This window comes from Halomonas sp. OfavH-34-E (genome assembly GCF_024124525.1).
GTDB classification, from domain to species: domain Bacteria; phylum Pseudomonadota; class Gammaproteobacteria; order Pseudomonadales; family Halomonadaceae; genus Halomonas; species Halomonas litopenaei.
Genome location: NZ_JAMXRY010000022.1, coordinates 1 through 56,042 on the forward strand (window position 1 = coordinate 1; position 56,042 = coordinate 56,042).

The following is a 56,042-nucleotide window of genomic DNA, read 5'->3' on the forward strand; positions in this document are numbered from 1 at the left end:
GCCACCCCGGCCAGCAGCACGGCGGCTAGACCGGCCAGGCTCAGGTAGGTCTCGGCTCGCTCCAGCGCCGAGCCCAGCCGCGGCCGGTCCTCGCGCACGTCACGTACCTCGACGCCGTCGGCGCGCAGGCGAGCGAGCCAGGGCGACAGCGTCTCCACCGCCTGGGGCGAGCCGGCGGCAAGGATCTCGAACTCGATGCGCGAACCGGGCTGGATCAGCCCGGTCGCCTCGACGTCGTCGACGTGCATCATCACCCGCGGGTTGAAACTGCCGAAGCCGGCAGACTGGTCGGCCTCCCGCTCGATCCAGCCGGTCACCTGGAACTCGCCCCTGCCCAGCGTCAGATTATCGCCGAGTTCGATGTCCAGCAGCGTCTCGAGCCTCGGCGCCAGCCACACCTCGCCTGGCGCAGGGCCACTGGCGAGCTCCTCGACACCGGCGCCCTGGTCGACCCGGGACACGCCGTAGAGTGGATAGTCTTCGTCCACCGCCTTGATGCTGACCGGCTGAAAGGCGCCATCGCGACTGGCCATGGAGACCAGGTCGACCTGGTCGCTCAGGCGCATGCCGGCGCCTTCCAGACGCTCCCGGATCTCCAGAGCGAAGGGATCGGACTGCTCCAGCACCACATCGCCGCCCATCATCTGACTGGCCTGACGGGTCAGACCACGTTCCAGCCGGTCGAGAAAGAACCCCATCATGGTCGAGGCGGCCACCGCCAGGGTCAGCGCCACCAGCAAGGCGCGTACATCACCCGCACGAAGATCGCGCCGCAGAGAGCGCGCCGCCATCACCAGCTGACGTCCCAATTGGCCCTTCGCCGTGACGCTTCGCTCACTCATGCCGAGGCCTCCCGCTGGGCGTCTGGCGCCTCGGCTGGAAGCTTGGATGTCACCTCGGTGAGCTGGCCGTCGGCCAGGCGCAGACACCGATCGCAGCGCCTCGCCAGAGCGTGGTCGTGGGTAACCAGCACCAGGGTGGTGCCCTCGGAACGGTTGAGCTCGAACAGGGTCTGAATGATGCGCTCCCCGGTGTCCGGGTCGAGATTGCCGGTCGGTTCATCGGCAAACACCAGCTCGGGGCCGGTGACAAAGGCCCGCGCCAGCGCCACCCGTTGCTGTTCGCCGCCGGACAGCTGCTTGGGCAGGTGATCCAGGCGTTCGCCCAACCCCACTCGACCGAGCCAGTCGGTGGCACGGGCCTCACGGTTGGCAAGGGTCGACAGCTCGGTCGGCAGCAGCACGTTTTCCAGCGCTGTCAGGGTCGGCAGCAACTGGAAGTTCTGAAACACGAAGCCCACTCGGGTGTTTCTCAGCGCCGCGCGACCGTCCTCGTCGAGCTCGGCAAGCGATGTACCGAACATCGCAAGCTCGCCGGCACTGGGCGTATCGAGACCGGCCAGCAGCGCCAGCAGGGTCGACTTGCCGGCACCGCTCTGGCCGAGGATGGCGACGCTCTCGCCGGACTGTACGTCGAGCTCAAGCTCGCGCAGGATGGTCAGTTCCCGCGTTCCGCTGGCGACCCGCTTGGACAGGCCTCGCGCGCGCAGCACGGTGGTCGGGACGGTATTCTCGGAAGGAGACAGCGACATGGTGATGGCATTCCCTGGGACTTGGACGTTTGGGGCGGCACGGCGGTTTTTTTCTGGAGCCTCGCGCTTCGGCGCTGCTGATGCCACGACGTCAGGAAGACGAGCGCAGGATCGCCGGGCAACGCCCGCCAGGCGGATGCTGAAGACGCTGATGATGGCCTGCGTCTTGACCGCCCTTGTGCCGGGGTCGGTCTGGGCCCAGTCTGACACAGCCCCGCCGACCTTGCTGGTGGTGGGCGACAGCTTGAGCGCCGCCTACGGCATCGAACGGGACGCCGGCTGGGTGGCGTTGCTGGCCGAGCGAGTGGCGCACCGCGCCGAGGTGGTCAATGCCAGCATCAGCGGCGAAACCACCGGCGGGGGCGCCACCCGTCTCCCTGAACTCCTCCGACAGCACGACCCGGACATCGTTCTGCTGGAGCTGGGCGGCAATGACGGACTCAGGGGCCTTCCGCCGAGCCAGATGTCGGCAAACCTCGAAGGCATGATCGAAAAGAGCCAGGCCGCCGGCGCCCAGGTGCTGCTGCTGGGTATCGATATTCCCCCGAATTACGGCGACGCCTACCGTCAGGCCTTCACCGGGGTCTTTCGTGAACTGGCCGACACCCATGAGGTGCCGCTGGTACCCTTCCTGCTCGAAGGCGTGGCGCTGGACCCGGAGCTGATGCAGGACGACGGCATCCACCCCACCGCCGAGGCCCAGTCGAGGCTGCTCGACAACGTCTGGCCGAGCCTTGCGCCCCTGCTGGACGAGACCGAGACGCCGGGGACCGAGGCGGTGTCGACCCAACCCTCCAGCCAGAAAGACAGCAAAGAACGCAGCGAGCAAGCGAGCGCCTCCTGAGGCGCTCCGCGGGCCCCTAAGAGGAGGATGGCTCGACGTGAGCCGGCGCCTTCTGCCACTGCTGCAGCCCAAGCCCCAGCAGGATCAGCACCAGTCCGATCAGGGTCGAGGGGAGTATCGGCTCGCCCACCACCAGGTAGAGCAGCATCAGCGACACCGGCGGTGACAGAAAGATCAGGTTGGAGACCTTGGCGGTGCGCGACACCCGCTGCATCGCCGCCTGCCATAGCACAAAAGCGACACCCATCTCGAACAGTCCGACATAGATGCCCGCGCCCAGGGCGGCACTGCCGTGCCACTGAAAGCCTGGCCCCAGCACCATCAGCAGCGTCAGCACCGGCACCCCGACGCTGAAGTTCTGCCACTGGGCGACCAGCGGAGGACGCCGGTCGCGGGCATTGAACAGCCAGTACAACGCCCAGATCAGCGTCGACACCAGCGCCAGTGCGACGCCCAGAGGATCGGCGAAGGCCACGTCAAAAACCTGGCCGCGGGTGGCGATGACCCAGACCCCGGCGTAGGCCACCAGGCCGGCCACCACGTCCATCGGCGTCAACCGCTGCTTGAGGATCGGCACCGCCAGCAGCGCCATGGCCAGCGCCCAGGTGTAGTTGAGCGCCATGGCCTCCTGTCCGGGCAACCGGTCATAGGCCGCAAACAGCACAAGGTAGTAGGCCACCGGGTTCATCAGCCCGGCCCACACAGCGGTGCGCCAGCCGCGACGAAGTGCCTGATGCAGCTGTCCGCGCCGCAGCATCAGCACGCTCATCAGCGCCCAGGACACCAGCGCCGCCAGCCACATCAGCTCCAGCGGGCTCATATGGGCAAGCGCCAGCTTGAAGGCGGTGGCCACCGTGGACCACAACGCCACGGCGCCAAGGCCGAAGGCCATGGCCTGTCGATCAGTTGTCATGACATTCCCTGGGGTAAAGATGAGGACAAGGATGAGGGCAAGGAGCAGCGGGCCATGGCCACGCCAATCAGCGACGCGGTCAATCAGGATGACGCCATCGAGCCCGCGTTCAGACCGTCAACACAGGATGACCATCGGCAACATTCAACGGTCCAGATGGCCCAGATCGCGCTCGGGAGCGATGCCGTCGCGGACCCGTTGCTTGAGCGTCTTGACGTCGGGAAAGCCGCCATCTCGCTTGCGCTCCCACAGCGTCTCGTCATCCAGCCGGATCTCGAAATGTCCGCCGTGGGAAGGCACCAGCGTCACCTCCTCGAGATCCTCGCCGAAGGTCGAGAGCAGCTCCTGGGCATACCAGCCACTACGCAAGAGCCACTGACATTGCGTACAGTAGATAATCCGAATGCGTGCCACGTTCAGCCTCCCTGTTCCAGCACGTAGGTGGAAACACCGGCGACGCGCTGCAAGGCAGCGTGTACACCGTATTCCCTCAAACCTCGATCATAACAGTCAGGACAGCCTCCATGGCCAGTGGCGAAACCCAGACGCGACTTTACGAGTGGCTCACCGGCGACGAGGACAGTCGCCTGTGCAAGGACATCCCGGACAGCGCCTGCGATGAGCAGCCGCGCAACTTCTTCCTGCATCTGCTGGCGTCGCTCGGCAACAAGCTCGCCGACGAGCTCTCCAGCGCTCGTCTGGTCCTGCCCTGGCTACTGGGTGCCATCGGCGCGCCGACCTGGATGGTCGGCCTGCTGGTGCCGATTCGCGAGGCCGGCGCCCTGCTGCCCCAACTGTTCGTGGCCGGTTTTATCCGCCTGAAACCCCGGCGCAAGGGCGTCTGGATGGTCGGTGGATTGCTCCAGGCGCTGGCCGCCGCGGCGCTGTCGGTTCTTGCCCTGATCGGTTCCGGCGGTGTTGGCGGCGGCCTGGTACTGCTGGCCCTGGTCGCCCTGTCGCTGGCCCGGGGGCTGTCGTCCATCGCCACCAAGGACGTGCTCGGCAAGACCATCTCCAAGCAACGTCGCGGGACCCTGATGGGCTGGAGCGGCAGCGTGGCGGGCGCCGTGACCCTGGCCGCCGGTGCGGTGCTGGTGCTGTTCGACGACCGCCCCGGTGAGCTCGCCCTGGCGGTGCTGCTTGGCGTGGCGGCGCTGGGATGGACCCTCAATGCGCTTTGCGCCGCCGCCATCGAAGAAGCGGAAGGCGCCACCGACGGCGGCGCCAACGCCTGGGATTCGGTCAAGACCGGCCTCGCCCTGATGCGCGACGACGCCGCCTTTCGTAACTTCAACCTGACCCGCGCTCTGTTGCTGTCCAGCGCCCTGGCGTTGCCCTATGTCGCGCTGATGGCCCAGGACAACGGCGGTACTGAACTTGGCGGACTGGGACTTCTGATCGTGGTATCCGGGGTCGCCGGCATGGTCGCCAGCCCCATCTGGGGCAAGCGTTCGGATGCCTCCAGCAAAACGGTGATGCGCGACGGTGCCATCGGTACCACCCTGTGCTGCCTGCTGGGGGCATCGCTGGCCTGGTTGCCCGAGTCGATGAGCGCAAGTGTCTGGCCCTACGCCCTGGTCTACGCGCTGCTGGTCATCGTCCACTCGGGCATTCGCCTCGGTCGCAAGACCTACATCGTCGACATGGCCGGCGCCGACAATCGTGCCCTCTATGTGGCCCTGTCCAACACCATCACTGGCGTGCTGATGCTGATCGTCGGCGCCGTGATCGGTGCTCTGGCGCAATGGCTCGGCGCCGGCCCGCTGTTGCTGGTGCTGGCCGCCACCGCCGCCCTGGCCGCCCTCAGCGCATTGCGCCTGCCGGAGGTAGAGTGACGCAAGGGCAGCAAAAGAGGTTAGCGGACCATTGATTTAATCTCGCCGCCTGGCCATGCTTAGCATCAAATTTTGCCGATTAGAGCCATCATTACATCCCGAGGTTGCGCACAAACCGTCTACGAGAGACTACCGGTTTGGTGCACATCCTGGCCCCTGAATCCCCGGCCCCTGATTACCAGGCAACAAGGGTGTAACGCCAAGCCCGCAACAGGACGTCCCATGACACGACCGAACATGATCGCCCCGGAACTGCTCGAACGCATCGTCAACGCCTCGGAAGACGGGATCGTGGTGGCCGAGAAGGAAGGCGACGAGCATATCCTGATCTACGTGAATCAGGGCTTCGAGCGCCTGACCGGCTACAGCGCGGACGAGATCCTCTACCGCGACTGCCGCTTCCTGCAGAACGACGATACCGACCAGCCGGCCCTCGACGTCGTGCGCAAGGCCTTGAAGGAGTTGCGCCCCTGCCGCGAAGTTCTGCGCAACTACAGGAAGGACGGCACCCTGTTCTACAACGAGCTGTCACTGACCCCGGTGTTGGACGAAAGTGACGAGCTGGTCTACTTCATCGGCGTCCAGAAGGACGTCAGCGAACGTGTGGCCAACCTGGCCGAGATCGATCGCCTGCGTGACGGCGCCGACAGCGCCTGAGCCAGTCCACGCCTCCCTCTTGCACTTTTCTCGATTCCCGCTTATATAGCCAACAGAGTCCTCGGATTCTGTTGGCGCTTCCCGCCGTCGGAAGCATGGTGTGACAAGACGCGCTTCGGCGCTCTGGCCATGGGAGATTTCACATGAGCCGTGATTCCCTTCTCGATGATGCCTACCTCGACCTCTCTGATCAGGAGGCGGTCAACGACGAGGACTATTCCCGCAGTCGTCCTTCCAACCGTGCTGACACCCTGCGCGCCCGCCGACGAGTGGAAGCCCTGCTCGAGGAACGTCGCCTGCGCCAGGCCATCGATGACGACTGGGGCTATGACGAGGAAGAGGAAGAAGAGGAATAGCACCCAGCGCCACCTGTCTTTCCCGGGGCGGTCGGTGCATCGCCCCCGCCCTTCGCTCTCGCCTGGCGAATCCCCTCACCTTGTGTGAGGCGACCCTCGATCTCGCCACACGGCTGGCGTTTGCGCGCCTCCGGCTCTATCATCTGTGACCAGCTTTTTTTCCGCGAACCCCAGTGGAAACGCGGCATCGTCCACGTCTGGCTATGCTGTCGACGCCCAGGGCGTCCGTCAGCGCCGGTGGTGATCGTTTCCCCAACACTAGCGAGTTCCCATGGCGCAATACGTCTACACCATGAACCGGGTGGGCAAGGTCGTGCCCCCCAAGAAGCAGATCCTCAAGGACATCTCCCTGTCCTTCTTCCCCGGGGCCAAGATCGGCGTGCTCGGTCTCAACGGCGCCGGCAAGTCCACCCTTCTGCGGATCATGGCCGGCGTGGACACCGAGATCGAAGGCGAGGCACGGCCGATGCCGGGCCTCAACGTGGGCTACCTGCCCCAGGAGCCCGAGCTCGACGACACCAAGAACGTGCGCGAGACCGTCGAGGAGGCACTGGGCGAGATCAAGGAAGCCCAGGCCAAGCTGGACGCCGTCTATGCGGCCTACGCCGAACCGGACGCCGACTTCGACGCGCTGGCCGCCGAACAGGCCAAGCTCGAGAACCTGATCGAGGCCGCCGACGCCCACAACCTGGAGCGCAAGCTGGAAGTCGCCGCCGAGGCACTGCGGCTGCCGCCCTGGGAGGCCAATGTCGGCCACCTGTCCGGTGGCGAACGTCGCCGCGTGGCGCTGTGCCGCCTGCTGCTGTCCAACCCGGACATGCTGCTGCTGGACGAGCCGACCAACCACCTGGACGCCGAGTCCGTGGCCTGGCTCGAGCGCTTCCTCCACGACTATTCCGGTACCGTGGTGGCCATCACCCACGACCGCTACTTCCTCGACAACGTGGCCGGCTGGATCCTCGAGCTCGACCGCGGCCAGGGCATCCCCTTCGAAGGCAACTACTCCCAGTGGCTGGAAGCCAAGGAGAAGCGCCTGGAGCAGGAAGCCAAGGCCGAGGCCTCGCGTCAGAAGGCGATCAAGCACGAGCTCGAGTGGGTTCGCTCCAACGCCAAGGGCCGTCAGGCCAAGAGCAAGGCACGCCTCAACCGCTTCGAGGAGATGCAGTCCGGCGACTTCCAGAAGCGCAACGAGACCAACGAGATCTACATTCCGCCGGGTCCGCGTCTGGGCGACAAGGTCATCGAATTCCACGGGGTGTCCAAGCGCTTCGACGACAAGCTGCTCTACGAGGACCTGAGCTTCACCATCCCCCAGGGTGCCATCGTCGGTATCGTCGGCGGCAACGGTGCCGGCAAGTCCACCCTGTTCAAGCTGATCCAGGGCAGCGAGAAGCCGGACGCCGGCGAAGTGGTGCTCGGCGAGACGGTGGACATCGCCTACGTCGAGCAGATGCGCGACGCCCTCGACGACAAGCAGACGGTGTGGGAAGCGGTGTCCGATGGACAGGATATCCTCAACATCAACGGCTACGAGGTCTCCTCACGGGCCTACGTCGGGCGTTTCAACTTCAAGGGCAATGACCAGCAGAAGTTCCTCAGGGACCTCTCCGGTGGTGAGCGCGGCCGCCTGCAGCTGGCCCAGACCCTGAAGCAGGGCGCCAACGTGCTGCTGCTCGACGAACCGTCCAACGACCTGGATATCGAGACCCTGCGTGCGCTGGAAGAGGCTCTGCTGGCCTTCCCCGGCTGCGCCATGGTGATCTCCCACGATCGCTGGTTCCTGGACCGCATCGCGACCCATATCCTGGCCTTCGAGGGCGAGTCCCACGTCGAGTTCTTCGCCGGCAACTACACCGAGTACGAAGCCGACCACAAGAAGCGCGTCGGTGACGACACGCCGCATCGGATGAAGTACAAGCGTATCGACGCCTGATACGACAAGCACTGCGCACTGCAACGACGCCACCGGCCCACGCCGGTGGCGTCGTCGTTTGTGCAGTTCCAGTCTTTCCGCTGCCGCCAGCGTTTACCGGCGTACTTGCATGACAGCACGCTTGAAGCGATAAGAGCCAGATGCGACGCATCTTGTCGTCGACATCGACCTATCCCATCCACCGCTACCTGACAGGGTCCCTGCCATGTCATCGCTGACCTTCCATCCGGTGCGGTTGATTCGCGCCTTTTATACCAGCATCGCCTACCTGCCGACCCTGGCAGCCCTGGTCTACGGTCTGCTCGGCCTGCTGGCGCTGGCCCCACCGATCAGCGACACCTCGCTGCCGGAGGTGATCCAGAAGCTCAGTCTCACCGCCCCGGGCAGCGCCCAGTCACTGCTGGCGGCGATGCTCGGCGGCATGATCTCGCTGATGGTGTTCAGCTTTTCCATGGTGATGTCGGTGCTGTCCCAGGCCGGCGGCAACTTTTCCCACAAGCTGGTATTCGGGCTGGTATCGGAGCGCGCCAATCAGTGGGTGCTCGGCCACTACCTGGGCACCATCCTGTTCATCCTGATTCTATTGATCGTGCCGGAGGTCGACGACGGCGAAGCCGCCTGGCGTTCGCTCGCCATCTATCTGGCCTGTGCCATGGTGCTGCACTGCCTGGCGCTGTTCGTCTATTTCATCCACAACGCCTCCCAGTCGATCCAGATCGACGCCGTGATCTCCGGGCTCCATGACACCACCCTGGCCAGCATGCAGCGTCTGCACGACAAGGAAACCGATGACCATTGGCGCTACCTGCCCTCGGCTGCACCGCCGAGCGCCCAGTGTCACGAGATCCATGCGCGCATGGCGGGCTATGTGCAGAACGCCAACCTCGAGCGACTGGCGGAGCTTGCCGAGCGCATCGGTGGCGTGCTGCATCTGCAGTTTCGCTTCGGCGACTACGTGGTGGAGGGGCTGCCCATCGCTATCCTGGAATGCGAGGACACGCCCAACGAGGAGTGGTGCGACGAGGTGCTCTCCACCCTCACCTATCTCGACGGTGAATCCATCGACGAGCACTTCGTCCACGGACTGACCCAGATGATGGAAGTGGCGATCAAGGCGCTGTCGCCGGGGATCAACGACCCCGGCACCGCCAGGCTGTGCCTGCACCGGATGACCGATCTGCTGTGCCGCTACCTCAAGTGGCAGCCGGCCAACACCATGGTCGACGGTGACGGCAAGCGCCGTGTGACCTGGCCGGTGGAACGCTACGACAGCCTGCTGCACCGCCTGTTCGTGCCGATCCTGTCCTACGGCGCCGAGGACCAGAGCACCCTGCTGGGTTTGCTCAAGTCGCTCAAGACCCAGTCACTGTTCGCCGGGGAACACCAGCTCCCCAGCATTCAGCGGATGGCTCAGCGGGTCGGCCAGGCGCTGGCGGACGGCGCCAGCGACCCGATGGATCAGGCCTTTATCGTGGAACGACTGGAAAGAGGCGCGCACCGCCTCGACCTGACCCCCATGCGAGAACGCCTGGCGGCGCGCCTCGAGCAGATCGGTTGACGCCTGGACCGACGAGGCGCCCACGGCCAAGCCGGCAAGCCCCGCCAGGCCAGTCCATCAGTAGATCTTGGCCTCGCCCCTGGGGCGGGTCTTGAAGCGCCGGTGCATCCACAGATACTGCTCGGGATGGCGGCGAATCGCGGCCTCGATCACCGCGTTGATACGGGCAGCGTCGGCGACCTCGTCACCGCTGGGGAAGTTGTCCAGGGCGGGCAGGTATTCGAGGCTGTAGGTGCGATTGTCGGGATTGCGATGAAAGATCAGCGGCATCACCGGCGCGCCGGTCATCTTGGCGATCTTGGCCGTCAGCTTGATCGACGCCGCCTCGACTCCGAAGAAGGGCGCAAACACGCTGGCGTCACGACCGAAGTCCTGGTCCGGACTGTACCAGACGTGGTGACCGGCCTTGATCCGTCGCACCACACCACGCAGGTCATGACGATCGATGGCGGTACCGAAGATGCCGTTGCGGGCACGGGTCATGAAACGCTCGAACACCGGATTGTCGTGGGGGCGATAGACCACGTCGGCGGGAAAGAACAGCGAGTGCAGGGCGCCACCGAGATCCAGGGTGGAGAAGTGGATGCCGATGATCAGCGCGCCCTTGCCTTCTGCCTGGACCCTCGCCATATGCACCTGGCCCTTGAAGGTGACCCGGTGGCGCAGATGTTCGGGATCCCGGCACCAGCCGGTGGCGGTCTCGAAGATGCCGATGCCGTTGGCCAGAAAGCTCTGCTTGACCAGGCGGGCCTGGGCCGCCGGGTCGAGTTCGGGAAAGCAAAGGCGAATATTGGTCTCGGTGATATGACGGCGACGCCCGGCGAAACGCCAGGCGGCCAGTCCGATCAATCGGCCCAACGCCAGCTTGCAGCGCCAAGGCAACCAGGCGCTGGCGCGCATGGCGGTGATGGCAAGGTAGGTCGGCCAGTAGCGTGGCTGGGTCCAGTAACGTGGCGCGGTCGTTGTGTCCTTGGACATGCGATCCCTCGTCGGTCGATCAGGACGACCGACGAGCCAGGCCGTCAGTCGCTAACGGCGCCATTGTACCGCCTGGGCACCCGTGGCAGCACCCCGGTCAACAGGGTATAGCTGATGGTGTCGCAGAATCGGGCCACTTCATCCACCGACAGTACGCCACCGTGACGGCTGCGGCCCCACAGCACCACCTCGCTGCCGATGCCTGCCTCGGGCAGTTCGCTCAGGTCCACCGTCATCATGTCCATCGACACCTTGCCGGCCACATGGGTGCGCTTGCCATCGACCAGCACCGGGGTGCCGTCCACGGCGTGGCGGTCATAGCCGTCGCCGTAGCCACAGGCCACCACCCCGATACGCGAGGGCCGAGAGGTGACGAAGCGCCCCCCGTAGCCCACCGGCTCCCCCGCGGGAAGCTCGCGCACGGCGATGATCTCGCTGCGCAGGCTCATCACCGGTGCAAGCTCTTGGCTTGCGCTGTTGGCGACCTCCAGAGGGTCGGACCCGTAGAGCATCACTCCTGGGCGGTTGATGGCACCGTGGGCCGATGGCTGGGCAAGAATACTTGGCGAGTTGGCCAGGCAGGTGGGCGCGTCGAGGCGCTCGGCCAGCGCCACAATGCACTCGCGCTGACGTTGAAAGTAGCCAGCATCGGTACTGTCGGCGGTGGCGAAGTGACTCATCAGGTGAAGATCACAGACACACTCGGGGGCCGCCTCGAGTGCCCGCCAGGCCGCTTCGGCCCGCTCGGGCGGGAATCCCAGCCGATGCATGCCGGAGTCCACCTTCAGCCACACCGGGATGGGCCGGGCCGGACACCGTGCCAGGGCGGCCTCGAGCTGCCATTCGCTGTGAATCGCCATGCCCAGGCCAAGCGCCTCCACCTGGGCCAGCTCATCGGCGCTGAAGATCCCCTCGAGCAGCACGATGGGCTCCTCGATGCCGGCCTCGCGCAGGGCGACCGCCTCCTCGATCGCTGCCACCGCAAACATCGGCGCCTCGCCGGACAAGGCCCTGGCGCAGGCGACGGCGCCATGGCCGTAGGCGTCCGCCTTGAGCACCGCGACGCTGAGGCTGCCAGGGGCCAGGCCCGCGGCAAGCCGGTAGTTGTGGCGCAGGGCATCCAGGTCGATATCGGCGATCAGGGGGCGAGACATGGGGACTCCGAGGTCAGGGGTAACGGGCTAGCGATATCGCAATATTATGCTCGATAGAAATGGTCATTTCATGGCATATAGAACCATAAATTCCTTGCAACATAGTCGGTTACCCCATAACCATGATGACCCACAGACATAACCACTAAAAAAGCGCCAGGCTTGGCCTGGCGCTTAGGGATACGTCTCACGGGGTCAGTCTTGAAGGCCGGGCACATGCCTCTGTCCAAGCGCCCCAGCATGCGCTGATATCATCTACTTGCGGGCACCGCCACCGACAGCGCTCTGGTCACGCCAGGCTGACGGGGCTACTCGAAGATCGCGTCCAGCGACAGGCCCTGCTTGTCGAGCATCCGGCGCAGCTTCTTGAGCGCCTCGACCTGGATCTGGCGCACCCGCTCGCGGGTCAGGCCGATCTCCTCGCCGACCTGCTCCAGGGTGGCGGCCTCGTGGCCACGAAGGCCAAAGCGTCGCACCACCACCTCGCACTGTTTCTCGGTAAGCTCGGCCAGCCAGTGATTGACGTGGGCCTTGACGTCACCGTCGACCAACGTCGACTCGGGCCCCTGCTCGTTGTCGTCGGTGAGGGTCTCGATCAACGGCTTGTCGCTCTCGCCGCCCATGGGGTAGTCGACCGAGGACACCCGCTCGTTGAGCCCCATCATCTTCTTGACGGTCTCGACGGGCTTGTCCAGATGTTCGGCGATCTCTTCGGCGGTGGCCTCGTGATCGAGCTTCTGGGTCAGCTCGCGGGCGGCGCGCAGGTAGATGTTGAGTTCCTTGACCACGTGGATCGGCAGGCGAATCGTGCGGGTCTGATTCATCAGCGCCCGCTCGATGGTCTGGCGAATCCACCAGGTGGCGTAGGTCGAGAAGCGAAAGCCGCGCTCCGGATCGAACTTCTCCACCGCACGAATCAGGCCGAGGTTGCCCTCTTCGATCAGGTCCAGCAGGGTCAGGCCACGATTGAGGTAGCGGCGCGCGATCTTCACCACCAGGCGCAAATTGGACTCGATCATCCGAGCCCGCCCCTGGGGGTCGCCCTTGCGCGCCAGACGGCCGAAATAGACCTCTTCCTCCGGCGTCAGCAATGGCGAGAAGCCGATCTCGTTCAAGTAGATCTGGGTGGCGTCGAGGCTCTGGCGCGCATAGCGATCCTCGCGACCCAGCGCCTTCTCGAACGCCTGAGTCTCGTCCTCGGCTTCCTCGACCTCTTCGACCTCGTCCGTCACGTCCTCGACGGCGTCCTCGTCAGCCTCGTCTACCGTTTCGAGATTCACATCCTGAAGATCCCGTTCAAGCATGCTCATCGTATAGCTACCCCGTGGTTGCGACCCGGCGTTGTCGTCACCCACTACGATCAACGCCAAAGATTATTATTGTGTGACGCTCATCCTGGAGAAACTGCCGTTTCTCAACGGGAAGGAAGATATTTCGTCGGATCCTGCGGCTGGCCGTCCTTGCGCACCTCGAAATGCAGGCGTACGTCCTCGGCGTCGGAATCCCCCATGGTGGCGATGACCTGGCCTGCCTCGACGACATCGTTCTCGCTGACCTTGAGACTGTCGTTGTGGGCGTAGGCACTCAGGTATTCATCGTTATGCTTGAGCAGGATGAGCTTGCCGTAGCCCCTCACACCGCTGCCCGCGTAGACCACCTTGCCCGGCCCCGCCGCTCTGACAGGTTGCCCCTTTTGACCGCCGATATCAATGCCGGCGGTGATGCTCGAACTCTCGCCGAACTGGCTGACAATCTGGCCGTCGGCCGGCCACTGCCAGGGGACCTCATCGACCGGCGTATAGGTCCGGGACCCGCCGCTTGAAGCGCTTTCGCCGCCACTGGAAGACGTGGCCTGGCTGCTGCTGCCGCTGTCCTGTGAAGCGTTGGCGGCCACGGTTTCTGACTGTGCAGAATCGCTAGCCTCGGCCTGCTGCTGTTGCTGTGCCCTGGCCTCTTCCTCGGCGGCCGCCACCACCGATTCCTCGGCTTCGCGCTGGGCGCGCTCGGCCTTATCCTGACTGCTCAGGCTGCCATCGGCGCCGGGGGTGTCGTAGTCGTACACCGGTCCCGGAGCGGTCGCGCTGACACCGGCCACGGCGGCCGCGCCCTGGGCCGCGGTACCGCTGATCTGCTCGGTACTCGCGCTCACGGTCTCGGTGCTGCCGTCCGGCAACAGCCACTCGAGATCCTCGGAGGAGGGCTGAGCGTTCTGACTTTCCTGGCCGAGGGGCGTTGCCACCGCCCCGCCCGGGCCTGCCTGCGCGCCCGCTACCTGCTGGCTACCGGCGCCCGACGACGGGGCTTGACCGTTGGCCGACAGGCTCAGCGTCTGGCCGACGTCGATGCGGTAGGGAGGCTGGATATTGTTGATCCGGGCCAGTTCGCGGAAGTCCATATCGTGGCGCCAGGCGATGCCGTACAGCGTATCGCCGGACTCGACGGTGTACTGCGCAGGCACCTGGGCGGCACGGGCCGACGACAGGTCCTGAACCTGGACCGGCTGGCTCGGGCCCTGCTGATTGACACAGCCGGCCAGGACCAGCGCCAGGCTGGAGATGACGAGAGTCTTATGCATCGTGTGGTGTCTCCTTGTCGGCTGACCGCGTCGAGCGGCTAGCGTTGGCGTCTTCGCGGGCGGCGGACGAAGCGCCAACCCTGGCAACGATGAGGACCACCAGCATGCCGAGGATGGCGAGCAGCGTCACCCCCACCAGCTGCGCGGCCTCTCCGGTCACCGCAGAATAATCCCAGGGGGCCAGATAACGATAGTCCAGCGGGATGACTTGATTGTCACTGCCTAGCTGATAGCGCGTCAGCTCCCGCCAGGGCCAGAGGATCGGCAGCGAGCCCACGATGAAGCCGACCAGCAGCTGCAGGGTGGCGGTGTGATGACGCCGCAGCAGCCACGACAGCAGACGCGAAAAGGTGAAAAGGCCAACCAGGCACCCCAGGGCAAACAGCCCCAGCAGCGGTACATCAAAACCGCGGATCCCCTGCATTACCACGTCGTAGAGGCCCATGCTCAACAAAAGAAAGCTACCCGAGACGCCGGGCAACAGCATCGCGCTGATGGCGATGGCGCCACCGACGACCAGTACCAGCGAGGGGCTGCCGAGGGCGTTGACCAGCGGCATCAGCGACGGCAGCGCCTGGGCCAGCATCAGTCCCAGCGCCAGCGGCAGCATGTGCCACCAGCGCCAGTCGGCCGGGTGCTTGCCGACCACCAGCGCCGACGCCGCCACCAGGCCAAAGAAGAAGCCGTTGAGCAGCAGCGGATGGCTATCCAGCAGCCACACCACCAGGTGAGCCACGGTGATCAGGCTGGTCAGGATGCCGGCCATCAGCGGAAGCAGGAAGCGCAGGTTCAGGTGAGCGACGAGCCCCCTGACGCCGCCCTGTTTCAGCGCCCCGAAGGCACTGGGACCGAAGCGCTTGATGGTGTGGATCAGCTCCTCGTAGATGCCGGTGACGAAGGCAATGGTGCCCCCGGAGACTCCCGGGACGGCATCCGCCGCCCCCATGCCCGCACCCCGGAGGTAGAGGCCTAGCGAATGTTTCAACGAATTACTCCTTCAAGTAACGGCACGAAGCGTACCGGCTCCAGCCGTTCGAATTCAAAGCGCTCTCCCTCGCGCCGTACACGGGTCAGCCACTGGCGTCCATCGTGGCCTTCCAGCGGCGCGATCAGCACGCCGCCGTCCACCAGCTGGGACAGCAGAGGTTCGGGCAGTTCGCTGGCACAGGCGGTCAGCAGGATGGCGTCGAAGGGGGCGGCCTCGGGCCACCCGTGCCCGCCGTCGGCCAGCCTCAAGCGCGCGTTGTAGGTCTTCAACAGGCGCAGGCGCGAGGCGGCGATACGATGCAGAGCATTGATCCTCTCCACCGACCAGAGTTCCGTCACCAGACGTGCCAGGATCAGCGTCTGGTAGCCTGACCCGGTGCCCACCTCCAGCACTCGCTCGGGCGCCTGCTCGAGGATCAGCTCGCTCATGCGTCCGACGATCCAGGGCTGCGACAGGGTCTGGCCATGGCCGATCGGCAGCGCGGTATCTTCGTAGGCACGATGCGCCAGGGCCTCGTCAAGGAACAGATGGCGAGGTTCCCGCGCCATCACCTCGAGCACGCGAGACGAGCGAATGCCCTGCTCGCGCATGCGGCTGACCATGCGGTCCCGGGTTCGCTGGGACGTCATGCCGACGCCTCTGAGATCAGGTGAGCGCATCAAGCCAGTCCTGCACATCATCGCGTGCGGCGTGTCGGGTCAGATCGGTCTGCAGCGGGGTGATGGAGACGTAACCCTCCGCCACCGCGGCGAAGTCCGTGTCCGGCGCATCGTCGGCATTTTCCCCCACCGGGGCGATCCAGTAGCGCAACCGTCCACGGGGATCGCGCGTCTCGATGGGGCGTTCGGCGGGGCCACGATAGCCCATGCGAGTGACGCGAAAGCCGCGCAGCTCCTCCCACGGCACATCCGGCACATTGACATTGAGCAGGCTGCGCGGCGGCAGCGAAAGCTGCTCCAGTGCCCCTACCAGGCTCGCCGCCACCCGGCCAGCGGTCTCGAAGTAGCGGTGCCCGACCAGTGACACGGCGATGGCCGTCATGCCCAGATTGCGCCCTTCCATGGCCGCCGCCACGGTGCCCGAGTAGAGCACGTCGTCGCCCAGGTTGCCGCCATGGTTGATACCCGAGATCACCAGATCCGGCGTCTCGTCCCAGACGCCGTTGACGCCAAGATAGACACAGTCGGCGGGGGTACCGTCGACGCTGTAGAAGCCGCTGTCCATGGGGCTGAGCGACAGCGGACGCGACAGGGTAAGGGAGTTGCTGGCGCCGCTGCGATCACGATCGGGGGCGACCACCCTGAGCTTGGCATAGGGGCTGAGGGCGTCATGCAAGGCCTTCAAGCCAGGCGCGTTGACGCCGTCGTCGTTGGATAGCAGCAGTCTCCTCATGGTGTATCTCCCTGGTGTTGCTCGGCCACTGGTTGCGCGTCCCCGGTCAGCTCTTCCCCAGGCTGCCTGGCCACAGGCTCCTTCACTAAAGGCTCGTCGACGGACGGCGCGTTGCGAAAGCTCAAGGTGGGGTGATCCATCAGCTCACGCAGCACGGCGGTGGCAAAGGCCCCGGCGGGCAAGCGGAACTCGAGCCACACCGCGTCGCCCTGACGCCATAGACGGGCCTCGGTGGGCATGACTCTCAACGCCCGTCGGGACGCCTTGACCCTGGCCTTCTCGAGTCCGGCGCAAAGCGCCGGCGCCTCGGCCAGGACGTCTTGCTCCAGCGCCTCGGCTCGCTCCCGGGCGCGACTGCCACCGGTCCCCCAGAGTACCCCGGCGGGATGGATGTCGCCTTGCTCGAGGCGCGCCTTCAAGGCGTCATCGGGGCTTTCCACGTCGAACAGGCTGTGGGTACCTTCCAGCATCATCACATCGCCGGCCAGCACCTCTCGCCAGCAGCCCCTGCGCAGACGCTCGGCCAACTGGGCGTTGAACAGGTAGCTGCGAGCGGCGGACAACAGCATGCCCTCGCGGTCATCACGCTTGCGCCAGCCGCGCTCGAGCACCGCACAGGCCTTGCTCAGGTTGCGCCCCTCGTGACCGAACCGCTGGGGCCCGAAATAGTTGGGCACCCCGTCGCTCACCAAGGCCTCGAAGCGCTGTTCGAGCCCAGGGTCCCGAGCCACCTCGCCGGTCAGCTTCAGACGAAAGCGGTTGCCGCGATGGACCCCACGCTTGAGCTTGCGCGGATGACGGCTGGCGGCCTCGACCACATAGCCCTCCGCCGCCAGTCGTGCGTCGAGATCTTTCGGCGCCTCACGCCCCGCAAGATGCACCGAGAACCACTGACGCGTTACCGCCGTGCGGTCCTTCATGCCGGCATAACCGACGTCGCGGCGACTCACCTGACACTGGTGGGCCAGGGTCGAGGCGACCCTGGCGGTGGTGGTGTCACGCTTGGCGATCCACAGCCACAGGTGCTCGCCCTGGCCCTCAGGAGCGAACCCAAGGTCCTCCTCGACCTGGAAATCCTCGGGGGTTTCCCGGTAACGCCCAGCCATCGGGGCGCCGAAACGCTCGTCCAGATAGCGCGGCCAGTCCGGGGGCCAGACGATGGCATCGCTCATGTCGATTCGGCCCTCGTGACACTGGCGCCAGGGTCCCCGGCGGCGCTGGTGGCATCATTGTCAATGGCCGCCATCAGCACCACCGCCTCGGCGGCGATGCCCTCGCCACGCCCGGTGAAGCCGAGACGCTCTGTCGTGGTGGCCTTGACGTTGATGGCGCCCCTGTCGATGCCCAGGTCCTCGGCCAGGGCGTCGCGCATGGCACCGAGATGCGGTGCCATCTTCGGCGCCTGGGCCATCAGGGTGGCGTCCAGGTTGGCCACCCGGTAGCCGGCCTGCGCCACCCGTGCCACCACCCGCCGCAGCAGGTCGCGACTGTCGGCGCCCTTCCACTCAGGGTCGGTATCCGGAAACAGGTGACCGATATCACCGAGGGCGCAGGCGCCCAGCAGCGCATCACTGATGGCATGCAACAGAACGTCGCCATCGGAGTGCGCCACGAACCCCCGATCGAAGGGCAGTCGCACGCCCCCGATCATCAGGTGGTCACCCTCGCCGAAGCGATGGACGTCGAAGCCGTGGCCTATGCGCAGGGGCAGCAGCATGTTCATGAACTCTCGTGCAGATCCCGGAGCACCGCGTCGCCGGCCAGGATCAACTCGGCCAGGCGCAGGTCCTCGGGGTGGGTGATCTTGATATTGTCGCGGCGACCGGCGACCAGTCGGGGCGCGCGGCCCAGGGCCTCAACCGCCGACGCCTCGTCGGTGATCCGGCCGACACCGATGCCGTCCGGCGCCAGCGCCCGCGCCAGAGCTTCCTGAAGCAGAGCAAAGCGAAATGCCTGGGGCGTCTGGGCCTGCCACAGACCCCGTCGGTCCTCGGTGTTCGCCACCGCCCCCTGGCCATCGTCACGCTTGATGGTATCCGCCACCGGCGAGGCCAGCAGCGCCCCGTCAGGGCTCGCTAGGGCAGCGTTGTAGAGCCGTGACAGGTCATCGGCGCTGACACAGGGGCGCGCCACGTCGTGCACCAGCACCAGGTCATCGGGGGCGCCTTGGGCGGCGACCGCCGCCAGGGCATTGACCACGCTGTGCACGCGCTCGGCGCCGCCGGCCACCCGCTGCCAGTCGGTAAAGGGGACCAGCGCCGGGTCGAACCAGTCGTCATCGGGCGCCAGGCACAGGCACAGCCGCGCCTCGGGAAAGCTCTGATGCAGCCGCGCCAGGGTATGCGCCAGCACCGGTCGCCCCGCCACTTCGAGATACTGCTTGGGGCAGGTCCCGCCGACCCGCTTGCCGACGCCCGCCGCCGGCACGATCAGCCACAGTCGGCTCATTCACTGGCCCCCTGGGCAGATCCCGGTGTCGGTTGGGCCACCGGGGCGACGTCGGTCTCGACCCCGGGCACCCAGAAGAACTGCTCGTCGGTGCGCACCATGCCCACATCGCTGCGAGCGCGTTCCTCGATGGCATCGAGACCGGTCTTGAGGTCCACCACCTCGGCGCTAAGGCGAGCATTGCGATCGCGCAGGGGCTGGTTTTCCGCCTCCAGCGCCGCCACCCGCCCGCTGACTTCATTCATTTCCATGACACCGCCCTGGCCCAGCCACAGTCGATACTGAAGCAGGGCGAGCAGTGCCAGCAGCACTATCGCCAAGGTCTTGAGCATGCAGGTACCGTCGACATTCGATTCGGCGCCTAGTATGCCATCGCCGCCCGGTCGGGGGCGAGTCGCGGGTCGGCCCATGTCACGATGGCCAGGAGAGCGCATCAAGACCAGAGGCACCAACGCAATCGGCCGACCCCGAGGGTCGGCCGACTCACTGGCGAGCGTTCTTGCGCTGGTTAAATGCCAACCGCTCTATAGCTGGAACGGCATACGGAAGGTCAGGCTGATATCCGAGGCGTCATCGGTCATGCCGATGCCCAGGTTGGTGACCACCGAGGTGGAATCGGTCATGGCGTAGGTGCCACCGATATTGAACACCCCGATAGTGGCGTCACTGCCGATAACCTCGGTCTCATTGCCACCTTCCGGAGTAATCTCGGTCTTGCGGATATATTCGTGGGAGTAGGACAACGCCAGACTCAGCCGCTCATTCAAGGCAAAGGCGGTACCGAAGCCTGCGCTGATGCTGTCACCCAGATCCACATCGGCGCGCTGATCACCCTCACCCGCCGAAATATCGTCGAAATCTTCCTCGATATTGTAGGTGTAGCCCAGGTTGGCGAAGACGATGGCCGGGTCCAGAGTCTTGAGTACCGACACCCCGGCAGTCACGCCCCAGACGCCGTTGCCGGTAGGCAATTCCTTGGGAACCGACAGGTTACCGGCGGTATCGGATTGCTCGATTTCGATGCCGTAGGGGTCCTTGCCGGTGGGCGCACGCACCCCCAGACTGACCACCACGTCGGGCCTCTCCACGGTCTCCGGCAGCAGCCGGTAGGACAGGCTCGCCGAGATATCACCTAGCCCGGCTTCATCGACGTCATCCTCCACATTGCGTTCTGTGGAGAACTCACCACCGATGGACTGGATGGTGGTGGTGCGATAGACGAAGGGCACATTGATGCTGGCTTCCAGCCGATCGGTCAGGCCATAACGGGTATTGATATCCAGGGTGGTAATGTGGGTCTCGACATTGTCGAGATTCAGCTCGCCGAGAAAGATGGCGTCCAGTGCCAGAAAGCCGCGTAGTGCCAGGCTATCCCGATCCGAGTAGGTGTAGGTGATCCCGGGTTCGATGGTCAGGCGATCGGAAAACAGCGCGTGCTCCTCGCGGAAAATATCCTGCACGCTGCGCGAGGCCTCCTGGGATTCCAGCGCTTCTTGCTGTTCGGCTCCGACGGTCTGTTGTGCAAGAGCAGGCGCCGCAGCACCGGCCAGTAAAAGGCCCGCCAACGGCGGGCAGAGCGTCCTGTTGATGACGATATTCACGTCGATCTCCTTGTCCCCGAATGAAATCGTTTGTACTTCTTGTCGAGCGTCTACTGCGCCCTTCTGCTCCCCTTCCAGCAGGGTCCCCCGACACTCCTGGTAAAGTGTAGTCAAATTGTGCGTTTACGACGGCCAAATCCTTCATAGCTGTCAACGCAGTGCCGCCGCGGACTTGATGCCGCTGAGCATGCCGGGTACCGCCCTGTCTCCCACCCCGGCCTGGTTACCCATATACAGCTGCAGCCGGGTCAGGTTGCGCACCTGCTGCATGTTGCTGGAGAGCTGGATCGCCTGATTCAGCCCGCCGCCGGGTACAATGGCCTGACTGATGCTGCCCATACCCGGAATGTCCACGGATACGCTCATGTTGTTGCCGACGGCGGATACCGCGATGGTACTGCCGGCGATGGAGCGGGTCAGATTGCCGCTGGTGTCCGGGCTCACTCCACCGAAGCTCGAGGCGTCCATGACATCGATGACCAGGTCATTGGCGGCGACGTTGAAGTCCCCCCCCGCCTGGATCGACTGCACCACGCCGGAGGCGTTGGCGGTGCCCCGATCGACTATCGTTGCACCGTTGCCAAGACTTGCCAGACCCGCGGCGCTCTCCACCACGGTAATGGTGGGCTGGAAGCTCACCGTGGGTTGGCCTCGACTCAGATCACCCAGCATCTGCGCCCCGGCAGATAGATGATCCCCCGCCGCGGTGCGCCATTCGCTGACCATCTGCACCCCGAAAAACATCAGGCGCCCCTTATCGGCGAAGCGCCCGCGCTGTTGTCCCAGTTCACTGTCGGATAGCTGACGCGCCTCGCTGAAACCCTCGAAGCGGTCAAAGTCGGTGGTGGCAGCCAACGCTGCCGGTGCGCCCAGAGCCAACGACAATGCCAACAGCATTGCCCAGTATTTCAGCCCTGGTCCCCTGTCATGTCCCATCATGGTGTTGCCCCCTGATCGACGGCGCCTTCCTGCTCGCCGCTGAGCCTTGCCGAAAGAGCGTTATCGTTATCAGAACAGTTCAGCGTGACGGAAACCGAAGTCGATCATCTGCTCGCGTGAGACGGGCGAAAACACGTCCTTCATTCGATGCGCCGTCAAAGGCTGGCGCGGATCGAGCAAGGCGGTATAGCGATCGAAGCCGTCGCCCACCACCGCGAAGATGATATTGTTCCAGGCGGCCATGAATTCGTCCCGGGACATCACCCGGTTGCCCAACGCCGGATCACCGACATAGACGCGATCTGCGCTGGCCTTCTTCATGACCACGAAGTGTTTGTAGCCGTTGAGGTCCAGTAGGACGATCACCGGAATCGAGACGTCATCCAGGGTCTCGGCGTCGACTTCATAGCCGCGCCCGCGTAGGCCCAGGGTCTCGACATAGTTCTTCAGATCCAGCAGGGAGAAGCCCTGCTGCTGTACCAGCTCCAGGTCGGCTACCTCCAGCATCCCCGCCAGCACGTCGTGCTCGGTGGTGTCGGGACGTTGGTAGGCGTACTTGAGCAGGGTGGCCAGCGAAGCGGCACCACAGGAAAAGTCGGTGCGCTGCTCGACCAGATTCTCGTAGCGACGCTCACGGATGGACTGCACGTCCTTGTTGATCACCGTCCCCGGCACGATCCCTCCCAGGCGAATGGTGGCAGCCTGGGTGTTGCCGAGTGGTAGTGCGAGGCCGATGGCCAGTGCCGCGGCCAGCGGCCAGCGTGGCAGTGTCATGACCTGTCCCCCGTATCCAGATGGTGAGTGTCGTATTGGCCAGCTTCTTGGTGAGCTTTGGCGCTGGTGTCTTGTTGGAAAGATCCCCGGCCCAGATGGGCCGGGGAATTCGCGCAGCGGAGACTGGTATCAGTTCTCGCCGCCCACGCCACCGGTGTTGCTTGAGTTCGCCATGCTGGAAGCAATCGACAGCGAGTTGCGCTGCATGTTGCCGGTGCCGGAGGCGATGTTGACGCCGATGTTGCCGGTGGCGCCGCGCAGGGCATTGCCGCTCAGAGTGGCAGTATTTTCCTGGTAGACCAGCACTTCATTGAAGGAGCTGCTGGAACCGGAAGCGGTGCCGGCCAGGCCAATCAGACCAGCCTCGACGAAGCCGAGAGAACCGCCTTCTTCACCCTCGAAACGACCGTCGTTGCCATCCGGGCCCTGGTCGTCGAAGTCAGCATGGCCCCACAGGGACTCGCCGCCGGGGTGGCTGTCGCCGCCCTGCCAGATTTCCGGATAGACGTCGTTGGTCTGCTCCCAGTTGCCCTCGTAGCTACCGACACCGCCACCGATGTAGCCACCGCCCAGTACCACGCCGGCGCTGAACTCGGAGCCGCTTTCCAGGGTCACGACCTGTCCTGCGGTGGTGGTGCTGTTGTTGTAGCTGGCCTGGACGCCGCCGGTGGTGGCGTCGGCGCTGCCGCTGGCGGTGTTGACGGCTGCCGCCAGGCTGTTGTGCTGGGCGTTGCCGATACCGGCCGCGACGTTGACGCCGATGTTGCCGCTGGCGTTACGCAGGGCGTTGCCACCCATCAGGGCAGTGTTCGGGCTGCCGGTGATGCCAGTCATGTTGTTGGAGGTGGACTGGAAGGAGAAGGAGGCCGCCTGGCCGAACACGGTGGCCGCGTCGGAAGATGACAGCGCGGCGTCGTTGGCCTGCTGGTTGTTGTCACCGGCGGCCACGTTGGCACCGATATTACCGGCAGCACCCTGCAGGGCATTGCCGCCCAGGGTCGCGTCATTGGTGGTCAGGTCTTGCGTGGCATAGTTGTTGTCGCTGAACTGCTTGCTGTCCACGGTGGCGCCGGAGTAGTTGTCATCTGTAACCAGGGCTCCACCGAGCGCACCCAGCCGCTTGTAGGTGTGGGAATCGTTCTTGATATGAACGTCGTAGCGGTTGTTGACGTCGGAATCCATGTAGGAATCGGTGTCAAAGCTGTTGTCCGCCAGTGCCGCCGGTGCGACCAGAAGTGCAGAGATGGCCAGAGCGAGCGGTGCTTTTTCGAAAGTTTTCATGATCGTTCTCCTGAATGAACCGTACTGTCTTTTCACTGCTTTTATTGACGTCACTCGTTGTCTTCCACGCTTGCTCTATTGGTTGAAGCGATAGCTGAAGCTGTTGCGAGTGGCGTTCCCCGTGCCGGCTGACTGGTTGACCTGAATCACTCCTCTGGCGCCCCCGAAGGTACTCTCATCGATCTCGAGATTCCGGATGGCGCTGTCGGAGCCATTGCTGCTCGACCCATTCAGCCCCTGCCTTGGTGCCAGCACCTGTTGCAGACTGTCGTCGCTCAGGCCGCTGACCGTGCTCCCCAGAGCCATGCCGAAGCTGTTGCTCTGAAGGTTGCCTATCCCCGCCGCCTGGTTGACGGACATCCACCCGGAGGCTCCACTAAAGGCGCCCTCCCTGATGGCGGTGCCCACCTCCATGCCGGCGAGTCGTTCGTCGATGCGCACCTGCTGCACCAGACGATTGTTGATGGTGGCGCCATCACCGATGGCCAGGGCGCCGCTGTTGGACTGCAGATTCTGGTTGCCCGCGGCCTGGTTGGCCGCCGCGACACCACTGACACCGCTGAGCGCCTGTCCGCTGATCACGCTGCTGCTGCGCAGGCCGCTCAGGTCCTGGCCCTGGGCCGGGTCCGGGCTCACCATCACCAGCCCGAAGGCGGCGGTAAGCACCAGGCTGCGAGTCAGCCGTACCGGCACGAATGAAGGCTTGAAGATCCGCATGATCAGCGCCTCCCGCCGGTCAGGGGCGCCAGCGCGCCAGTCACGGTATTGGCGATACCCGAGGTCGCCCCGATCACGCTGCCACCGGCTGCCGATCCGCCACCGACCGAGGTCGCTACCCGATTGCTGCTGCCCAGGGGGCCGGTGCCGAGATTGGCGCCGGTACCCAGGGCGCGGTGCATCTGACTCATGCCGCGGCCTACGCCGGCGGAGATACTGGCCGCCCGGGTGTCATCGAGCATGATCGCGGAGACCCCACCCATGCGGGTGTGAACGCTGCCGGTGGCGCTGCGCGCCATGTTGCTGCTGTGCATCAGGTCGGCACGGCCACGAATCGGCCCGCTTTCGCGATTGACGTAGCCGAATGGCGCAGTCTCGACCTCTCGCAGCATGATGATCTCGCCGGGCTGGACGCCGGGGCGAAGATCGGCGCCGAGGCTCTGGTCGGTCCCCACACCGACCAGGCCCACCGCTACTACCGCTGCGGCCAGGGCCAGACGCCACTGGCACGTCACGGCGTTCCCGCTTCCCCCTTGCCCTTCTTTGTGCTTCAGGTGTCCCATGGTGATCACCAGTCCCGTTGCGTAGTGACGTTGGCGCTCTGACGGTTGTTCAGCCCGTTGGCTGCGCGATGGCTGCTGTCGTCGCCCCCGCCTCCGGCACCTCGTCCCGGCCGTTCGTCCCAGAGGATGACGCCGTCGGCGTCGATTCCCTGCTCCGGCACGAAGCGGCCTCGAATTGTGTCCAGCGCCCCGTCATTGACGAGGTGCTGCTCCCCGGGAGCGCCGAACACCTGCTGCTCGTCGAGCATCGCGGTGTCCGATCGGGCCGACATGGATCCGGTGGCGGCCAGCGCCACACCGATCGCGATGGACGCGCCAAGGACTAGGGTCCGGCTGTTTGCGATCGTCTGGTTCATGTCGGCGTCTCCTCGGGTCCTGTTCCCGTTGCAGTGTTTCTCCTGCACAAAGAACAGAGCAATCGCCGTGCCAACTTATAATCTGTTGATTTATAGGTATTTTTATTTTTGTGCGAAATGAAGAGTGTTAAGCGGATGAAACAACGCACCTTCAGCCGATGAGAAAAAACAGCACAAAACATCGTCAACTATCTGTTTTGTCGGTGGTTTTCCAAAAAGTACCGTTACTGGTACAGCACAGAACTGAGCGATAGCGACAAACAGGCAAAGCGACGCTGCCAGCCTGGCACTATCGTGCTGAAGGGCCCGCGAGGCGGGGGTTTCAGAAGAAACAGCAAAAAAATGTGGCAGGGTGTGTTCAAGGACGACATTCGCGTTACGAGGGAAGCCGGCACCTTGTACGGATGGGGGAGAAATGTCAGAAATCGCATGATTGAGCACAGTCAAACCTGACCCATCAACAAGCAATACACTGATATAAAAGGTATTTTTTAGACATTCACCGCTTCAACACTGTCCCTCTGGCCAATGTTTCAACAAAGCAACACTTTTGCGCCAGGCCCATTTTTCGGGGGTACGAAGCATCAGCTTCGTCCGGATAGCGTCGACATCTTGCCGCGATCTCTCAACGTCGATAATCGGATCCGGATGCCAGAGCGCAGATACCAGGGAAGTAGAAGGACGCAGATACCAGGGTGATAGAAGGACCCAGATGCCAGGGCGATAGAAAGCCCCCAGATAGCAGAGCACTGGAACCTGGATGCAAAAAGCCCCGCTTGCAGCGGGGCTATCAAAGAGTGGTTTGCCGAGAGGTCATAGAGAGAAGAGAGCGCTGCGAGGAGAGACCTGCCGATAACGCCTCTTCACTACCGCTCGAACAGAATCAATGACACCAGTCCGTCAGGAGAAGGCAGCCTCCTGGGGAGGCGTACGAGAAATACCGTGCTTGTCGAGCAACCGATAGATGGTCACCCGGGAGACGCCAAGTTCCTTGGCGGCGGCGTTGACCCGGTACTTGTTGCGCCCCAGCGCCGAGAGCAGCGCATCACGCTCGGCTTCCTCGCGAACCTCTTCAAGCGTTATCTGGTGGCGGTTCAAGCCACGCCGTTCGATGCCGAGGTCCTCGGGCTGGATCAGACGGTTTTCGCACATCACCATGGCCCGGCGAACCCGATTGATCAGCTCGCGGACGTTGCCGGGCCAATGGTAGCGCTGCATCACCGACAGCGCCTCTCGGGAAAAGCCTTTCAGACAGGAGGCCTTCTCGCAGGAGAAGCGCTCGAAGAAGAAACGCGCCAGGATCTCGATATCTTCCGAGTGCTCGCGCAAGGCAGGTACCTGCACCTGGAGCACATTGAGCCGGTGATAGAGATCCTCCCGAAAGCGTCCCTCCTTCACCGCCAGCTCGAGATTGACGTGGGTCGCGGCGACGATACGCACGTCCACCGGAATATCCTCGAGCCCACCGACGCGCTGGATACAGCGCATTTCCAGAAAGCGCAGCAGGTTGACCTGAAGCTCCAGCGGCAGGTCGCCGATCTCGTCGAGGAACAGGGTGCCACCGTCGGCCGCCTCGATACGACCGATCTTGCGTTGCGAGGCACCGGTGAAGGCGCCCTTCTCGTGGCCGAACAGCTCTGACTGAATCAAATGCTCGGGCAGGGCGCCGCAGTTGATGGCGTGAAAGGGCTGGCGCGAACGCGTGGAGCGCTCGTGGATGGCCTGAGCCGTCAGCTCCTTGCCGGTACCGGACTCACCGCTGATGAACACCGGGGCATCGACCACCGCCACCTTGCGGATGGTCTTGAACAGGTTCCACATCACCGGCGTCGTACCGACGAACTCGTACTCGCTGTCTTCGGCGGCGGCCGACATGCGCTGTTCTTCACGGTCGCGCTGCTGCAGCATCGACAGTTCCGCAGCGTGCTCCATCAGGATCGACAGGCGTAGCAGATCCACCTGGGGCGACACCAGGGAGTGGCTCAGGTGGGCCATGATGCGACGCATCTCGGGATCGTCACACTGATCCGAGGTGCTGACCGCGATCCAGGGCCTTTCGCTTTTCAGGATCAGCGGTTCCAGATGGCGCAGGTCCTGACAGGACAGGTCCTCCAGTACCATGATGCCGACCCGGCAAGGGTCATCAGGCTGCAAGCGGCAATCCGACAGCGGCGACACCAGCGGATGCATCTGCCAGCCATTCGACTGCAATCCCTCCAGCAGGTGGCCGGCACGACCACCGGGGTCGCCGATCCACCAACTGCAACGTTGCTTGACGTCCATCGCCTGTCCCCTGAACCCAACCGCCCGCAGACACCAGCAACGATCGGACTGTCGCGCCAACGCGACTACGAACCCGACCGCTCTCGATCCATCTGCGCCTGCGTAATGTAATCGTTATCTCACATGAGTATCGGTTGAATCATAGCACCGTATTACGCTCTACCTCGAAACGGTAGTCCACGGTGAGCCGCCGCCACATACAGTTCGAGCTGTCGGGCTTCCTCTTGACAAAATCGCGCTACCGCATCGTTGAGGCGGGGATCATTGACATGATGCAAGGACGTCAGCCGGCGGGGGACGAAGCCCCGGGACACCTTGTGCTCACCCTGGGTACCGGGGTCAAAGCAGTCGAGGCCTCGCGCAAGGCAGTGTTCGATACCCTGGTAGTAGCAGGCTTCGAAGTGCAAACAGTCGGCCAGCACCTCGCTGCCCCAGTAGCGACCGTAGAGGGTTCGGGTTCCCTGAAGGCAGAGCGCGGCGGCCACCGGGCGGCCTTCAACAAAAGCTTGAACAAGCACAAGGTTTTCCGGCATATGACGGCGAAGCCGCTGAAAAAATACCTCGCTTAGATATCCTGTCGCACCTCTTTCGAGATAGGTGATGCGATAGCAGCGAAAGAAGTGGCGGATCGCCGCTTCGTCGATCTCGCTACCCTCGAGGCGCCGCAGTTCGATGCCCTGGTCGGCGACACGGCGACGCTCGCGTCTTACTTCCTTGCGCCGTTTCGAGGACATCGCCGCCAGGAATCCCTCGAAGTCGCCAAAGCCCTCGTCTCGCCATTGAAACTGCACGCCGCTTCGGGCGATCAACCCCGGACAGGCCTGTCGCCAGGCGGCCACCTCCGAGTCCTCGGCAAACAGCAGATGCCAGCCCGATAGCCCGGGGTCGTCTTGCCACTGGCTCGCCAGCATGGCCATGACGGTCTGCTCGTCTTCACCTTCTGCCAGTGCCAGGCGCGGGCCTGGCGCCGGGGTGAAGGGGATCGCGCTCACCGCCTTGGGGTAGTAGCGTCCCCCGGCACGCTCCCAGGCATCCGCCCAGCTCCAGTCGAACACGTACTCGCCCCAGGAGTGTTCCTTGAGGTAGTACGGCAGCAGGCCTACCAGTCGCGCCCCTCGCCACAGCGTCAGATGTCGAGGCTGCCAACCGGTGCCCTCCCCCACCGCACCGGTGGCCTCCAGCGCATCGAGAAATTCGTGACGGGCAAAGGGGTGGTCCGGGTCCACCAGGGCGTTCCAGTGCTCGGCCGGCACCTCGGCGACGGTCTCCAGGCACTTGACCGAAAGACCTTCCTCGGCGTGGCCGCCCTGTTCTTGCTGCGGGGATGATGGCGTCACAACCCACTCCTTGCGCTTTGCGATTCAGCCACAGAGTGCCAGACTTTGGAGGTGCTCGTCGCCGAGATCGTCGAAGGCGGCGACCACCGGCCACTCCCTGTAAAAAAACTACATATTCGACCAAAGCACTCGGTCAAGGGGGAGGAAATTGGCTTTTTATTTGGTAAAGTTACGTACCTGACCCGCATCAACACGTCTGAGGTTGACCATGGCTAGCCAGCAAGCTTCTTCGCTCGATCCCACCGTCGCCCGCGTCACCGAGCGCATCCGTGAGCGCTCCCGGCAAAGGCGCGCCCTCTACGAAGAGCGCATGGAGGCCCAGCATCGTCGCGGCGTCCATCGCTCCGAACTGTCCTGCGGCAACCTGGCCCACGGCTTTGCCGCGTGCGGCAGCGAGGACAAGAATCAGCTCAAGCTGATGAATAGCGCCAACCTCGGCATCATCTCGTCGTACAACGATATGCTGTCGGCGCACCAGCCGTTCGAGACCTTTCCCGAGGTGATTCGCGAAAGCGCCCGCCAGATGGGCTCTACCGCCCAGTTCGCCGGCGGTGTGCCGGCCATGTGCGACGGCGTCACCCAGGGCCAGCCGGGCATGGAGCTGTCGCTGTTCTCCCGCGACGTCATCGCCATGGCCACCGCAGTGGGCCTGTCGCACAACATGTTCGACGCCGCCCTCTATCTTGGCGTGTGCGACAAGATCGTGCCGGGCTTGTTCATCGGCGCGGCGCGCTTCGGCCACCTGCCGACTACCTTCATCCCGGCCGGGCCCATGCCCAGCGGCCTGCCCAACAAGGAAAAGGCCCGCGTCCGTCAGCTGTTCGCCGAGGGCAAGGTCGGCCGTGACGAGCTGCTGGAAGCCGAGTCCGAGAGCTACCACAGCCCCGGTACCTGCACCTTCTACGGCACCGCCAACTCCAACCAGCTGATGATGGAGTTCATGGGGCTGCACCTGCCGGGCGCTTCCTTCGTCAACCCCGGTACCGACATGCGCGAAGCGCTGACTCGTTTCGCCACCGAACAGACGATCCGCAATACCGAGCCCGGCGGCGACTACCGTCCGTTCTATCGCCAGATCGACGAGCGTGCCATCGTCAACGCCATGGTCGGCCTCTTGGCCTCCGGCGGCTCCACCAACCACACCATGCACCTGGTGGCCATGGCCGCGGCGGCGGGTATCACCATCAACTGGGATGACTTCTCGGAGCTGTCCTCCGCGGTGCCCAGCCTGACCCGGGTCTATCCCAACGGCCAGGCCGATATCAACCACTTCCAGGCCGCCGGCGGCATGAGCCTGCTGATCCGGGAGCTGCTCGGCGCGGGCCTGATCCACGGCGACATCCCGACGATATTCGGCACCGACCTGACCGCCTACACCCAGGAGCCCTTCCTCGAGGATGGCAAGCTGGTGTGGCGCGAAGGCCCCCTGGAAAGCCTCGACCCGGACGTGCTGCGCCCGGTATCCAACGCCTTTGCCGCCACCGGTGGCCTCAACGTGCTCGAGGGGAATCTCGGCCGTGGCGTCATCAAGGTGTCGGCGGTAGAGGCTCAGCACCGGGTCGTCGAGGCGCCGATCAAGATCTTCGAGGAACAGAACGACCTCAAGGCCGCCTTCGACGCCGGCGATCTCGACCGTGACGTCATCGTGGTGGTGCGCTTCCAGGGCCCCAAGGCCAATGGCATGCCCGAACTGCACAAGCTGACCCCCTACCTGGGCGTCCTGCAGGATCGCGGCTACAAGGTCGCCCTGGTCACCGACGGGCGCATGTCCGGTGCCTCGGGCAAGGTACCTGCGGCCATCCACATGACCCCGGAGGCGCTGGACGGTGGCCCGCTGGCCAGGCTGCGTGATGGCGATGTGGTGCGCCTGGACGCCGACAAGGGCGAGCTGTCTGTCGTGCTCAGCGACGCCGAATGGCGGGATCGTCCCAAGCGCGTGGCCGAACTGGACCACTACCATGTGGGGCTGGGTCGTGAACTGTTCGGCGGCTACCGTCACCTGGCCATGGGCGCCGAGGAAGGCGCCGGCGTCTTCGGTGGCTTCGAGGCCGACGACCTCGAGCGCCAGCAGGGACAGATCCACGACGAGGACGCCTGAGTTCGCCCATGACACGCCAAGCGCTGATCGGGGACATCGGCGGCACCAACGCACGCTTCGCGCTGGTGTCGCCGGGCAAGACTGCCCCCCACGACATCCTGACCCTGCCCTGTGCCGACTATCCCGGCGTGGTGGAGGCTGCCCGTGACTACCTCGAGCGGGTGGGCGCCAGCGGCGAGAAGGCCCCGCGGGAGGCGTGCCTGGCGTTCGCCTGTCCGGTGCACGCTGAACGGGTCAGCATGTCCAACAATCACTGGAGCTTCCTGAAGGGCGAGGTCAAGCGTGACCTTGCCCTGGATGACTTCAAGGTCATCAACGACTTCATGGCTCAGGCGCTCGGCGTCCCCCACGTCGATTCGCATGATCTGGTCAGCATCCAGACCGGCGAGGCCGAAGGGCATGCCGCTCGACTGGTCATCGGACCGGGCACCGGCCTCGGCATGGCTGGCGTCTTCCCGGCACGGCGCGCCTGGGTGCCACTGCCCAACGAGGGTGGCCATGCCAGCTTCGCGCCCACCGACGAACAGGAACTCGAGATCTATCGACGCTTCCACCGTCGCTATGGCCGGGTCAGTGTGGAACGCATCCTGTGCGGTCAGGGCCTGCTCGACCTTTACCGAGTACTGGCCGAGATCGATGGTCTGGAGGCCAGCGCCAGCACGCCGGCTCAAGTCACCGAGGCCGCCAACCGCGGCGACCCGCTGGGGCGTGATACCATTCTGCGCTTTCTCAAGATCCTCGGCGACGTGGCGGGCGACGCTGCGCTGACCCTGGGTGCGAGAGGCGGCGTCTACCTGTGTGGTGGCATCGTGCCACGGCTGATCGACTGGCTGCCTCACAGTGGGTTTCTCAGCGCCTTCTGCAACAAGGGAAGGATGCGCCCTTACAACGAAGCCATCTCCATCCAGGTGGTCACGGCCCCGTGGACGGGGCTGCTGGGCGCCGCCGAGGCGCTCCACAACGAGGAGGTCGAATGATTCCGGCAACGCTCAAGACACGTATCGACGAGGTAGAGGGCCAGGGGCACATCCACTGGGCCGGCCGCGACATCTGGGTGGCCAACGAGAGCTGGGGCCAGCTGGCGATCTCGTTGCAGGGCGCCCAGGTGCTTCACTTTCAACCTGCGCCCGACGCCACGCGAGCCGCAGGCGCATCTCCCGCGCCCGACCCCACGCGAGCCGCAGGCGCTTCTCCCGCCAAAGCCACCGTCGACAGCGGTGCGGATGATCCTCTGGTGCCCGCTGGCTGGCTGTGGGTGACCCCCACGCCCCAGGACGTGCCGGGTGCGATTCGTGGCGGCATCCCCCTGTGCTGGCCGTGGTTCGCCGACGAGAACACCGCCGACGAGTCCCCCGACCGCTCCGGCCCGATGCACGGCCCGGCGCGCAAGGCCGACTGGCAACTGGACGCGGTGGACGAGCACGAAGACGGCGTCGAGGTGCACCTGTCACTGCCACAGCGCCTGCACAGCCAGTTGCATCCCCGTGCGGTGGTCCAGGCCAACGCCCAGCGTCTGCACGTGGAGCTGATCACCGAGCACCTGGGCGAGACGCCGGTGAAGATGACCGCCGCCCTGCACAGCTATCTGGCGGTGGATCAGGTCTTCGCCTGTCGCGTCGAAGGCCTCGTCGGGGCCCGCTACCTGGACAAGCTCAAGGGCTTCGCCGAGAGCGAGCAGGTGGGTGAGCTCGGGGTCCGTGAAGGCGTCGATCGTATCTATCATTCCAACGCCGAGGTGGTGCTCGATGACGGCCAGCGCCGCCTGCGAGTGGCTCGCCAGAACAGCGACTCGGTGGTGGTGTGGAATCCCGGCGAGACACCCAACCCGGACACCCCGCTGGACGCCGCCCGCCGTTTTCTGTGCGTCGAGTCCGCCAACACCCGCCTCGATCCGGTGTGGCTGGTACCCGGCGCCCAGCATATGCTCGGCACCACCCTGTCGCTGGCCGACAACCACTGATCGACGAGGAATCCCGCCATGACCCCCGTGATCGCCTTTGGTGAAGCCCTGGTCGACATGCTCTCCAGTCGTCTCGGTGATGCCGCCGAGGGACCAGAGACCTTCACCCCCTACGCCGGTGGCGCGCCGGCCAACGTGGCCGTGGCCTGTGCGCGACTGGGACTGACCAGTCGCTTTCTCGGCATGCTGGGCGACGACCACTTCGGCGACTTCCTGGCCCGTGAGCTCGAGCACCACGGCGTCGACGTCTCCGGCGTATCGCGCACCCGCGAGGCCCGCACCGCCCTGGCCTTCGTCTCCCGCGACGCAGACGGCGAGCGCACCTTCGACTTCTATCGTCCTCCCGCCGCCGACCTGTTGTATCGCACCGAGCATCTGCCCCATGGAGTGTTCAGCGAGCCCGCCATCGTCCACCTGTGCAGCAACAGCCTTACGGACGATGCCATCGCCGCCACCTCCCTGGCGATCACCGAGATGGCCTCCCGGGCTGGCTGTCTGGTCAGCGTCGATGCCAACCTGCGTCACAACCTCTGGCCCGAGCACAGCATCGACGTCGGCCTGGTCACCCGCCTGCTCGACCAGGCCGACCTGATCAAGCTGTCCACCGATGAACTCGACGCCCTGCGGGGTGATCACCCACGTGACGACTGGCTGGCCGAACGCCTGGCCGCCGGTGCTCGCCTGATCGTGATCACCGATGGTCCCGGTGCGGTCGCCGCCCACACCACCCAGGGCGTCAAGCGCATGACACCGCCGCCGGTCAAGGCGGTCGATACCACCGCCGGTGGCGATGCCTTTATCGGCGGTCTGCTGGCGGCTCTGGCCGACCACGACTGGCAGCGCCCCAACTGGCAGCACGACGAGGCCTTCCTCGAACGCGCCCTGACCCTGGCCTGTCGCTGCGGCGCCCACGCGGTGACGCGCCCCGGCGCCTACGCGGCCCTGCCGCGCCGCGAAGACGTGATCGACAGCTGACATCACGACAACCTCGGGTGACCCGAAAGTCCCCCGCCGCCATGCCAGGGCCTATCGCCTCCCCGCCCCGGCATGGCGCCAGCGATTGACCAGCCTGTGGACGATCAGCGGCAGAAAGATGGCAGCCACCGCGCAGCCCTGGAACCAGGCCAGACGATAAGGGTGCGCCCATGCGCCCGAGTATCCAGTCAGGATCCCCGTGCAGGTCAGCACGATGGCCGCGGTGATCGTTGCCGCCAACCACTCGAGCCTGACCCAGCGCCGCGACCAGCGGTATACCACGACTCCTTCGACCAGCGACAGCAACACAACCCCCCACGAGTGGTAGCCCAGGGTCATCCCCCAGGACACACCACCCCGATACTCCCTGCCCAGGTAATCGGCGATCTCATGACCGACGCTGTACCCCACCACCAGTAGCAGAAAGCGCAGTCCTGGTAGTCCAAGCACGCGGTAAAGCAATCCTAGCTTCATTGACGGCCTATTCCATCACTGCGTTGACGGCTTGGGTCAGGCCAGGTCCCTGGCCTGCACCAGATGCCTTCCGGCTGGCGCGCTGATGGCGCCCTGCACCAGCGCCTCGGCGATGCGGGCCACCGGACTGGGTCGCCACTGGCGCGGCAGCAGCGGACGCAGACCGCGAGAAAGCGCGAGCCCCAGGCGCTCGGCGTGGCGCACCTCGGCTCGCTCACCGTCGATCAGGCCCGGCCTGACCAAGGTCAGGCTGGGGTAGTCGAGGTCGAGCAACTCGGCTTCCAGTTCGCCCTTGACCCGGGAGTAGAAGAAGCGCGAGCCACGATCGGCGCCTAGCGCCGAGTTCAAGGCAAAGCGTTCGGCACCGGCGGCTCTGGCGCGGCGCGCAAACCACAGCGGCAACTCGAGATCCACACGTCGAAAGGCCTCTCGCGAGCCGGCGGCCTTGAGGGTGGTGCCCAGTGCGCAGATCACGCCATCCGCCTTCCACCACTCGTCATTCCCCGCCAGCACCTGTGCATCACCTCGTCCAGTCTTGTCCGGTCGCAGTGACTCCAGATCGGCGAAATCGACGACCGGGGCGGCTAGCCTTGGGTGCTCCAGCGTCAGCGGTCGGCGTACCGGTGCCCGCACCTCGGTGACGTCGGGATGGGCCAATGCCTGGCGCAGCGCCTCGCTACCCACCAACCCCGTCGCGCCCAGTATCAACAGTTTCATAGGTTTTCTCCGCTCGCTCAGGCAACCATCATCCCATGGCGGCGGACAAAAAAAATCCGGCCAGAGGCCGGATCAAGGACAGCACCAGCTGTCGAGAGAGCACATGGATAGGCATGACGCCCTTCCGGTGCAGAGAGCTCAGGAATCATGACGAAGCGGCCAGCGCCGCTTCGTCATCGAGCATTCGGTGATGGCTTCAGTGATGGAAACGATCCGCGGCTTCCTTGGCCAGGGCGCGGATGGCGTCCCAGTCACCGGCGTCGACCAGCGACTTCGGGGTCAGCCAGGAGCCGCCCACGCACATGACGTTAGGCAGCGCCAGGTACTCGGAGGCGTTGCCCAGGTTGATGCCGCCGGTGGGGCAGAAGCGAGCCTCGCCAATGGGGCCGGCGAAGGCCTTGAGCGCCTTGACGCCACCGCTGGCTTCGGCCGGGAAGAACTTGAAGCGACGATAGCCGTACTGCCAGCCGGTCATCAGCTCGGAGATGGTGGCCACCCCCGGCAGCATCGGCACCGGGCTCTCGACGCCATAGCGGTAAAGCGCCTCGGTGGCGCCCGGGGTCACCACGAAGTCGGCACCAGCCTGCTCGACCTGACGATACTGGGCAGGTGTCAGCACGGTACCGGCGGCGATGCTGGCCTGGGGCAGCTCCTTCTTCAGCCGGGCGATGGCCTCGATCGCGCAGTCGGTGCGCAGGGTCACCTCGAGCACGCTGAGACCGCCTTCGACCAGGGCGCGGCCCATGGGCACGGCGTCCTCGATGCGATCGATGACGATCACCGGGATCACCTCGGCCTTCAGGCAGATGCTGTCGAGCTCGGTGGTGCGGGTAGACGGAAGCTGTTTTTCAATGGTCATGAGCGTGGCTCCAGGAAATCAGGGCGCCCAGTAGACGGCCAGCGGGCAGCTAAGAAAGGCACGAATGGGCAGTTCACGTACGTTGTCACCGGCCATGGCGCTTCCCAGCACGGCGCGCTTGTCGTCACCGGTCAGGTGCAGGTAATGGCGGCGGGCATGGTGCAGGCGCTCGGCGCTCAGGGTAATGCGCGCCTGGGGCTGGCTCGGTGTGCGCACCGCCACCACATGGGCATCGGTGCTCAGTGCCAGGTCCAGTTCGCGACTGTCAGGAAAAAGTGAGGCGGTATGGCCATCACCGCCCATCCCCAGGATGACTACCGATGCCGGCCAGGAGAGGCCCGTCAGTCGCTGGGCGACCTCGTCGGTGCCTTCCTCGGGGGTATCGTGTTCGGTGGTGAGCGGGACAAAGGTGGCCGCCTCGGCCCGGTTGATCAGCAGGTGCTTCCTGACCAGCCGGGCGTTGGAATCGTCGGCCTCGGCAGCGACCCAGCGCTCGTCGGCCAGGGTCACGTCGACCCGATCCCAGGGCAGAGTTTCCTGGGACAGTGCCTCGAAGAACGGCACCGGGGTGGAGCCGCCGGACACGATCAGCAGGGCGCGATCCTGGGACGACAGATCCTCGCGCAGCGCCGTGGCCACGGTCTGGGCCAACTGGTGCGCCAGTTGCTCGCGGGGAGACGGAGAAAGTTGCTCGCTGCTCATGTCAGTAGTCCTCGTACCAGCTACGTCCGTCCTGGGTGATCATGGCGATGGAGGCCACCGGCCCCCAGGAGCCTGCCGGATAGCGGCGCGGCGGCTCGTCACGATCCTGCCAGGTAGCGATCAGCTCGTCGCACCAGTGCCAGGCATGCTCGACCTCGTCACGCCGAACGAACAGGTACTGCTGGCCCTTCATGACTTCGAGCAGCAGACGCTCGTAGGCGTCGGGGATACGTGCCTTGGGGAAGGCGCTGTTGAAGTCCAGGTGCAGCGGGCCACGGCGCAGGCGCATGCCCTTGTCGAGACCACTGTCCTTGGTCAGCACCTCGAGGCGGATACCTTCCTCCGGCTGCAGCCGGATGATCAGCTTGTTGGCGGCCAGCGCCCGCTGATCCGGGTCGAAGATATAGTGCGGCTGCTGACGGAAGTGGATCACGATCTGTGACAGCTTCTCGGGCATGCGCTTGCCGGTACGCAGGTAGAAGGGCACGCCGGCCCAGCGCCAGTTGGACACCTCGGTCTTCATCGCCACGAAGGTCTCGGTATGGCTGCGGGTATTGGCGCCTTCTTCCTCGAGATAGCCGGGTACACTGGTGCCGTCGCTGGTGCCGGCGGTGTACTGTCCGCGCACCACGTCACGTCCGATCATGTCGTCGGTGAATGGCTTGAGCGCCTTGAGCACCTTGACCTTCTCGTCGCGGATGGCGTCGGCGTCGAGGTTGGCCGGCGGGTCCATGGCGATCAGGCAGACCAGCTGCAGCAGGTGGTTCTGGACCATGTCCCTGAGCTGGCCAGCCTCGTCGAAGTAGCCCCAGCGGCCCTCGATGCCGACCTTCTCGGCCACCGTGATCTCCACGTGGGAAATATGGTTCTGGTTCCACTGGGTTCCGAACAGCGGATTGGCAAAGCGCAGCGCGATCAGGTTCTGCACCGTCTCCTTGCCCAGGTAGTGGTCGATACGATAGACCCGTGACTCGGGGAACACCGCCCCCACCGCATCGTTGACCTCCCGCGACGACTCCAGGTCGTAGCCGATCGGCTTCTCCACCACCACGCGGCTTTGCTCGTCCAGGCTGCCACTGGCCTCGAGGTGGCGGCAGATATCGCCATACAGGCTCGCCCCCACCGCCAGATAGACCACCAACGGGCGCTGCTGACCGCCCTGCTCACGCCACTCGGCGATGGCGCCATAGCCTTCCACCGTGGTGAAGTCCACCGACAGGAAGGACAGGCGATCGAGGAAACGGGCGACCACCTTGTCATCGAGCTCGCTCGACTTGACGTATTCCTTCAAGGAGCCATGGATGCGCTCGCGGAAGGCCTCCTGGTCGATGTCCTGACGCGCCAGGCCAAGAAGCCGGGTGTCGTCATGCAAGAGCCCCTCGCGGTCCAGCTGGTAGAGCGCCGGGAACAGCTTGCGGCGAGACAGGTCGCCCAGGGCGCCGAACAACGCCAGATCGATGTCGGTACGCTCGGCGTCACCGGATCGGGTGTGTCGTGTCATAACCGTCCTCGTTTGGTGGTAGACCCCTGGATATCGCAGAAGGCTATCGAGCGAGATGTGTCCTGCTTACCGTCAGGGTATCTAAGTTTACAAAAAAATGGTCAACTTTCGACGGCCAGATTGAAAAATATTTTGTAAACTTACACAAAATATCCCGCTGGCGCGCTTATACGTTGGATGTAGATCGGTGGAGCGCTAGGATAGCCGCCAATACGTAGTTAAATCACCACATCCCCAGAGAGAATTGTCTCGGGTACCCCAATAAATGCGCCGCTGCCCGCGCACCACCGCGCAGTTGCCCGCGCCTTTCGTCACGGAGCCGACCTCGACCATGGTTCGCCACGACCTTATCGAACGCATTCGCACCCGCCTCGACGAGCTCAACCGCTCCGAGCGCAAGGTCGCCGACGTCATTCTGGCCGACCCCGCCGCTGCAACCGGCATGAGTATCGCCAGTTTGGCTCAAGCTGCCTCGGTCAGCGAACCCACCGTCAATCGCTTCTGCCGAAATTTCGAGGCCAAGGGCTATCCCGACTTCAAGATCCAGCTGGCCCAGAGCCTGGCCGGCGGCACCCCCTATGTCAGCCAGGCGGTGGAACCCGATGACGGTGCCGAGGCCTACAGCGGCAAAATCTTCGGCGCCACCATCGCGGCGCTGGACCTCGCCAGTCGGGAGGTCGCTCCCGAGCGCATCGAGCGCATGGTCGACTACCTGATCCAGGCCAAGCAGATCCACTTCTTCGGACTCGGTGCCTCCGGCGCGGTGGCCCAGGACGCCCAGCACAAGTTCTTTCGCTTCAACCTGCCGGTCAGCGCCTACATCGACGTACTGATGCAACGCATGGTCGCCTCGGCCTGCCACACCGGCGACGTGGTGGTGGTACTGTCCTATACCGGGCGCACCCGGGAACTGGTCGACATCGCCGCCCTGGCCCGTGAAAACGGTGCCGTGGTGCTCGGTATCACCGCGCCGGACTCACCTTTGTCGCGCCAGTGCACCGAAACCCTTGCGGTCAGCGCGCCCGAAGACACCGACCACTACATGCCGATGACCTCACGCATGGTACAGCTTGCTCTGATCGACGTGCTGGCCACCGGCGTCACCCTGCGTCGCGGCGAGGACTTCCTGCACCACCTAAAGAAGATCAAGGACAGTCTGCGCAGCACAAGGTACAGCGTCGACGAGTGACAACAACGTCAGGCCCGCTCCTCGGCTTGCCTCCTTAGCGTATTGGCACAACAATAGCGGCCTGTCTTGTGTCCCTGTCCGCACGCCGCCATCCATACCATTGCCAGGAAGCCTCATGCGATCACTGCCATCCCTGACCTCCGTTCTGACCGTCTTGAGCCTGGGGCTGTTCAGCCTGCCGACGCTGGCCGAGCAGACCGAGACCTTCCGCTTCACCGCCATCCCCGACGAGGACGAATCGCGTCTGGTGGAGCGCTTCTCGCGGGTGGCCGACTATCTGTCCGAGACGCTCGAGGTCGAGGTCGAGTACGTGCCGGTGAAGTCCTACGGTGCGGCGGTCACCGCCTTCCGCAATGACCAGGTCCAGCTGGCCTGGTTCGGCGGTCTGTCCGGTGTGCAGGCCCGTCGTCTGGTGCCCGGTTCCCAGGCACTGGCCCAGGGGGTCGAGGATGCGGCTTTCGAGAGCTACTTCATCGCCCACTCCAGCACCGGACTCGAGGCCGCCGACCAGCTGCCCGAAGAGATCGAGGGCAAGACCTTCACCTTTGGCGCCAAGACCTCCACTTCCGGTCGCCTGATGCCGGAGCACTACCTGCGCGAGCGCTTCGACGCCGCGCCGGAAGAGCTGTTCTCACGGGTCGGCTTCTCCGGTGATCACTCACGCACCATCGCCCTGGTCGAGGCCGGCACCTACGAGCTGGGCGCGGTCAACTTCAAGGTGTGGGACGCGGCGCTGGAAAATGGCGATGTCGACACCGACAAGGTCAGCGTGATCTGGTCTACCCCGAGCTACCCGGACTACCAGTGGACCCTGCGCGGCGACGCCGATGAGGCCTTCGGCGAAGGCTTTACCGACAGGGTTCGCCAGGCACTGCTCGAGATGGAAGATCCCGAACTGCTGGAGAGCTTCCCGCGTTCCGGCTTCATTCCCGCCGACAACAGCATGTACGCCCCCATCGAGACGGTCGCCGAGAGCCTCGGCCTGCTGCGCTGATGGACGATGGCCAACGTCAGGTCACCGGCGGCCGGGACAACGGCCACGGTGACTTCCCGACACTGATCCTCGACGGGGTCGACCTGGGCCACGCCGACCACAGGGTGCTGCATGACGTCCACCTTCGCCTTGCGCCCGGCGAGCGCATCGCCCTGCTCGGGGAAAGCGGCGTCGGCAAGTCCACCCTGCTGGCGGAGCTGCGCCGCCGTCTTGGCCGCCACGCCGCCTGGTGTCCCCAGTACCACGGCCTGGTGCCTCAGCTATCGGTCTACCATAACGTCTACATGGGCAGGCTGGAGCGCCACTCGGCGCTGGTCAACCTGTGGAACCTGGTCAGGCCGCTGCGCCAGGCCTGGGAAGATGTCGCAAGTCTGTGCGCCGAACTGGGACTCGAAGGTGCCATCAGGCGCCCGGTAGGTCGGCTGTCGGGTGGCCAGCGCCAGCGGGTCGCCATCGCCCGGGCGCTCTATCAGCGCCGCCAGGTCTTTCTCGGTGACGAGCCGGTCGCCAGCGTCGACCCCCACCAGGCCATGGCGCTGCTCGATCGAATCGATGCCCAGCACGCTACCACGGTGATGGCGCTGCACCAGCGCGAGCTGGCGCTGAGCCACTTCGATCGCGTCTGGGGGCTGGCCGACGGTCGCGTGGTGCTCGACGCGCCCAGCGAAGATCTAAGCCTCGATGATCTCGACGCGCTCTACCCCAGTGCGTCACGCACGGCTCCCACGCCCGCTGCTCCCAGCCCTGCTCGCGACGACAGCAGCGATTCGCCGGCCGAGGCCAGCACTCGCCACGCCTCGCACCAGGCCGGCGAGGAGCAGGCAAGACCGTGAGAGCCGCGCAAGCGACACGCCCAGGCCTGTTGGCCGGCGACGGTATCGGTGCCCGCCTGGCACGCCACAGCCTGTGGCTGGTGGTGCTGGCTGCCCTGGCGATTCCGCTGGCCGACCTCGAAGTATTGAGCCGCGATCCCTGGGGCGAACTCGGACGCATGGCAATGGGCCTGGCGCTGCCTGACTTCGGCGCCATCGAGACGCCCCTGCAGGCCATCGGCCTGACCATCGCGGTGGCCTTCTGGGGCACCCTGGCCGGAGTGGTGCTGGGGCTGCCCCTGGCGCTGGTCTACGCCCGCTCACGCCTGGTGCGCGCGGCCAGTGCCGCGGTGCGGGCGGTACATGAGCTGTTCTGGGCGCTGCTGTTCCTGCAGGTGTTCGGGTTGTCCGCGCTGACCGCCCTGGCGGCCCTGGCGATTCCCTACGCCGGCATCTTCGCCAAGGTCTACGCCGAGATCCTCGAGCAGACGCCCCAGGCGCCCCAGGCGGCGCTGCCCGAGGGTACCGGGCGCCTTGCCCGGCTGGCCTATACCGAGCTGCCCCAGGCCTTCGCCCAACTGGCCGCCTACACCCGCTACCGCTTCGAGTGCGCGCTCAGAAGCAGCGTGCTGCTGGGTTTTGTCGGTCTGCCGACGCTGGGCTACCAGCTCGAGAGCGCCTTTCGCGAGGGCCGCTACTTCGAGGCCGGTGCCCTGCTGTGGGCCTTTTACCTGCTGATCGCCACCCTGCCCTGGTGGGCCCATCGGCGCCTGCTGCTGCCGCTGGGGCTGGCCAGCGTGTGGTTGCTGGGTCCCTGGCCCGAGATCGACCCAGGCCTGTTATGGCGCTTCGTCAGCGTAGACATCTGGCCCCGCGCCCTGCTTGAGGGCGACATCGGCGGTGTGCTCCGCTGGCTGGCCGAACTGCCCGACCTCGTCGGCGCGGTGGCCAATACCCTGCTGCTGGGGCTGCTCGGCACCGTCGGCGCCCTGCTGCTCGCCCTGGTGCTGTGGCCCCTGGCCTCGCGCCACTTCGGCAGTCGCGTCAGCCAGGGCATCGGCCAGGGTCTGCTGATCTTTCTGCGCTCGACCCCGGAGCTGATGCTGGCCTTAGTCTTCCTGTTGCTGCTGGGGCCATCGCTGCTGCCGGCCTGGCTGGCCCTGGCGCTGCATAACGGCGCCCTGATCGCCTTTCTGGTATGTCGCCACGCTCAGGCCATCGAGCCCGGCATGCCGGGACTCCCGGCCTCGGGGCGGCTGGCCTACGAGCTGTTGCCGCGGCTGTACCCGGGCATGCTGGCGCTGGTCTACTACCGCGCCGAGGTGATCCTGCGTGAAAGCGCCCTGCTCGGCATGCTTGGGGTCGCCACCCTCGGCGACAATATCGACGACGCCTTCCAGACCTTGATGTTCGACGTGGCCTTCGCCCTGCTGGTGATCACCGCCCTGCTCAATATCGCCGTCGACGCCCTGGCCCGCCGTCTGAGGCCCTGTGAGCCGCCTATGGAAGACCCCTGCCTGCGCTGAAGACAAGACGTCTTGAAGGGCGGCACAGGCGTTTTATCCGGCGCACCCGGACGCCAGGACCAATGCCTCAAAAACAACACAAACGACAACGCCGGCCACGGGGCCGGCGTTGTCGTTCGAGCGGACGGCTATGTCAACGGCTATGTCACTGGGGCTCTGTTACAGGCCCTTGACGGCGGCGGTGACGGTGATCTCGACCTTCAGCTCCTTGGCCGGCATCGGCGCGCACACGCAGGTACGGGCGGGGGCGTGGCCTTCCGGCACCCAGGCGTCCCATACCGCGTTCATGGCGGCAAAGTCCTCGCCGTTCTGCAGGTAGATGGTGGCGCTCAGCAGATGCTCGCGGTCGCTGCCCACCTCGGCCAGCAGCTCATCGACACGCTCCAGCATGCTGGTGGTCTGGGCGGTGATATCCCCCTGACGGGCGTCCGGTCCGGCGACCTGACCACACAGGTAGGCAACACCGTGGTGGATGACGGCGCGGCTCATGCGGGTCTTGGTGTCGTGACGCTGAATGCTCATCGCTCTCTCCAAAAAAGTCGGTATTTCTAAAAAATCTCGAAAAGACAGCCGATTCGACCACCTCTTCACCAGTGTCTTCTCTGCAACGTTAGACAGCCGCCCAATATAGCCAACTTCTCCCTGCGCCAGATAGTCTGTTGTCGCGCTTTTGCCTCTTTTGCGATGTCAGGTATCCCTCACCCCGGCGACATAGTCACGACAGTCCTGCTGTCGCCCAACCGTTTATATGAGGGTTTGCAAATGAAACGTTCCGTCATGATGGCCGCCGTGCTGTCCACCGCCCTGGCGCAAGCCGGCGCCATCGCCACCGTCCAGGCCGCCGATGGCGACATGGAAAAGTGTTACGGCGTCGCCCTGGCCGGAGAGAACGACTGCAAGGCAGGGCCAGGCACCACCTGCGCCGGCACCTCTACCGTCGACTACCAGGGCAACGCCTGGACCCTGGTCCCGGAAGGCACCTGTACCGATATCGAAACGCCCCACGGCAATGGCAGCCTGAGCGAGGTCGAGCGCCCCTGAGCCAGAGCACTGGCGCCACGGGGAGGCTACGGCCTTCCCGTGACGTTTACACGCCAAGCCTCAAGCCATAGCGAATCGCCCATGCCCTCTTCCCTGTCATCCAGCCTTCCACGCGAGTCGCTCGAGACGCCCGTCTCGGCGTCCTTGCCAGCGCCACAGCCAATGGCGGCCAATGCGGTCGGTATCGGCCTCAAGTTTCAGCATATGCAGGCGCTGGTCCATCTGGCTCACTCGGTTCACTCAGCCAAGTCGGCCCAGGCCCCGGACTTTCTCGAACTGCACGCCGAGAACTACATGAACGCCGGCGGGCCCCTTCAGGATCGACTCGATGAACTGGCACGCTGCTACCCGCTCTCGGTCCACGGCGTCGGCCTGTCGCTGGGCAGTGCCGAGGGCATCGACCCGGCCCACCTGGAGCGTCTTGCACGCCTGGTCGATCACCTGAACCCCGCGCTGGTCTCCGAGCACCTGGCCTGGAGCCGTCTCGACGGCCACAGCTACAACGACCTGCTGCCGGTGCCGCTGACCGAGGAATCGCTACGGGTTCTCGGCGACAATATCGCCCGCACCCAGGACCGTCTCGGCCGCCGCCTGCTGGTGGAGAACCCGAGCCTCTACGTCAGCCTCGACAATCGCTTCAGCGAGACCGAGTTCCTCCAGCGGCTGGTGGACACGACCGGCTGTGGGCTGCTGTTCGACGTCAACAACGCCTATATCAGCGCCGCCAACCTGGGACGCGACCTGGATGCCTATCTGGACGAGGTGCCCTGGGCCGCCGTCGGCGAATGGCACCTGGCCGGCCACAGCCTCGATGCCGCCGGCGAGCTGTACATCGACGACCATGGCAGCGCCGTCAGTGAGCCGGTGTGGCAACGCTACCGTCAGGTGCTCGCCCGGCGTCCCGGCCTGCCCACCCTGATCGAGTGGGACAACCGGGTGCCGACGCTAGAGCGCTGGATGCAGGAGGTCGACCTGGCACGCCGGCATCAGCATGCAGCCCATGGCCCCGGCGCCGATGCGAGCACCACCCTGGCAGCCAGCGCCTCGGCGCAAGCCACCGGGAGAGCGCCATGAGCGGCCTGCTCGATTGGCAGCGCAGTTTCATCGATGCCATGCATCGCCCCCAGGCGACGCCACCACAGCTCGGCCACAAGGCCGGGCTCGACGTCTACCGCAACAATATTCGCTCAAGCCTGATCGAGGCCCTGAAGGAAGCCTTTCCCCATACCCTGACCCTGCTGGGCGAGGGCTGCTTCAGTGCCGAGGCCGCGAGTTTCGTGGCCACAAGCCCCCCCGACGATCCCCGCCTGAGCCGCTATGGCCAGGGCTTCGCCGACGCTCTGGCGCGCGCACCGGCGCTTGCGCCCTATCGCTTCGTCGCCGATATCGCGCGACTCGAGCACGCCCGGCTTCAGGTCAGTCACGCAGCCGAGGCGGTGCCGCTGGAGGCGTCCGATATCGGCGCCGTCCTTGACGACCAGCGGCTCGTCCAGGCCCGTCCGGCCAGCCGGACCATCCGTTGCCAACATGACGTCGAAGCCCTGTGGCAGGCGCTGGAGAGCGGAGAGGGTGGCGCCCCCCTGGGCGAGCGAGGCGCCGGCCACTGGCTGGTGATCCGCTCGGGTCGCCAGGTCAGGCTTAGGCCACTCGATGCGGCAAGCGCAGCGTTGTACGGCTTGCTGGACACACCGACCTCGCTGTCCCAGGCGCTGAGCGAACTGGCCGACAGCGGCGTGGCAGAGGATGCGCTCGGCCACGCTCTGGGCACCCTGGTCGGCCATGGCGCGCTCGCGGTACCGGACCCCGCCCCCACTTTGTTACGAGGCACCCCATGACACCGATGACAAACCTGCTGGACACCTACTACGGGCGACTCTGCCCCTGGCTAGAGCGTCGTTCGCTGGACCTGGTGCTGGCGTTGATGCGCTTGGTGCTCGGCGCCGTGTTCTTTCTGTCGGCGCTGACCAAGGTGGAGGGATTCGGTATCGCCGACAGCACCTTCTTCCTGTTCGAGCACGAATACGCCCTGCCGTTGATTTCACCGGTGCTGGCCGCCTACCTGGCAACACTCGCCGAGTTCTCGTTGTCGCTGCTGCTGTGGGCGGGGCTTGCCACGCGACTGGCGGCCTTCGGGCTGTTGATCATGACCCTGGTGATCCAGACCTTCGTCTATCCCGAGGCCTGGGTCACCCACGGACTCTGGGCGGCGAGCCTCGCCACCCTGATCCTGCGCGGCGGCGGCTGTCTCTCGCTGGAATGGCTGCTGTGCAGGATGAAGGGCAAAGGTCGCGAATCGGTGACGCCACAGCAGGACCGCGTCGACGACGCATAGACGCATAAAAAACGACCCGCCGCCGAACAGGATTCGGCGGCGGGTCGATGTCGATGTCGGCTCAGCCTCGTCAGCGCAGCAGCAGCACCGGCAGCGAGGTGCGCCTGAGGACACTGGTGGTGGTGCTGCCCACCAGCAGATGGCGAATCCGCGAGTGGCCATAGGCTCCCATCACCACCATCTCGATGGCGTGGTCCTTCTGGTAGGTGCGCAGGGTCTCCTCGACCTCTCCGGCGCGAATCTCGCCCTGGGCCTCGTGACCGGCGCCCTTGAGGCTGTCCAGCGCCCACTCCAGCTGGGTGCGGTTATCACCGGTATCGGCACCGACCATCACCACGTGACAGGCGATCCCCTTGAATAGCGGGCTCCTGGCCAGCAGCTCGACGCCCTTGCGGGTGGTCTTGCTGCCATCGAAGGCGATCATCACCCGAGTCGGCGGCGTGAAGCTCTCCGGCACCATCAGAATCGGCCGATGCAGACCGCGAACCACCCGCTCGAGATTCGAGCCCAGGTGCTCGCTGGCCTGCTGGGCGCTCTCGCCCCGCTTGCCGATCACCAGCAGGCGGATCTCGTCTTCCAGCTCCAGTAGTGTCTCCACCAGGGTGCCGTTGCGCTGTCGGCAATGCAGGTCATCAACACCACTGGCGCTGGCGCGATCCTTGGCCGCCTTGAGCATCAGGCGGCCGTGCTCCTGGGCGACCTTGGCCCGCCGCTCATCGAGACTGGCCAGCTCCTCGAGCAGGTGCTCCCTGGCGCCGAGTCCCAGGTTACCGGACAGATCGGCCTCGGCGGTCTGGGGGTGGTTATCCACCACGTGAAGAAACGTCAGCGGCGCATCGAGGGCCTGACTGGCCCAGGCGGCAGAGTCGCAGACCCCTTCGGAAAACTGGGACCCGTCGATGGCGGCCATCACCTGTTCTGTCATGAAATCGTCCTGCCTGGCGTTGGGGGCGAACGCGCGTCCTCAGACGTCGCGTTCCATCGATTGTGGCCTTGTCGTCGCGCCCGAGCGGGGCGCGACCCTCAGACCTGTTGTCTAGCCCGATCCGGGTGTTACCTCCAGTTCTACACCAACTGGCACACACCCGTCACATCTTCGGCGCCTGCCTCAGTGACCACCCATCAGCTTTTCCACCGCCGCCGGGTTATCGTGGATGGCGTAGCGATCGACGATGGTGGCGCTGGCCTCGTTGAGCCCGATCAGCTCGACGTCGGTGCCCTCACGGCGGAACTTGATCACCACCATGTCCAGCGCCTGGACCGCGGTGATGTCCCAGAAGTGGGCACGTGACAGGTCGATGACCACCTTCTCGACGCTTTCCTTGAAGTCGAAGGCGGCGGAGAAACGCTGAGACGAGGCGAAGAACACCTGGCCGACCACGCGGTAGCGCCGTCCCTTGCCGAGCTCCTCTTGCTGTTCCAGTTCGTCACTGGCGATGTACAGGAAGTTGCCGACCTTGTTGGCGAAGTTGAGCGCGGCGATCAGCACACCGACGAACACACCGATCGCCAGGTTGTGGGTCCACACCACCACCGCCACGGTGGCGATCATCACCACATTGGTGGACATCGGGTGCTTCTTGAGGTCGCGCAGCGAGCTCCAGCTGAAGGTACCGATGGACACCATGATCATCACCGCCACCAGCGCCGCCATGGGGATGCGCGAGACCCAGTCCGACAGGAACACCACCATCAGAAGCAGGAAGACCCCCGCCAGCAGGGTAGACAGGCGTCCACGACCACCGGACTTGATGTTGATCACCGACTGGCCAATCATCGCGCAGCCCGCCATGCCGCCAAGCAGACCGGTACCGATGTTGGCCAGACCCTGGCCCTTGCACTCGCGGTTCTTGTCGCTGGAGGTGTCGGTCAGATCGTCGACGATAGTGGCGGTCATCATCGATTCGAGCAGACCAACCACGGTCAGCATGACCGCATAGGGGAAGATGATGCCGAGGGTCTCGAGATTCAGCGGCACGTCAGGCCACAGGAACATCGGCAGGGTATCGGGCAGCTCGCCCATGTCACCGACGGTGCGGATGTCCATGCCGGTCGCCAGGTAGACGCCGGTCAGCACCAGGATGCACACCAGCGGGGACGGCAGCAGCTTGCCGATCCTGGGCACGTAGGGGAACAGATAGATGATGCCGAGACCCGCCGCGGTCATCGCGTAGACGTGCCAGGTGACGTTGGTCAGCTCAGGCAGCTGGGCCATGAAGATCAGGATCGCCAGGGCGTTGACGAAGCCGGTCACCACCGAGCGCGAGACGAAACGCATCAGATCGGCCAGGCGCAGATAGCCGGCGATGATCTGCAGTACCCCGGTCAGCAGGGTCGCGGCCAGCAGATATTGAAGTCCGTGCTCCTTGACCAGGGTCACCATCAACAGTGCCATGGCGCCGGTGGCGGCAGAGATCATCCCCGGCCGGCCCCCGGCGAAGGCGATGATCACCGCCATGGAGAAGGAGGCGTAGAGGCCAATCTTGGGATCGACACCTGCGATGATGGAGAAGGCGATGGCCTCCGGAATCAACGCCAGGGCCACGACGATGCCGGACAGCACGTCGCCCCTAATATTGGAAAACCAGTCTTGCTTGATCGATCGCATCATGAGGCGGTCCAGGGGGAGTGGTTGTGAGATATCGCGACAAGCGGCCCAGGGCCGACCGTTTCTCCACGACAGCAGCGCACCGGGAGGCGTTAGCCTGGCGCTGTCATGATGTAGTGGAGACACGGGAAGGGGCGCAGTTTACCAGAACCACCTGAGCAAGGCGACGCTGCTACCCAGCCTGTCTTTGCCTTGTCGCCGCATTGTCGCCACCCCGGTCTCGATCCGGCCAAGTCCGCCCGGTGGCATCTTCTGAAAAAAATGTGTAAGGATCGTTGCCCCCTGCCGACTCAGCTGACTACGTCCAAGGAACGCGACATGGAGCGATGCGCCACGACGCCACCGTCACCGCGAACGGAGAGCCAATCGCCGGGCCCGCCGCTAATAGCGCTCGAGCATAGTCTCGCGCGCCATGGGTGGCCTCTGTCCGGGCATCGACTGGAACCGCTGGCCGATACCGGCCTGGCCCACTGGCATGTGCGCCTGGCCGGCGGCAGTGACAAGGGCGGCTGGCTGGCGCGGTTGCCCAAGCAGAGCCAGATGGGGCTGGACGCGGCGTCCAACCTGGCCTATCAGGTCGCCTGCTTCGATCGCGCCCAGGCCAGTGGCCATACACCCAGGCTCGATGACTGGCTGCCCTGCGACGACCTGCTGCCCAGAGGCGCGCTGGTGGTGGAGGCCATCGATGGCCGTCCCGCCAGCCTGCCCTCGGACCTGCCGGCCCTGACCTCGGCCCTGGCCAGCCTGCACCGGCTGCCGCTGCCCGATCACCGTGCCCCCCTGGCGTCACCGGTGGATCCCTGGCGAGAGATGCTCGACGAGATCGCCACCCAGGCCCGCTTTCTCCCCGGGGCCGGGCTGTCTCGCACCAGCACTGCCCTGATCGAACAGGCGCTGGCACAGCTCCCTGAGCGACTTCGCATCGCCGACGACGAGATTCGCCTGATCAGCTTCGATGCTCACCCCGGCAACTTTCTGATCACGCCTCACGGACGCGCCGTACTGGTGGATCTGGAAAAGTGCCGCTATTCGCTACCCGGCTTCGACCTGGCCCACCTGAGCCTTTACACCTCCACCACCTGGGACCTCAACAGCCGCGCGGTGCTGTTCGTCGAGGATCTGGTGGCGCTGTATCGGCGCTGGCAGGAACTGATGGCCGAAGACAGTCATCACAGCGACTGGTCGACGCTGATCACCTGTCGTCGCGCCATGTGGCTATGGTCGCTGACCTGGTGTGCCAAATGGCGTGCCCAGCAGCGCCGCCAGGTCGACAGGCAGCACAGTGGTGAAGACTGGTCGGCACAGCTAAGCGACCATGCCTTGATCGCCCATGTGGCCGACCGCGTCGATCACTACCTCTCGGCCCCCATCATCAGGCGTGTCGCCGACGAACTCGAGGAACTCGTCCGTGCCGGCTGACGCTCCCGGCTCTGTCTGGCCCGGCCCTGCCCGGTTCTATCCAACCCTGTCCGGCTCTATCCGACCCTGCCTATCCATCGTCACAAGGACGCGACCATGACCACACCTTTTTCCTGTAGACGCCCGTTGTCCGACCTCCGCTTGACCTGGCCTCCCGGTGGCGCCTTCGTCCTCACCGCCCTGGCTGCCCTGGGGCTAGGCTCGCCCGCCTGGGCCCAGGATACGTCCACGCCGCTGAACCAGCCGTGGCAGGAGATCGAGCAGCAGGCCAGGGGGCAGACGGTCTACTTCAACGCCTGGGGCGGTGACCCCAACGTCAATGGCTATCTCGACTGGGTCGCCGACGAGCTCGAACAGCGCCACGACATCGATCTGGTCCACGTCAAGCTCGACGACACCGCCGCTGCGGTCTCCCGGGTACTGGCCGAGAAGTCCGCCGGCAACGTCGACGAGGGCGCCATCGACCTGATCTGGATCAACGGCGAGAACTTCGCCGCGATGAAGGCCAATGATCTGCTGCTCGGGCCCTTTGCCCAGCGGCTGCCGAACTTCGCGCTGACCTCGCCGGACGCCAATCCCGAGATGACCACCGACTTCACCGTCCCCACCGAGGGTTTCGAGTCACCCTGGGGCAAGGCCCAGCTGACGTTCTACTACGACAGCGAGCGTGTCGAGGCGCCGCCGACCAGCATGGCCGCCCTGCTCGACTGGACCGAGCAGCATCCCGGGCGCTTCACCTACCCACTGGTCCCGGACTTCCACGGTTCCACCTTTCTCAAGCAGGCGCTTATCGCACTGATCGACGACCCGGCGGTGCTTGCCCGCCCCGTCGGCGAAGCCGACGCCGAAGCGACCATGGCACCGCTGTGGGACTATCTCGATGCCCTGCATCCCCATCTGTGGCGCCAGGGGCGGGACTTCCCCGCATCCGGGCCTGCGCTCAGAAGCCTGATGGGCGACGGCGAACTGTCGCTGGCCTTTACCTTCAACCCCGCCGAGCCTGCCGCTGCGGTCAACAACTACCAACTGCCTCCCTCGATTCGCAGCTATGTGCTCGACGGCGGGACCATCGGCAACGTTCACTTTGTCACCATCCCGTTCAACGCCAGCCACCAGGCCGGCGCCATGGTCACAGCCAACTTCCTGCTCTCGCCCGAGGCCCAGGCGCGCAAGCAACGCCTGGACGTGTGGGGCGACCCCAGCGTGCTCGATCTCGCGCGCCTGAATGAGGCCGAGCGTCAGGCACTGACGCCCATGGATGACCAGCCAGCGCGACTGGCGCCACAGGCCCTGCAACAGACCCTGCCCGAGCCGCACCCGAGCTGGATGGAAGCGGTAGAGGCGGCCTGGCTCGAGCGCTATGGCAGCCGCTGATACCTCGACCTTCTCCCGCCTGGTGGGGCTGGCGCCGGCGCTGACGGTGCTGCTGCTGGTGGCCCCGGTGGTGGCCGGCCTGGCAGGCGCTGCAGCGCCGGCCTTCGGCTGGCTGCCGGTGCTCGGTGGAGAGCAGCTGAGCCTGGCGCCCTGGGTGAGCCTGGCGAACACCCCCGGGCTTTTCGAGATGCTGGTGCTCAGCTTCACCACTGGCCTGATCAGCACCGCCCTGGCCCTGACCATCGTGGTGCTGTTTCTCGGTGCCTTCGCCGACAGCGCCGCCTTTGTCTGGCTCAAGCGCCTGCTGTCGCCGCTCCTGGCGGTGCCCCACGCCGCCGCCGCCATCGGTCTGGCCTTTCTGCTGGCGCCCTCGGGCCTGGCCATGCGCCTGGTCTCCCCGGCCTTGAGCGGTCACGCCACGCCTCCTGACTACCTGTTTCCCGGTGATCCCTTTGGCCTTGCGCTGGTCGCCGGACTGGTGGTCAAGGAAGTCCCCTTTCTGCTGCTGATGAGTCTATCGGCGCTGCCTCAGTGCCAGGCCGACGATCGTCGGCACCTGGCACTGTCGCTGGGTTATTCGCCGGTGACCGCCTTTCTCAAGGCGGTCCTGCCGAGCCTGTACCCGCTGATTCGGCTACCGGTCTATGCGGTCATCGCCTTTGCCTCGTCCAATGTCGATGTGGCCATGATCCTGGGGCCGTCCACCCCACCGACCCTGGCGGTCAGCGTGGTCCGCTGGCTTGGCGATCCCGACCTGTCGATGCGCTTCATGGCCTCCGCCGCAGCGCTGAGCCAGCTCGGCATCACGCTGCTGGCACTGGCCTGCTGGTGGTGCCTGGAACAGGCCGTACGCTGGTGCGCCACGCCACGCCTGACCGACGGCCGACGCAACAGCGGTCAACGCCTCGGCAGCCTGCTGGGCGGCGGTCTGACCTGGCTCAGCGTCACCCTGCTCGGTGCCAGTCTGCTGGGGCTGACGCTGTGGTCGCTGGCGGCCTTCTGGCCCTTTCCCTCGGCCTGGCCCACGCCCCTGACCCTGGCCAATTGGGGTCGTGCGCTGCCAGGCCTGCTGCCGGCCGCCCTCGATACCCTGTGGCTGGCGCTGGCCGCCACCGCTCTCGCGACCATCCTGGTGATCGGCTGTCTTGAGAGCGAAGCGCTCAATCACCGCAGCATGGGAGCGAGCGCCACCCTGGTGCTCTACCTGCCGCTGCTGGTGCCACCGGTCGCCTTTCTCTACGGTCTGGTGCAGCTTCAGGCGCAGCTGTCGGTGGCACCGGGCTTCATGGTGGTGGTACTGGGACACTGCCTGTTCGTGCTGCCCTACGTCTTTCTGTCACTGGCCGAGAGCTACCGGCGGCTTGACCCCCGCTGGGCCCAGGTCGCCGCAGGTCTCGGCCATGGCCCGGCCGCCGCCTTTGTACGCGTTCGCCTGCCGCTGCTGCTGGCCCCCATCGCCACCGCCGCCGCCGTGGGGGTCGCCGTCAGCGTCGGCCAGTATCTGCCGACGTTGCTGCTGGGGGCCGGACGCCTGACCACCCTGACCACCGAGGCGGTATCGCTTGCCTCCGGCGGGGATCGTCGCCTGACGGCGGTCTATGCCCTGGCCCAGCTACTCTTGCCGGCACTCGGTTTCGCCCTCGCCATCGGCTTGCCGCGCGTACTGCATCGCCACCGACGCGCCCTGCTGACCTGAACCGCCTCAACGCCATCCGAGCCCACCATGTCACAGACACCAGACACACGATACCACCTTCCCCCCACGTCTCCAGCGAACCCGACGGGCGCACTGGTCTTCGATCGGGTCGTGATCTCGCTGGACGGTGCCCCACTGGTATCACTGAATGCTCAGGTCGCCCCCGGCGAGGTGGTCAGCGTCATGGGGCCTTCCGGTGTCGGCAAGTCCACCCTGCTGGCCTACGCCGCGGGCTTTCTCGCCCCCGCCTTTGACGCACAGGGCGAGGTGCGCCTCGGCGACAGGCGAGTCACCGACCTGCCTGCCTCGGCCCGCCGACTCGGTCTGCTGTTCCAGGATGCGCTGCTGTTTCCCCACCTCAGCGTCGCCGGCAACCTGGCCTTCGGCATGCCGTCGTCTGCCAGCCGACGCGAGCGCCGCGAGGCCATCGAAGAGGCCCTGGCGGATATCGGTCTTGCCGGATTCGGTGAGCGCGATCCGGCAACGCTATCCGGCGGCCAGCGCGCTCGCGTCGCGCTGATGCGCACCCTGCTGTCGCGTCCCCAAGCGATGCTGCTGGATGAGCCCTTCTCCAAGCTCGACGCCGCGCTCCGCCAGGAGATGCGTGACCTGGTCTTCCAGCGCATCCGCGACCATCGTCTTCCGGCGCTGCTGGTCACCCACGACAGGGCAGACGCCGAGGCAGCTGCGGGCCCGATCGTCGAACTGGCGGCCGCCACCGAAGCCCCCGCCGGGGCCGCCTGGCAGGGTGCCCGCCGTGCCTCTCGCTGAACCAGGCTCCCCGACCGTCGCACCACGTCTGTGTGTGGTCATTCCCGTCCTCGATGAGGCAGCGACCATCGTCGCGGGTCTTGAGCGGCTATCCGAGTGGCGCCAGCAGGGCGTCGAGGTGATCGTCGTCGATGGCGGAAGCGAAGACGATACCCAGGCGCTTGCCCGTCCCCTGGCCGATCGGGTCATCGACGGCCCCCGCGGAAGGGCGCGCCAGATGAACCAGGGCGCCGCTGCGGCGAGCGCGCCGTCCTTGCTGTTTCTGCACGCCGACACTCGACTGCCCCCGGCGGCCATGCCGGCGATACTGAAGGCGCTGGAGAAACGCCATTGGGGGCGCTTCGACGTGCGCATCCTGGGCCGGTCGCGCTGGCTATCATTGATCGCCGCCTGCATGAACCTGCGCTCACGCCTGACCGGCATCGCCACCGGCGATCAGGCGATGTTCATGCGTCGCAGCGCCTTCGACGCCGTCGGTGGCTTCCCCGACCAGCCGTTGATGGAAGACATCGAAATGTCCAAGCGCCTCAAGCGGCTGTCGCCGCCCGCCTGCCTTGGCTTCAAGGTGCTCACCGACGGTCGCCGCTGGGAGCAGGGCGGCGTGCTGACGACGATATTGCTGATGTGGCGACTGCGCTTTCGCTATTGGCGAGGGGCCGATCCCGTTCGCCTGGCCGAGGAGTATCGCCATGTGCGCTGACCACGATAGCGACGGGCTGGCAGCCAGCCCGGATCTGGCGAATAGCCAGTCGCATAGCCAGGCGTGCGGCCAGCAGCTCGGCGATCAGCACCCTGTTCACCACGAGGATGGCCTGAAGCTGGCCATCCTGGCCAAGGCGCCGATCCCCGGCCAGGCCAAGACGCGGATGATCCCCGCCCTCGGCGCCGAAGGCGCCGCTCGTCTCCAGCACAGACTGATCGAGTACACCCTGAAGACGGCGCTGGAGACGACGTCCGCGCGCAACATCACGCTTTGGACGGCGCTTGAGCACGACCATCCGTGCTTTGTCGATATCCGCCAGCGGTTCGGCGTGACGCTGAGACCACAGCCTGAAGGCGACCTGGGGGTGCGCATGCACGCGGCGCTGTGCTCGGCAGGTGGCCCGAGCCTTCTAATCGGCACAGATTGCCCGATATTGGATAAGACATTACTAAAAACTTGTCAGAAACGGCTTAAAGACGCAGATAGCGTCTTTCTTCCGGCCGAGGACGGCGGCTATGCTCTGGTTGGAGTTCGTCGCCCCGATCCCCGTCTCTTCCGAGGAATCGACTGGGGCACGTCCAGCGTCATGTCCCAGACGCGCACACGTCTTGCGGAGCTTTTGTGGACGCTGGAGTGTCCAACGACCGTATGGGACCTGGATACGCCCCAGGACCTGGCTCGCCTCGCCGACATGGAAGCCCTCGCCCTGGAGATTCTGCCGTGACCCAAGAAACGCTCACCGACCGCCACAAGAAACTCGCCGCCGTGCGCCCCCGCCTGGTGTCCTTCGCCCGCATGCACCTGCGCGATCATGCCGCCGCCGAGGACGCCGTGCAGGAAGCCATGATCGCCGCCATCGAGAAGAACGACAGCTTTTCGGGGCGCTCCGGCTACGAAACCTGGGTATTCGGCATCCTCAAGTACAAGCTGCTCGACCAGATGCGCCAGCAGAAGCGTCATGGTCGCTGGGAGCCCTTCGATGAAGAGCACAGCGACGACGCCATCGACCGCATGTTTCAACAGGACGGACACTGGGCCGCCGACGCCAAGCCCCAGGCATGGAGCACCCCGGAGCAAGCGTTCGAGAACGAAAATTTCTGGAAAGTATTCGACGCTTGTATGCTGAGTCTTCCAGAAAACGTGGCTCGCGTTTTCTCCCTGCGCGAATTGATGGGCCTTTCCACCGACGATATTTGTAAGGAAGTGGGCATCAAGGAA

At 65.3% G+C, this 56,042-nt stretch carries 57 protein-coding genes (1 of these 57 running past the window's edge); 25 read left to right on the forward strand and 32 right to left on the reverse strand.

The window, feature by feature from the left end; genetic code table 11:
• A partial coding sequence (locus tag NH448_RS11065; protein WP_253028786.1) for an ABC transporter permease occupies positions 1-842 on the reverse strand: 842 nt, incomplete at its 3' end.
• Positions 839-1,591: an ABC transporter ATP-binding protein gene (locus tag NH448_RS11070; RefSeq protein WP_108448147.1), complete on the reverse strand. Its 753-nt coding sequence runs from the start codon at positions 1,589-1,591 to the stop codon at positions 839-841. The genes NH448_RS11070 and NH448_RS11065, both read right to left, overlap by 4 nt.
• A gap of 136 nt (positions 1,592-1,727) precedes the next feature.
• Here NH448_RS11070 and NH448_RS11075 point away from each other — a divergent pair, with 136 nt between their 5' ends.
• Positions 1,728-2,435: an arylesterase gene (locus NH448_RS11075; RefSeq protein WP_083970178.1), complete on the forward strand. Its 708-nt coding sequence runs from the start codon at positions 1,728-1,730 to the stop codon at positions 2,433-2,435.
• 16 nt (positions 2,436-2,451) lie between these two features.
• Here NH448_RS11075 and NH448_RS11080 read toward each other — a convergent pair whose 3' ends face one another.
• Complete coding sequence (locus tag NH448_RS11080; RefSeq protein WP_045991044.1) at positions 2,452-3,348, reverse strand: DMT family transporter; 897 nt, start codon at positions 3,346-3,348, stop codon at positions 2,452-2,454.
• 144 nt (positions 3,349-3,492) lie between these two features.
• Positions 3,493-3,762: a SelT/SelW/SelH family protein gene (locus NH448_RS11085; protein WP_045991043.1), complete on the reverse strand. Its 270-nt coding sequence runs from the start codon at positions 3,760-3,762 to the stop codon at positions 3,493-3,495.
• A gap of 110 nt (positions 3,763-3,872) precedes the next feature.
• Here NH448_RS11085 and NH448_RS11090 point away from each other — a divergent pair, with 110 nt between their 5' ends.
• The 5 genes from NH448_RS11090 (at position 3,873) to NH448_RS11110 (ending at position 9,687) form a co-directional block, all read left to right on the forward strand.
• The gene (locus NH448_RS11090) at positions 3,873-5,183 is read left to right on the forward strand and encodes an MFS transporter (RefSeq protein ID WP_045991042.1); all 1,311 of its coding nucleotides are present in this window, start codon (positions 3,873-3,875) and stop codon (positions 5,181-5,183) included.
• Positions 5,184-5,405: 222 nt separating this feature from the next.
• Positions 5,406-5,840: a PAS sensor domain-containing protein gene (locus NH448_RS11095; protein WP_045991041.1), complete on the forward strand. Its 435-nt coding sequence runs from the start codon at positions 5,406-5,408 to the stop codon at positions 5,838-5,840.
• A gap of 143 nt (positions 5,841-5,983) precedes the next feature.
• A complete protein-coding gene (locus NH448_RS11100; protein WP_045991040.1) occupies positions 5,984-6,196 on the forward strand; it encodes a PA3496 family putative envelope integrity protein in 213 nt (70 codons plus the stop codon).
• A gap of 271 nt (positions 6,197-6,467) precedes the next feature.
• Positions 6,468-8,129: an energy-dependent translational throttle protein EttA gene (gene ettA, locus NH448_RS11105; protein ID WP_045991039.1), complete on the forward strand. Its 1,662-nt coding sequence runs from the start codon at positions 6,468-6,470 to the stop codon at positions 8,127-8,129.
• Between the two features lie 205 nt (positions 8,130-8,334).
• Positions 8,335-9,687, forward strand: a complete 1,353-nt coding sequence (locus NH448_RS11110; protein WP_045991038.1) for a DUF2254 domain-containing protein — start codon at positions 8,335-8,337, stop codon at positions 9,685-9,687.
• 57 nt (positions 9,688-9,744) lie between these two features.
• Here NH448_RS11110 and lpxL read toward each other — a convergent pair whose 3' ends face one another.
• The 20 genes from lpxL to NH448_RS11210 form a co-directional block, all read right to left on the reverse strand.
• Positions 9,745-10,665, reverse strand: coding sequence for an LpxL/LpxP family Kdo(2)-lipid IV(A) lauroyl/palmitoleoyl acyltransferase (lpxL, locus tag NH448_RS11115; protein ID WP_045991037.1), 921 nt, complete (start codon positions 10,663-10,665; stop codon positions 9,745-9,747).
• A 44-nt stretch (positions 10,666-10,709) separates the two neighbouring features.
• Positions 10,710-11,819: an alanine racemase gene (gene alr, locus NH448_RS11120; RefSeq protein ID WP_045991036.1), complete on the reverse strand. Its 1,110-nt coding sequence runs from the start codon at positions 11,817-11,819 to the stop codon at positions 10,710-10,712.
• A 308-nt stretch (positions 11,820-12,127) separates the two neighbouring features.
• Positions 12,128-13,123 (reverse strand): RNA polymerase sigma factor RpoS, encoded by a 996-nt coding sequence (gene rpoS, locus NH448_RS11125; protein ID WP_045991069.1) that lies wholly within the window; start codon positions 13,121-13,123, stop codon positions 12,128-12,130.
• A gap of 110 nt (positions 13,124-13,233) precedes the next feature.
• The gene (locus NH448_RS11130) at positions 13,234-14,394 is read right to left on the reverse strand and encodes a peptidoglycan DD-metalloendopeptidase family protein (protein ID WP_253028787.1); all 1,161 of its coding nucleotides are present in this window, start codon (positions 14,392-14,394) and stop codon (positions 13,234-13,236) included.
• A complete protein-coding gene (locus NH448_RS11135) occupies positions 14,387-15,340 on the reverse strand; it encodes a DUF368 domain-containing protein (RefSeq protein ID WP_045991034.1) in 954 nt (317 codons plus the stop codon). Before NH448_RS11135 ends, NH448_RS11130 begins: the two co-directional genes overlap by 8 nt.
• 35 nt (positions 15,341-15,375) lie before the next feature.
• Positions 15,376-16,041, reverse strand: coding sequence for a protein-L-isoaspartate(D-aspartate) O-methyltransferase (locus NH448_RS11140; protein WP_045991033.1), 666 nt, complete (start codon positions 16,039-16,041; stop codon positions 15,376-15,378).
• Positions 16,028-16,774, reverse strand: a complete 747-nt coding sequence (gene surE, locus NH448_RS11145) for a 5'/3'-nucleotidase SurE (protein WP_045991032.1) — start codon at positions 16,772-16,774, stop codon at positions 16,028-16,030. The genes NH448_RS11140 and surE overlap by 14 nt, the downstream gene beginning before the upstream one ends.
• Positions 16,771-17,946: a tRNA pseudouridine(13) synthase TruD gene (locus NH448_RS11150; protein ID WP_071211075.1), complete on the reverse strand. Its 1,176-nt coding sequence runs from the start codon at positions 17,944-17,946 to the stop codon at positions 16,771-16,773. The genes surE and NH448_RS11150 overlap by 4 nt, the downstream gene beginning before the upstream one ends.
• Positions 17,943-18,479, reverse strand: a complete 537-nt coding sequence (gene ispF, locus NH448_RS11155) for a 2-C-methyl-D-erythritol 2,4-cyclodiphosphate synthase (protein ID WP_045991067.1) — start codon at positions 18,477-18,479, stop codon at positions 17,943-17,945. Before ispF ends, NH448_RS11150 begins: the two co-directional genes overlap by 4 nt.
• Before the next feature lie 14 nt (positions 18,480-18,493).
• Positions 18,494-19,222 (reverse strand): 2-C-methyl-D-erythritol 4-phosphate cytidylyltransferase, encoded by a 729-nt coding sequence (gene ispD, locus NH448_RS11160; protein WP_045991031.1) that lies wholly within the window; start codon positions 19,220-19,222, stop codon positions 18,494-18,496.
• Positions 19,219-19,554, reverse strand: a complete 336-nt coding sequence (ftsB, locus tag NH448_RS11165; protein ID WP_045991030.1) for a cell division protein FtsB — start codon at positions 19,552-19,554, stop codon at positions 19,219-19,221. Before ftsB ends, ispD begins: the two co-directional genes overlap by 4 nt.
• Before the next feature lie 192 nt (positions 19,555-19,746).
• Positions 19,747-20,823: a transporter gene (locus NH448_RS11170; RefSeq protein ID WP_231498461.1), complete on the reverse strand. Its 1,077-nt coding sequence runs from the start codon at positions 20,821-20,823 to the stop codon at positions 19,747-19,749.
• A 150-nt stretch (positions 20,824-20,973) separates the two neighbouring features.
• Entirely contained in the window at positions 20,974-21,762 is a 789-nt protein-coding gene (locus NH448_RS11175) for a hypothetical protein (protein WP_124802684.1), read from the reverse strand.
• 69 nt (positions 21,763-21,831) lie between these two features.
• Positions 21,832-22,536: a C39 family peptidase gene (locus tag NH448_RS11180; RefSeq protein WP_045991029.1), complete on the reverse strand. Its 705-nt coding sequence runs from the start codon at positions 22,534-22,536 to the stop codon at positions 21,832-21,834.
• Positions 22,537-22,665: 129 nt separating this feature from the next.
• Complete coding sequence (locus tag NH448_RS11185; protein ID WP_052704198.1) at positions 22,666-23,817, reverse strand: hypothetical protein; 1,152 nt, start codon at positions 23,815-23,817, stop codon at positions 22,666-22,668.
• Between the two features lie 75 nt (positions 23,818-23,892).
• On the reverse strand, positions 23,893-24,534 hold the full coding sequence (locus tag NH448_RS11190; protein WP_045991028.1) for a hypothetical protein: 642 nt from the start codon (positions 24,532-24,534) through the stop codon (positions 23,893-23,895).
• A gap of 2 nt (positions 24,535-24,536) precedes the next feature.
• Complete coding sequence (locus NH448_RS11195; RefSeq protein ID WP_045991027.1) at positions 24,537-25,049, reverse strand: hypothetical protein; 513 nt, start codon at positions 25,047-25,049, stop codon at positions 24,537-24,539.
• A gap of 53 nt (positions 25,050-25,102) precedes the next feature.
• Complete coding sequence (locus tag NH448_RS11200; RefSeq protein ID WP_045991026.1) at positions 25,103-25,453, reverse strand: hypothetical protein; 351 nt, start codon at positions 25,451-25,453, stop codon at positions 25,103-25,105.
• 900 nt (positions 25,454-26,353) lie between these two features.
• Positions 26,354-27,736, reverse strand: coding sequence for a sigma-54 dependent transcriptional regulator (locus NH448_RS11205; protein ID WP_239452493.1), 1,383 nt, complete (start codon positions 27,734-27,736; stop codon positions 26,354-26,356).
• A 152-nt stretch (positions 27,737-27,888) separates the two neighbouring features.
• Positions 27,889-29,007: a GNAT family N-acetyltransferase gene (locus tag NH448_RS11210; protein ID WP_204248907.1), complete on the reverse strand. Its 1,119-nt coding sequence runs from the start codon at positions 29,005-29,007 to the stop codon at positions 27,889-27,891.
• Between the two features lie 274 nt (positions 29,008-29,281).
• Between NH448_RS11210 and edd the strand changes: the two genes are divergently transcribed.
• The 4 genes from edd to NH448_RS11230 are packed head-to-tail and all read left to right on the forward strand — an operon-like array spanning position 29,282 to position 34,106.
• Positions 29,282-31,171: a phosphogluconate dehydratase gene (edd, locus tag NH448_RS11215; RefSeq protein ID WP_045991024.1), complete on the forward strand. Its 1,890-nt coding sequence runs from the start codon at positions 29,282-29,284 to the stop codon at positions 31,169-31,171.
• 8 nt (positions 31,172-31,179) lie between these two features.
• On the forward strand, positions 31,180-32,148 hold the full coding sequence (gene glk, locus NH448_RS11220; RefSeq protein ID WP_045991023.1) for a glucokinase: 969 nt from the start codon (positions 31,180-31,182) through the stop codon (positions 32,146-32,148).
• Complete coding sequence (locus NH448_RS11225) at positions 32,145-33,131, forward strand: D-hexose-6-phosphate mutarotase (protein ID WP_045991022.1); 987 nt, start codon at positions 32,145-32,147, stop codon at positions 33,129-33,131. Before glk ends, NH448_RS11225 begins: the two co-directional genes overlap by 4 nt.
• A gap of 18 nt (positions 33,132-33,149) precedes the next feature.
• Positions 33,150-34,106, forward strand: coding sequence for a carbohydrate kinase (locus NH448_RS11230; RefSeq protein WP_045991021.1), 957 nt, complete (start codon positions 33,150-33,152; stop codon positions 34,104-34,106).
• Between the two features lie 51 nt (positions 34,107-34,157).
• Here NH448_RS11230 and NH448_RS11235 read toward each other — a convergent pair whose 3' ends face one another.
• The 5 genes from NH448_RS11235 to zwf form a co-directional block, all read right to left on the reverse strand.
• A complete protein-coding gene (locus NH448_RS11235; RefSeq protein WP_253028788.1) occupies positions 34,158-34,580 on the reverse strand; it encodes a hypothetical protein in 423 nt (140 codons plus the stop codon).
• 36 nt (positions 34,581-34,616) lie between these two features.
• The gene (locus tag NH448_RS11240; RefSeq protein ID WP_045991019.1) at positions 34,617-35,297 is read right to left on the reverse strand and encodes an NAD(P)H-binding protein; all 681 of its coding nucleotides are present in this window, start codon (positions 35,295-35,297) and stop codon (positions 34,617-34,619) included.
• Between the two features lie 196 nt (positions 35,298-35,493).
• Complete coding sequence (locus NH448_RS11245; RefSeq protein ID WP_045991018.1) at positions 35,494-36,156, reverse strand: bifunctional 4-hydroxy-2-oxoglutarate aldolase/2-dehydro-3-deoxy-phosphogluconate aldolase; 663 nt, start codon at positions 36,154-36,156, stop codon at positions 35,494-35,496.
• A gap of 18 nt (positions 36,157-36,174) precedes the next feature.
• Positions 36,175-36,858 (reverse strand): 6-phosphogluconolactonase, encoded by a 684-nt coding sequence (gene pgl / locus NH448_RS11250; RefSeq protein ID WP_045991017.1) that lies wholly within the window; start codon positions 36,856-36,858, stop codon positions 36,175-36,177.
• Position 36,859: 1 nt separating this feature from the next.
• Positions 36,860-38,359 carry a glucose-6-phosphate dehydrogenase gene (gene zwf / locus NH448_RS11255; protein WP_045991016.1) on the reverse strand — a complete coding sequence of 500 codons (1,500 nt, stop codon included), beginning with the start codon at positions 38,357-38,359 and terminating at the stop codon, positions 36,860-36,862.
• A 331-nt stretch (positions 38,360-38,690) separates the two neighbouring features.
• Between zwf and NH448_RS11260 the strand changes: the two genes are divergently transcribed.
• The 4 genes from NH448_RS11260 to NH448_RS11275 all read left to right on the forward strand — a co-directional run bounded on the left by NH448_RS11260 (position 38,691) and on the right by NH448_RS11275 (position 42,880).
• On the forward strand, positions 38,691-39,548 hold the full coding sequence (locus tag NH448_RS11260) for a MurR/RpiR family transcriptional regulator (RefSeq protein ID WP_045991062.1): 858 nt from the start codon (positions 38,691-38,693) through the stop codon (positions 39,546-39,548).
• Positions 39,549-39,663: 115 nt separating this feature from the next.
• On the forward strand, positions 39,664-40,542 hold the full coding sequence (locus NH448_RS11265; protein WP_185696366.1) for a putative selenate ABC transporter substrate-binding protein: 879 nt from the start codon (positions 39,664-39,666) through the stop codon (positions 40,540-40,542).
• Positions 40,542-41,375: an ATP-binding cassette domain-containing protein gene (locus NH448_RS11270; RefSeq protein WP_083970177.1), complete on the forward strand. Its 834-nt coding sequence runs from the start codon at positions 40,542-40,544 to the stop codon at positions 41,373-41,375. The genes NH448_RS11265 and NH448_RS11270 overlap by 1 nt, the downstream gene beginning before the upstream one ends.
• Positions 41,372-42,880 carry an ABC transporter permease subunit gene (locus NH448_RS11275; RefSeq protein ID WP_052704197.1) on the forward strand — a complete coding sequence of 503 codons (1,509 nt, stop codon included), beginning with the start codon at positions 41,372-41,374 and terminating at the stop codon, positions 42,878-42,880. Before NH448_RS11270 ends, NH448_RS11275 begins: the two co-directional genes overlap by 4 nt.
• Before the next feature lie 159 nt (positions 42,881-43,039).
• On the opposite strand, the gene NH448_RS11280 is transcribed toward NH448_RS11275, so the two are convergent.
• On the reverse strand, positions 43,040-43,402 hold the full coding sequence (locus NH448_RS11280) for a RidA family protein (RefSeq protein WP_045991015.1): 363 nt from the start codon (positions 43,400-43,402) through the stop codon (positions 43,040-43,042).
• Between the two features lie 240 nt (positions 43,403-43,642).
• Between NH448_RS11280 and NH448_RS11285 the strand changes: the two genes are divergently transcribed.
• The 4 genes from NH448_RS11285 to NH448_RS11300 all read left to right on the forward strand — a co-directional run bounded on the left by NH448_RS11285 (position 43,643) and on the right by NH448_RS11300 (position 46,253).
• On the forward strand, positions 43,643-43,921 hold the full coding sequence (locus tag NH448_RS11285) for a DUF2282 domain-containing protein (protein ID WP_045991014.1): 279 nt from the start codon (positions 43,643-43,645) through the stop codon (positions 43,919-43,921).
• A gap of 81 nt (positions 43,922-44,002) precedes the next feature.
• Positions 44,003-44,995 carry a DUF692 domain-containing protein gene (locus tag NH448_RS11290; protein WP_239452492.1) on the forward strand — a complete coding sequence of 331 codons (993 nt, stop codon included), beginning with the start codon at positions 44,003-44,005 and terminating at the stop codon, positions 44,993-44,995.
• Positions 44,992-45,756: a DNA-binding domain-containing protein gene (locus NH448_RS11295; protein WP_052704196.1), complete on the forward strand. Its 765-nt coding sequence runs from the start codon at positions 44,992-44,994 to the stop codon at positions 45,754-45,756. Before NH448_RS11290 ends, NH448_RS11295 begins: the two co-directional genes overlap by 4 nt.
• Positions 45,753-46,253, forward strand: coding sequence for a DoxX family protein (locus NH448_RS11300; RefSeq protein ID WP_045991012.1), 501 nt, complete (start codon positions 45,753-45,755; stop codon positions 46,251-46,253). Before NH448_RS11295 ends, NH448_RS11300 begins: the two co-directional genes overlap by 4 nt.
• A gap of 70 nt (positions 46,254-46,323) precedes the next feature.
• Here the strand turns inward: NH448_RS11300 and NH448_RS11305 are convergent, their stop codons facing one another.
• Both NH448_RS11305 and NH448_RS11310 read right to left on the reverse strand, forming a co-directional pair.
• Entirely contained in the window at positions 46,324-47,178 is an 855-nt protein-coding gene (locus NH448_RS11305) for a universal stress protein (protein WP_045991011.1), read from the reverse strand.
• Between the two features lie 183 nt (positions 47,179-47,361).
• A complete protein-coding gene (locus NH448_RS11310) occupies positions 47,362-48,864 on the reverse strand; it encodes a SulP family inorganic anion transporter (protein ID WP_045991010.1) in 1,503 nt (500 codons plus the stop codon).
• Between the two features lie 315 nt (positions 48,865-49,179).
• Between NH448_RS11310 and NH448_RS11315 the strand changes: the two genes are divergently transcribed.
• The 7 genes from NH448_RS11315 to NH448_RS11345 form a co-directional block, all read left to right on the forward strand.
• Positions 49,180-50,280, forward strand: coding sequence for an aminoglycoside phosphotransferase family protein (locus NH448_RS11315; RefSeq protein WP_083970176.1), 1,101 nt, complete (start codon positions 49,180-49,182; stop codon positions 50,278-50,280).
• A 96-nt stretch (positions 50,281-50,376) separates the two neighbouring features.
• The gene (locus NH448_RS11320) at positions 50,377-51,654 is read left to right on the forward strand and encodes an ABC transporter substrate-binding protein (RefSeq protein WP_083970175.1); all 1,278 of its coding nucleotides are present in this window, start codon (positions 50,377-50,379) and stop codon (positions 51,652-51,654) included.
• Positions 51,641-53,350, forward strand: coding sequence for an ABC transporter permease (locus NH448_RS11325; RefSeq protein ID WP_045991009.1), 1,710 nt, complete (start codon positions 51,641-51,643; stop codon positions 53,348-53,350). The genes NH448_RS11320 and NH448_RS11325 overlap by 14 nt, the downstream gene beginning before the upstream one ends.
• 27 nt (positions 53,351-53,377) lie before the next feature.
• Positions 53,378-54,121 (forward strand): ATP-binding cassette domain-containing protein, encoded by a 744-nt coding sequence (locus NH448_RS11330; protein WP_083970174.1) that lies wholly within the window; start codon positions 53,378-53,380, stop codon positions 54,119-54,121.
• Positions 54,108-54,821 carry a TIGR04283 family arsenosugar biosynthesis glycosyltransferase gene (locus NH448_RS11335; protein ID WP_204248905.1) on the forward strand — a complete coding sequence of 238 codons (714 nt, stop codon included), beginning with the start codon at positions 54,108-54,110 and terminating at the stop codon, positions 54,819-54,821. The genes NH448_RS11330 and NH448_RS11335 overlap by 14 nt, the downstream gene beginning before the upstream one ends.
• Complete coding sequence (locus tag NH448_RS11340; RefSeq protein WP_083970173.1) at positions 54,811-55,548, forward strand: TIGR04282 family arsenosugar biosynthesis glycosyltransferase; 738 nt, start codon at positions 54,811-54,813, stop codon at positions 55,546-55,548. The genes NH448_RS11335 and NH448_RS11340 overlap by 11 nt, the downstream gene beginning before the upstream one ends.
• Positions 55,545-56,042 carry the 5' portion of a sigma-70 family RNA polymerase sigma factor gene (locus NH448_RS11345; RefSeq protein WP_045991008.1) on the forward strand. The gene runs 84 nt beyond the window's last position, so the window shows 498 of its 582 coding nt (coding positions 1-498); it begins with the start codon at positions 55,545-55,547; its stop codon lies beyond the right edge, outside the window. The genes NH448_RS11340 and NH448_RS11345 overlap by 4 nt, the downstream gene beginning before the upstream one ends.

Bases quoted from the DNA above. Each gene is read 5' to 3' on its own strand.
- NH448_RS11070 (WP_108448147.1), bottom strand. From the start codon at position 1,591: ATGTCGCTGTCTCCTTCCGAGAATACCGTCCCGACCACCGTGCTGCGC.
- NH448_RS11075 (WP_083970178.1), top strand. From the start codon at position 1,728: ATGCTGAAGACGCTGATGATGGCCTGCGTCTTGACCGCCCTTGTGCCG.
- NH448_RS11080 (WP_045991044.1), bottom strand. From the start codon at position 3,348: ATGACAACTGATCGACAGGCCATGGCCTTCGGCCTTGGCGCCGTGGCG.
- NH448_RS11090 (WP_045991042.1), top strand. From the start codon at position 3,873: ATGGCCAGTGGCGAAACCCAGACGCGACTTTACGAGTGGCTCACCGGC.
- NH448_RS11095 (WP_045991041.1), top strand. From the start codon at position 5,406: ATGACACGACCGAACATGATCGCCCCGGAACTGCTCGAACGCATCGTC.
- NH448_RS11100 (WP_045991040.1), top strand. From the start codon at position 5,984: ATGAGCCGTGATTCCCTTCTCGATGATGCCTACCTCGACCTCTCTGAT.
- ettA (WP_045991039.1), top strand. From the start codon at position 6,468: ATGGCGCAATACGTCTACACCATGAACCGGGTGGGCAAGGTCGTGCCC.
- NH448_RS11110 (WP_045991038.1), top strand. From the start codon at position 8,335: ATGTCATCGCTGACCTTCCATCCGGTGCGGTTGATTCGCGCCTTTTAT.
- lpxL (WP_045991037.1), bottom strand. From the start codon at position 10,665: ATGTCCAAGGACACAACGACCGCGCCACGTTACTGGACCCAGCCACGC.
- alr (WP_045991036.1), bottom strand. From the start codon at position 11,819: ATGTCTCGCCCCCTGATCGCCGATATCGACCTGGATGCCCTGCGCCAC.
- rpoS (WP_045991069.1), bottom strand. From the start codon at position 13,123: ATGCTTGAACGGGATCTTCAGGATGTGAATCTCGAAACGGTAGACGAG.
- NH448_RS11130 (WP_253028787.1), bottom strand. From the start codon at position 14,394: ATGCATAAGACTCTCGTCATCTCCAGCCTGGCGCTGGTCCTGGCCGGC.
- NH448_RS11135 (WP_045991034.1), bottom strand. From the start codon at position 15,340: ATGGGGGCGGCGGATGCCGTCCCGGGAGTCTCCGGGGGCACCATTGCC.
- NH448_RS11140 (WP_045991033.1), bottom strand. From the start codon at position 16,041: ATGCGCTCACCTGATCTCAGAGGCGTCGGCATGACGTCCCAGCGAACC.
- surE (WP_045991032.1), bottom strand. From the start codon at position 16,774: ATGAGGAGACTGCTGCTATCCAACGACGACGGCGTCAACGCGCCTGGC.
- NH448_RS11150 (WP_071211075.1), bottom strand. From the start codon at position 17,946: ATGAGCGATGCCATCGTCTGGCCCCCGGACTGGCCGCGCTATCTGGAC.
- ispD (WP_045991031.1), bottom strand. From the start codon at position 19,222: ATGAGCCGACTGTGGCTGATCGTGCCGGCGGCGGGCGTCGGCAAGCGG.
- ftsB (WP_045991030.1), bottom strand. From the start codon at position 19,554: ATGCTCAAGACCTTGGCGATAGTGCTGCTGGCACTGCTCGCCCTGCTT.
- NH448_RS11175 (WP_124802684.1), bottom strand. From the start codon at position 21,762: ATGATGGGACATGACAGGGGACCAGGGCTGAAATACTGGGCAATGCTG.
- NH448_RS11180 (WP_045991029.1), bottom strand. From the start codon at position 22,536: ATGACACTGCCACGCTGGCCGCTGGCCGCGGCACTGGCCATCGGCCTC.
- NH448_RS11185 (WP_052704198.1), bottom strand. From the start codon at position 23,817: ATGAAAACTTTCGAAAAAGCACCGCTCGCTCTGGCCATCTCTGCACTT.
- NH448_RS11190 (WP_045991028.1), bottom strand. From the start codon at position 24,534: ATGCGGATCTTCAAGCCTTCATTCGTGCCGGTACGGCTGACTCGCAGC.
- NH448_RS11200 (WP_045991026.1), bottom strand. From the start codon at position 25,453: ATGAACCAGACGATCGCAAACAGCCGGACCCTAGTCCTTGGCGCGTCC.
- NH448_RS11205 (WP_239452493.1), bottom strand. From the start codon at position 27,736: ATGGACGTCAAGCAACGTTGCAGTTGGTGGATCGGCGACCCCGGTGGT.
- edd (WP_045991024.1), top strand. From the start codon at position 29,282: ATGGCTAGCCAGCAAGCTTCTTCGCTCGATCCCACCGTCGCCCGCGTC.
- glk (WP_045991023.1), top strand. From the start codon at position 31,180: ATGACACGCCAAGCGCTGATCGGGGACATCGGCGGCACCAACGCACGC.
- NH448_RS11225 (WP_045991022.1), top strand. From the start codon at position 32,145: ATGATTCCGGCAACGCTCAAGACACGTATCGACGAGGTAGAGGGCCAG.
- NH448_RS11230 (WP_045991021.1), top strand. From the start codon at position 33,150: ATGACCCCCGTGATCGCCTTTGGTGAAGCCCTGGTCGACATGCTCTCC.
- NH448_RS11235 (WP_253028788.1), bottom strand. From the start codon at position 34,580: ATGAAGCTAGGATTGCTTTACCGCGTGCTTGGACTACCAGGACTGCGC.
- NH448_RS11240 (WP_045991019.1), bottom strand. From the start codon at position 35,297: ATGAAACTGTTGATACTGGGCGCGACGGGGTTGGTGGGTAGCGAGGCG.
- NH448_RS11245 (WP_045991018.1), bottom strand. From the start codon at position 36,156: ATGACCATTGAAAAACAGCTTCCGTCTACCCGCACCACCGAGCTCGAC.
- pgl (WP_045991017.1), bottom strand. From the start codon at position 36,858: ATGAGCAGCGAGCAACTTTCTCCGTCTCCCCGCGAGCAACTGGCGCAC.
- zwf (WP_045991016.1), bottom strand. From the start codon at position 38,359: ATGACACGACACACCCGATCCGGTGACGCCGAGCGTACCGACATCGAT.
- NH448_RS11260 (WP_045991062.1), top strand. From the start codon at position 38,691: ATGGTTCGCCACGACCTTATCGAACGCATTCGCACCCGCCTCGACGAG.
- NH448_RS11265 (WP_185696366.1), top strand. From the start codon at position 39,664: ATGCGATCACTGCCATCCCTGACCTCCGTTCTGACCGTCTTGAGCCTG.
- NH448_RS11270 (WP_083970177.1), top strand. From the start codon at position 40,542: ATGGACGATGGCCAACGTCAGGTCACCGGCGGCCGGGACAACGGCCAC.
- NH448_RS11280 (WP_045991015.1), bottom strand. From the start codon at position 43,402: ATGAGCATTCAGCGTCACGACACCAAGACCCGCATGAGCCGCGCCGTC.
- NH448_RS11285 (WP_045991014.1), top strand. From the start codon at position 43,643: ATGAAACGTTCCGTCATGATGGCCGCCGTGCTGTCCACCGCCCTGGCG.
- NH448_RS11290 (WP_239452492.1), top strand. From the start codon at position 44,003: ATGCCCTCTTCCCTGTCATCCAGCCTTCCACGCGAGTCGCTCGAGACG.
- NH448_RS11295 (WP_052704196.1), top strand. From the start codon at position 44,992: ATGAGCGGCCTGCTCGATTGGCAGCGCAGTTTCATCGATGCCATGCAT.
- NH448_RS11300 (WP_045991012.1), top strand. From the start codon at position 45,753: ATGACACCGATGACAAACCTGCTGGACACCTACTACGGGCGACTCTGC.
- NH448_RS11305 (WP_045991011.1), bottom strand. From the start codon at position 47,178: ATGACAGAACAGGTGATGGCCGCCATCGACGGGTCCCAGTTTTCCGAA.
- NH448_RS11310 (WP_045991010.1), bottom strand. From the start codon at position 48,864: ATGATGCGATCGATCAAGCAAGACTGGTTTTCCAATATTAGGGGCGAC.
- NH448_RS11315 (WP_083970176.1), top strand. From the start codon at position 49,180: ATGGAGCGATGCGCCACGACGCCACCGTCACCGCGAACGGAGAGCCAA.
- NH448_RS11320 (WP_083970175.1), top strand. From the start codon at position 50,377: ATGACCACACCTTTTTCCTGTAGACGCCCGTTGTCCGACCTCCGCTTG.
- NH448_RS11325 (WP_045991009.1), top strand. From the start codon at position 51,641: ATGGCAGCCGCTGATACCTCGACCTTCTCCCGCCTGGTGGGGCTGGCG.
- NH448_RS11330 (WP_083970174.1), top strand. From the start codon at position 53,378: ATGTCACAGACACCAGACACACGATACCACCTTCCCCCCACGTCTCCA.
- NH448_RS11340 (WP_083970173.1), top strand. From the start codon at position 54,811: ATGTGCGCTGACCACGATAGCGACGGGCTGGCAGCCAGCCCGGATCTG.